Below are 56,123 nucleotides of genomic sequence, written 5' to 3'. Positions count from 1 at the left end.
CCTTGGCAGGCGGCGCATGCGGGCGGCGCACCAGCAGCACGTCGGCGCGGGCGAGGTTGCGCAGCATGGAGCTGTCCTGCACGGGCAGGGGGCGCACCACGGGCAGGCCGCCCTCGCGGCCGACGATCTCGGCGCGCATGAAATCCATGCGCTGCTCGTTGGCCTTCACGTCACTGCCAAGGATGGCCGGCTGGAGTTCGGTCGCCGCCGGCACGTCGAGCCCCTGCAGCTTCTTCAGAAGGGGCAGGAGGAAGAGCGTGGCGCAGACATGGGCGGAGACCGGGTTGCCCGGTAATCCAAGGACTTGCGTCCGCCTGCTGCGTCCGAACATCAGCGGCTTGCCGGGGCGCAGGGCGATCTTGTGCACGGCGAGGGTGACGCCCTGCGCCGTGAGCGCCGGGGCGACGAGGTCATGGTCGCCGACCGAGGCGCCGCCGGTGGTCACCAGCACGTCGAAACCGCCGTCGAGCGCCGCGCGCATGCCGGCCTGCGTCGCCGCCATCTCGTCGGGCAGCACGCCGAGATCCGTGACCTCGGCGCCGGCAGCCCGCGCGAGCGCGGCGATGGAATAGATGTTGGAGACGATAACTTGATGGGCCCGAGCGCCCGTCCCGGGCCGCACCAGTTCGTCGCCGGTGGAGAGCAGGGCCACGCGGGGACGGCGTGCGACGCTCACCTCGGCGACATCGGCGGCGGCGACCAGCGCGAGGTCGCGGGCGCGCAGCTTGTGGCCGGTCTCCAGCAGCGTCTCGCCACTGGCGAAGTCGCCGCCTGCAGGGCGGATATGCCGGCCGGGTGTGGGCGCTTCGTTCATGGTGACGAGATCGCCGTCGCGGCGCGTGTCCTCCTGGATGACGATGGCGTCGGCGCCATCGGGAACCACCGCGCCGGTGAACAGGCGCACCGTCGTGCCCGGCTCGACCGTACCGGCAAAGGGCCGGCCGGCGGCGGATTCGCCGATCAGCCGCAGCGTAGCGGGGACGGTAGCAGCGTCGGCGGCGCGCAGCGCATAGCCGTCCATCGCCGAGACGTCAGCGCCGGGCGTGGTGCGGCGGGCGATCACCGGGGCGGCGAGCACCCGGCCGGCGGCTTCCTCCAGCGGGACATTTTCGCTGCCAATCGGCCCGGCGGCGGCGAGCAGGAGGGCCAGCGCCTCCTCGACGGGCATCAGGGCCATGATGTGCTACTCGCCCTGCCAGTGGCCGGAACGGCCGCCGGATTTTTCCAGCAGCCGCACATTCTCGATGCGCATGAAGCGATCGACCGCCTTGGCCATGTCGTAAACGGTGAGGCAGGCGACGGAGACGGCGGTGAGCGCCTCCATCTCCACGCCGGTCTGGCCGGTGGTGCGCACCGTCGCCCGCACCACGAGGCCGGGCAGGGCAGAATCGGGCTCGATCTCCACCGCCACCTTGGAGAGCAGCAACGCGTGGCAGAGAGGGATCAGTTCATGCGTGCGCTTGGCCGCCATGATGCCGGCGAGGCGCGCCGTGCCGATGACGTCGCCCTTCTTGGCGTTGCCGGAAAGGATGAGGTCGAGCGTCTCGGCCTTCATCCGCACCGCGCCCTCGGCGACGGCGATGCGGTCGGTGACGGCCTTGTCGGCGACGTCGACCATGTTGGCGGCGCCGGCGGCGTCGAGATGGGTCAGGCGGGGTTCGTCCGCCATCGCTCAGCCTGCGGCGCGCAGGGCAGGAGGGGCGAGCAGGGCGCGGGTCGCCGCCGCCACGTCGGCCTGCCGCATCAGGCTCTCGCCAACGAGGATGGTGTCAATGTTCACCTTGGCGAGGCGGGCGACGTCATCCGGCGTGAAGATGCCGCTCTCGCCGACGATCACCCGGTCGGCCGGGACGCGCGGCGCCAGCCGTTCGGAGGTGGCGAGCGTGACTTCGAAAGTCCGAAGGTCGCGGTTGTTGATGCCGACCAGCTTCGCCGGGAGCTTCAGCGCGCGGTCGAGCTCGTCATCCGAATGCACCTCGACGAGGGCATCCATGCCGAGGCCATGCGCCGTCTCGACGAGGTCGAGCGCCAGCGCGTCGTCGACCGAGGCCATGATGACGAGGATGCAGTCGGCGCCCCAGCTGCGCGCCTCGAACACCTGATAGGTGTCGTGCATGAAATCCTTGCGCAGCGCCGGCAGCGCGCAGGCGGCCCGCGCCGCGACGAGATATTCCGGCGCGCCCTGGAAGGACGGCGTGTCGGTGAGCACCGACAGGCACGCCGCGCCGCCGGCCTCATAAGCGGCGGCAAGCGACGGCGGATCGAAATCGGGACGGATCAGCCCCTTGGACGGACTCGCCTTCTTGATCTCGGCGATCAGCGCGGTGCGGCCGGCGGCGATCTTCGCCTCGATGGCCTTCAGGAAGCCGCGCGGCGCGTCGGCGGCCTCGGCGGCGGCGCGCACCTCGACGAGCGGGCGCGCCTGCTTGGCGGCCGCGATCTCCTCGCGCTTATAGGCGGCGATGCGCTCGAGAATGTCGGCCATGTCTGTCCGTTACTCCGCCGTTACCAGCGACGAGACCGCGATCAGGCGGTCGAGCGCCGCTTCGGCATGGCCCCCCTTGAGGCTGGCGCGGGCGATCTCCAGTCCCTCGCCGATCTCATTCGTCTTGCCGGCTACCACCAGTGCGGCGGCGGCGTTGAGCAGGGCGACATCGGCATAGGCGCTCGGCTCGCCCGCCAGCACCGCCCGCAGCGCCAGCGCATTGGCCGCGCCGTCGCCGCCCTTCAGCGCCTCGGGCGCCGCGCGGGCGATGCCGAAGCTCTCGGGGGCGATTTCGAAGGAGCGGATCGTACCGTCCTTCAGCTCGGCGACATAGGTCGGTCCCGTGGTCGTGATCTCGTCGAGCCCGTCCGAGCCGTGCACCACCCAGGAGCGGGTGGAGCCGAGCGTGCGCAGCACCTCGGCGATCGGCTCAACCCAGGTGCGCGCGAACACGCCGACCATCTGCCGGGTGACGCCGGCCGGGTTCGACAGCGGGCCGATCAGGTTGAAGATGGTGCGCGTGCCCATCTCCACCCGGCTCGGACCGACATGCTTCATCGCCGGATGATGTGCCGGGGCGAACATGAAGCCGATGCCGGCTTCCCGGATGCACTGGGCGATCTGCTCCGGGGCGAGATCGATCTTCACACCGAGCGCCATCAGCACGTCGGCGGCTCCGGACTTGGAGGACAGCGCGCGGTTGCCGTGCTTGGCCACCGGCACGCCGGCGCCGGCGACGATGAAGGAGGCGCAGGTAGAGATGTTGTAGGAGCCGGAGGCGTCGCCGCCGGTGCCGACCACGTCGACCGCCTCGGCCGGCGCTTCCACCCGCAGCATCTTGGCGCGCATGATGGAGACCGCGCCGGCGATCTCCTCCACATGCTCGCCGCGCACGCGCAGGCCCATGAGGATGGCGCCGATCTGCGAGGGCGTCGCCTCGCCGGACATCATCACGTCGAAGGCCGCCGCGGCCTCGGCGCGCGTCAGCGTGGTGCCGGTGGCCAGCTTGCCGATGATGGGCTTGAGGTTGTCCATGTGTCCCCCGGTTCCCCGCGCTTACGCCGCCCGCTTCCGTCCCGGGCCGGCGTTCCACGCCCGCGCCAGGTCGAGGAAGTTCTTCAATATGGTCTTGCCGTGCTCGGAGGCGATGCTTTCGGGGTGGAACTGCACCCCGTGCACCGGCAGCGCCTTGTGCGACAGGCCCATGATCAGCCCGTCATCGGTCTCGGCGGTAACAGTGAGGTCGGCCGGCAGCGTGTCGCGCTTGACCACCAGCGAGTGGTAGCGCGTCGCCTTGAACGGGCCGTTGATGCCGCGGAACACGCCTTCGCCCTTGTGCTTCACCTCGGACAGCTTGCCGTGGATCGGCAGCGGGGCGCGGACGACGTCGCCCCCGAACACCTGGCCGATGGCCTGGTGGCCGAGGCAGACGCCGAACACCGGCACGCCCTCGCCGGCGGCGCGGGAGATGAGGTCGAGGCAGATGCCGGCTTCGTTCGGCGTGGCCGGACCGGGAGAGATGACGATGGCCTCGGGCTTGAGCGCCAGGGCCTCGTCCACGGTGAGGGTGTCGTTGCGGCGCACTTCCACCTCGACCCCGAGTCCACCGAGATAGTGGACGAGGTTCCAGGTGAAGCTGTCGTAATTGTCGACGAGAAGGATCATCGCGCGTCCATACGCCGGTCTGGCCGGCTCAAAAGCTCTAGGGGGAGTGACGGCGCCGGGTCAAGCCGCGCCGTCCGGCGACAAGGATTATCGCCAGCCCCGCCATCGCTCCTGTCGCGCCCTTCCCATCATCATCACTGGGCTCGTCCCGCCCGGGCGGCGAAGCGCACCGCCTCCTCGCCGGCGCGGAACAGCGCCTTGGCCTTGTTGACGCATTCCTGCTGCTCGCTCTCCGGCACGGAGTCGTAGACGATGCCGGCGCCGGCCTGGACGTACATGCGCCCGTCCTTCACCACCGCGGTACGCAGCACGATGCAGGTGTCCATCTCCCCATCGGCGCCGAAATAGCCGATGGCGCCGGCATAGATGCCGCGCTTGTCGGATTCCAGCTCGTCGATGATCTCCATCGCCCGCACCTTCGGGGCGCCGGAGACCGTGCCGGCGGGGAAGCCGGCGGCGAGCGCATCGAGCGCGTCGTGGCGCACGTCGAGCTCGCCCTCGACGTTGGAGACGATGTGCATCACCTGACTATAGCGCTCGATGAAGAAGCTGTCCGTCACATGCACCGAGCCGATCTTGGAGACGCGGCCGACATCGTTGCGCCCGAGGTCGAGCAGCATCAGGTGTTCGGCGCGCTCCTTCGGATCGGCCAGCAGCTCATCCTCCAGCGCCTTGTCCTCATGCGGAGTGGCGCCGCGTCGACGGGTGCCGGCGATGGGGCGGATGGTGACGGTGTTGTCGCGCAGCCGGACCAGGATCTCCGGCGAGGAGCACACCAGCGAGAAGCCGCCGAAGTTGAAATAGACCAGGAACGGCGCCGGGTTGACCCGCCGCAGCGAGCGGTAGAGCGAGAAGGGCGGCAGGGTGAAGGGCGCCTCGAAGCGCTGGGAGAGCACCACCTGGAAGATGTCGCCGGCGCGGATGTATTCCTTTGCCCGCTCCACCATCGCGCGATAGGTGTCCGGCGCGGTGTTAGACTGTGGCGCCACGACCTGATGGAAGGCATCCTCGGCCGGCAAATTGGGCAGGGCGCTGTCGAGCGCCGCGCCGATGCGCTCCAGCCGCTCGCGCGCCTTCTCGTAGGCCGCGCTCGCGGAGACGCCTGCCTCCGGCCGCACCGGCGTGACGAGGGTGATCTCGTCGCGCACGGCGTCGAACACCACCATCGCCGTCGGGCGGATGAAGATCGCGTCCGGCACGCCGAGTATGTCGGGCTTGGCCTGCGGCAGGCGTTCCATCTGCCTGACCATGTCGTAGCCGAGATAGCCGAACACGCCCGCCGCCATGGGCGGGGCGCCCACGGGCAGGTGGATGCGCGATTCCTCGACCAGCTTGCGCAGCGAGACGAGCGGCTTGTCGGGGCAGGGCTCGAAGGCTTCGGCGTCGGTGGCGGCGCGCCGGTTGATCTCGGCAGCGTCGCCGCGGCAGCGCCAGATCACGTCCGGCTCGATGCCGATCATCGAGTAGCGCCCGCGCGTGGCGCCGCCCTCGACGGATTCGAGCAGGAAGCTGTTCGGCTTCTCGCCGGCGATCTTGAGGAAGGCCGAGACCGGCGTTTCAAGGTCGGCGATCAGCGTGGTGGTGACCACCTGCGCCTCGCCGCGCGCATAGGCGCTCGCGAAGTCCGCTTCGTCGGGTGTCAGGCTCATGCGTGGTCCCCGATCAGTTGACCGCGTCGGTGCCGACGATCTGGTCGAGCGCGGCGCGGTTGATGCGGGGGCCGAGCTGTCCCTGCAGCTCGACGACATATTCGGTCATCAGGTCGTTCTCGAGGCTCTGGCGCACGTCGGAGAGCAGCTTCTCGTCCTGCGTCGCCGCCGGCGGCACGCTGACGCGCAGCACCTGGAACAGCAGGCGGCTCTCGCCGCCCTCGGCGAGGGAAGAGCCGACCTGGCCCTGCGGGGTCTCGAACACCGCTTCGAGGATGTCCTGGGGCACGCCGTCGGCGGCGCGGCCGCGGCGCAGGCCGTTGGCGGCGCGCAATTCGAGACCGGCGTCGGTCACGGCCTTGTCGAAGGCTTCGCCGCCCGCGACCTTGGCCTTGATGTCCTCGACCTTCTTGTCGAGCGCCTGCGCGGTCTGGTCCTGCTTCCAGCGGTCGAGCACCTGCGCGCGCGCCTCCTCGAAGGTGCGGTCGCGCGGCGCGGTGATGCCGTCGACGGCGAACCAGACATAACCGCCATTCTGCGGTAGCTGGACGGGGTCGTTGTCGGAGCCGACATCGGCGGCGAAGGCGCCGCGCAGCACTTCCGCGCGGCCGGGGATGGACGGGATGGACGAGCCGTCCGGCGTCTGGCCCTGGATGTTGGTGTCGAAGCTCTGGACGGGGATTCCGGCCTTGGAGGCGATCTCGGCGAGCATGGCGCCGCCGGCGCGCTCGTCCTCGATCTGGTCGTACTTCGTCAGCACCGCGCGGCGGGCGGTGTCGAGCTGAAGCTGGGTGCGAATCTGGCCCGCGACCTCGGTCAGCGGCTTCGTCGTGCCGGGTGTGACGGTGCCGACATGCACGATCACCGGGCCGAAGCGGCCGGCGACCACCCCGCTGGTAGCGTCGGGCGCCAGCGCGAAGGCGGCATCCGCCACCGCCTTGTCGAAGATGTCGGCGCGGGTGACGTCGCCGAGTTCGACATCCTTCGCCTCCAGCTTGCGCTCGGCGATTATGTCGGCGAAGGGCGTGCCCGCCGTGATGCGGGCGGCCGCGGCGGCAGCTTCCTGCTCGTTCGGGAACACGATCTGCTGCACCACGCGCTTCTCCGGCGTGCCGTAGGAGGCGAGATTCGCCTTGTAGGCGGCCTCGACATCGGCGTCGGAGATGCTCTCGCTGTTCGCGAGGGCTTCCGGGGTAAGCACCAGCACCGAGACCTTGCGGTATTCCGGTGCGCGGAAGGCGATCTTGCGCTCGTCGAAGAACTTGCGCAGCTCCTCGTCGGACGGCTCCGCCAGCGCCGGCAGGGCGTGGGCGGTCAGCATGGCGTAATTGACCGAGCGCTCCTCGCTCTCATAGCGGGCGAGGGCGTCCTTCAGCACCTGGGGAACGGTCACGCCGCCGCCAAGCGACTGGATAAGCTGCTGGCGCACGGCAAGGCCGCGCTCGGCTTCGACGAAGCGCGCCTCGGTGAAGCCGTTGGAGCGCAGCAACTGGTTGAAATAGTTCGGGTCGAAGCTGCCGCCCGGGCCGAAGAAGGACGGGTTGCTCTGCACCCGCCGGGCAATCTCGGCATCCGACAGCGCGAGGCCCAGCGACTTCGCCTGGTCGTTCAGCGCCGCTTCCGCGAGCTGCTCCTGGAGAAGCTGGTCGGGGATGCCGAAGGCGCGCGCCTGCTCGGGCGTGATGCCGCGCTTGAGCTGCTGGCTGACCTGCTGCAGGCGCTGCTGGTAGAGCTGGCGGAATTCCGGAACGGTGATCTCGGTGTCGCCGATGGTCGCCAGCGTCTGGCTGCCGAAGCCACGGAACACGTCGGCGATACCCCATATGCCGAAGCTCACAATGAGCAGTCCCATCAGGATCTTGGCGACTATTCCGGAAGCGCTCTTGCGCAGCGTCTCAAGCATTTGGGTTCTCGTCTGGCGTCGTGCGGGCGACAGGCCCGGCGCGCGAAAGGCGCGCATAATAGGGAGGCGCCCGGCGCGCCGCAACGGCACCATGCGCCATTTGCCCGCGGTTCAAAGCTCTGTTAACGCCCGGTCAGTCTGCTATGTGGCCTTTGTGAAGAGTTCGCGACGAAGGGTGAGGGGCATATGTCCAAGCGTCGTCCGCTGGTAGCGGGAAACTGGAAGATGCACGGCCTCAAGGCCTCGGTGGCGGAGTTCGGCCGCATCGCCGCAGGTTATGATGCCGCGCTGAAGGCCAAGGTCGACCTTCTCGTCTGTCCGCCGGCGACGCTGATGTCGACGCTCGCCGTCGCCGCGCTCGGCACGCGGATCGGCATAGGCGGGCAGGACTGCCACGCCAAGGAAAGCGGCGCGTATACCGGCGACATCGCTGCCGAGATGATCGCCGACACCGGCGCCGTCGCCGTCATTCTCGGCCATTCCGAGCGCCGCGCCGACCACAACGAGACCGACGCCATGGCGCGCGCCAAGGTGCTTGCCGCCTGGCGCGCCAGCCTCACCGCCATCCTCTGCGTAGGCGAAACCCATGCCGAACGCGACGCCTTCCGGGCACTCGACGTGGTGCGCAGCCAGCTCTCCGGCTCGCTGCCCGACGGCGCCACGGCGGCGAACACCGTCATCGCCTATGAGCCGGTCTGGGCCATCGGCACCGGCCGGACGCCGACCCTCGGCGACATCGAGGAGATGCACGGCGTGATCCGCGCCGAGCTGCGCGTGCGCTTCGGCGACGACGCCGACGACATGCGCCTGCTCTATGGCGGCTCGGTCAAACCGGAGAATGCGGCGGAGATTCTCGCCGTCGCCGACGTCGATGGCGCGCTGGTCGGCGGTGCGAGTCTGAAGGCCGACACTTTTCTCGCCATCGCGCGCGCCTATCTATAGCCGATTGGTGCGGTTCGCGGCGGCTGGAAACCCCGGACGCAATCGTGTAGGAACGCGCCCAAAGATTGCGGCCGGCGTCGTGCGCCTGCCGCGGCACGAGCATTTCGAAGGCGTCAGATGCAAACCGTAATCATCGTCATCCATCTCATGGTCGTGCTGGCCCTGATCGGCGTCGTGCTGATCCAGCGCTCGGAAGGGGGCGGGCTCGGCATCGGTGGCGGCGGTGGTGGCGGCGGCTTCTTCAGCGCCCGCGGCACCGCCAACGTGCTGACCCGCGCCACCGCGATCCTGGCGGCGCTGTTCTTCATCACCAGCCTGTCGCTGACCATCCTGGCCGGCTGGGGCCGCGGCCCCACTACCATCTTCACCCCCGCGACGACCGTACCCGGCGCTCCTGGCACGCCCGCGGCGCCCGCCCCCGGCGGCACCGTGCTCGACCAGCTCAACGCCGCCCAGCCCGCGCCGCCCGCCGCTCCGGCGGCGCCGCAGGTCCCGCAGTCGCAGTGATCCCAAGCGCGGTCCGAGAGGGCCGCGTTTCGCTTGCCCACAGGCGAGTGTCCGAATGGCAAGACGGGCACTCGTCGAATCGCGTTTTTGCCGTTAGAAACCGAATTCCATGGCGCGCTATATTTTCATCACCGGCGGCGTCGTGTCCTCGCTCGGCAAGGGCCTCGCTTCCGCCGCTCTCGGTGCATTGCTGCAGGCCCGTGGTTACAAGACCCGGCTGCGCAAGCTCGACCCCTACCTCAACGTCGATCCTGGCACGATGAGCCCGTATCAGCACGGCGAGGTGTTCGTCACCGACGACGGGGCCGAGACCGATCTCGACCTCGGGCACTACGAGCGGTTCACCGGCCGTCCGGCCTCGCGGCAGGACAACATCACGACCGGGCGCATCTACCAGGACATCCTCGCCAAGGAACGGCGCGGCGACTATCTCGGCGCCACCATCCAGGTGATCCCGCACGTCACCAACGCCATCAAGGAATTCATCCTCTCCGGCAACGAGGGCTACGACTTCGTGCTGGTGGAGATCGGCGGCACGGTCGGCGACATCGAGGCCATGCCCTTCCTCGAGGCGATCCGCCAGGTCGGCAACGAGCTGCCGCGCAAGCACTGCATCTATGTCCACCTGACCCTGCTGCCCTTCATCCCCTCGGCCGGCGAGCTCAAGACCAAGCCGACGCAGCACTCGGTGAAGGAGCTGCGCTCCATCGGCATCGCGCCCGACATCCTGCTCTGCCGCACCGACCGCGAGATTCCGCGCGAGGAGCGCCGCAAGCTCGGCCTGTTCTGCAATGTGCGCGAGAGCGCGGTGATCGAGGCGCGCGACGCCGACAACATCTATGCGGTGCCTTCCGCCTATCACGAGGCGGGGCTGGACACCGAGGTGCTCGCGGCCTTCGGCATCGAGCCGGCGCCCGAGCCGGACCTCTCGCGCTGGAAGAAGGTCGAGGCCGGCATCCGCAACCCGGAAGGGGCGGTGACGATCGCCATCGTCGGCAAGTACACGGGCATGAAGGACGCCTACAAGTCCCTCATCGAGGCGCTGGCCCATGGCGGCCTCGCCAACAATGTCCGGGTCAATCTCGACTGGATCGAGAGCGAGATCTTCGAGCGCGAGGACCCCGCGCCCTTCCTGGAGCATGTCCACGGCATCCTCGTGCCGGGCGGCTTCGGCCAGCGCGGCGCCGAGGGCAAGATCCGCGCGGCGCAGTTCGCCCGCGAGCGGCGCGTGCCCTATCTCGGCATCTGCTTCGGCATGCAGATGGCGGTGATCGAGGCGACGCGGAACCTTGCCGGCGTCGAGAACGCCAATTCCACCGAATTTGGCCCGACCGATGAGCCGGTGGTCGGCCTGCTGACCGAATGGCTGCGCGGCAACGAGCTTGAGAAGCGCGGCATCCATGGCGATCTCGGCGGCACCATGCGCCTCGGCGCCTATCCGGCGAGCCTCGCCGAAGGCAGCCGGGTGGCGGAAATCTACGATTCGACGGAGATTTCCGAGCGCCACCGCCACCGCTACGAGGTCAACATGGCCTATCGCGAGCGGCTGGAGGCCTGCGGCATGCGCTTCTCCGGCCTGTCGCCGGACGGGCTGCTGCCGGAGATCATCGAATATCCGGACCATCCCTGGTTCGTCGGCGTGCAGTTCCACCCGGAGCTGAAGTCGCGCCCCTTCGAGCCGCACCCGCTCTTCGCTTCCTTCATCGAAGCCGCCGCGGTGCAGAGCCGGCTGTTCTGAGGGGGCAGGCCGTCATCCCGGCCGAAGCGCAGCGAAGAACCGGGATCGCGTGCCGCGATCTCATAGCCGACAACGATCCCGGATCGGCCTTCGGCCGTCCGGGATGACGGCGTGGCGCGAAAGCCGCACCGCAGCCTCTCCCTATCCACAGGCTGCTGCGGTGCGGCCAATCGGTGCTGGATTCCCTCCGCCCCGGCGTGCACCCTCGCCTTCACCCCGAGCGAGCGCGTCCATGCGCCTCGTGCCCCGAGATGAAGGAGTTGCCCGTGGCCCGCGGTCTCGATCACGTCGTCCATGCCGTCCGTGACCTCGAAGCCGCCGGAGAGCTCTACGATACGCTCGGCTTCACCGTCGGCTCGCGCAACCGGCATCCCTGGGGCACCGACAACCGGCTGGTGCAGACGCCCGGCTTCTTCGTCGAACTGCTGGAGATCGCCCAGCCGGAGGTGATTCCGCCGCACGAGGGCACGCAGTTCTCCTTCGGCGCCTTCAACCGCGATTTCCTCGCCGAGGTCGGCCCGGGCCTGTCTATGCTCGTGCTGGAAGGCGGCGACCCGGCGGTGGAGAAGGCGGAGTTCGACGAGGCCGGCTTTGGCGGCCTCGACCAGTTCGACTTCGCCCGCCAGGGCAAGCGGCCCGACGGCTCGGAGGTCGAGGTGTCGTTCTCGCTCGCCTTCGCCCGCGACCCGGCCTCGCCTCACGCCGGTTTCTTCACCTCCCTGCAGCACATGCCGGAGAATTTCTGGGCGCCGGACCTGCAGCGGCACATGAACGGCACTGCCCGTGTCGCCGGCGTGGTGCTGACCGCCGAGGAGCCGGCGGCGCATGTCGAGTTCCTCAGCGTCTTCGCTGACACCAGCTTCCGCCGAGCGGTGGAGGGCTGGCACATCGCCAAGACGCCGCGCGGCGACATCGACCTGATGAGCCCGGCGCTGTTCACCGACCGCTTCGGCGCCGCCGCGCCGGCCGGGCCGGGGCTGCGCGTCGCCGCCATCCGCTTCGCCGTGACGGACATCGAGAAGCTACGCAAGCGCCTCTCCTCCTCGCGCATGGCGGCGGAGGAGATCGAGGGGCTGGTCGTGGTGGGGCCGAAGGCGGCTCTCGGCGCCACGCTGGCCTTCGAGGAGGCACGCTGAGGCCAGCCTTCCAACCAAAAAAGTAAAAGGCCCGGAATCGCTTCCGGGCCTTTTCTTATCCAGTCGTGGAGCGGCGGATCAGCTGCGCACCTTCTCCGGGATCGCCTCGGCCTGCGCGGCGCGGCCGGGCAGCAGCGCCAGCGCGCGGGCGCGCAGGCTCGCCCAGGTCGGGAAGGCGTTGAGCGGCGAGCCTTCCAGCCAGCCGATGCCGGCGGCGGCGAGGAAGGGCAGGCTCTGAATGGCGAGCGCGAAGGCGAAGAGGTCGATCTCCACCACCGCGTGCCAGTTGGTCATGCGCAGCGCGATGGCCGAGAGCATGAGCCCCGAGCCGATGATCGCCTCCGGCAGCGCCGGGAAGGCGCGGGCGGCGTCCGCGAGCCAGCTGCCCTTGGCGGTGCGGGCGAAGGCGAGGTCCTTGTAGCGGAAGCTGTCATAGACCGCCTTGGCCACGGTGAACTGGACCGCCATCGCCGCGAAGGCGGCGCCGAGCATGCGCACCGGCGTGGTCGCCACGCGCAGCCGGTACAGCGCAATGAAGTGCAGCAGGTAGATGCCGAAGCAGAACAGGATCGGCATGGTGAGGATGTGCTGCGGCACGGCGATGCCGAAGGCGAGCACGAAGGGCACCCACAGCAGCGACAGGACCGCCACCAGCGCACCGATGCTCTCCGAGCCGAGCCACGAGACCCAGCCGATGCTGAACTCGCGGCGCTGCGCCGGGGTGAGGCGGGTGCCGCCGTTCGGGAGCATGCGGCGCCAGTGCTTCTTGATGATCTGCATGCCGCCATAGGCCCAGCGATGACGCTGCTTCTTGAACGAGGCGAAGTCGTCCGGCAGCAGGCCCCAGCCGTAGCGGGTGTTGGTGTAGTGGCTCTTCCAGCCGCGCTCGACGATCGACAGGCCGAGGTCGGTGTCCTCGCAGATCGTCTCGCTCGACCAATCGCCCGCCTCGACCATGGCGGCGCGGCGCATCAGGCACATGGTGCCGTGCACGACGATGGCGTCATGCTCGTTGCGCTGGACCATGCCGATGTCGAAGAAGCCGGCATATTCGGTGTTCATCGCCTCGTGCAGCAGGCTGCGATTGGCGTCGCGGTGATCCTGCGGCGCCTGCACGATGCCGACGGTGGGGTCCTCGAAGGTGGGCACGAGGTCCATAAGCCAGTTCGGGTCGACGACGTAGTCGGCGTCGATCACGCCGATGATCTCGGCGTCCGGCGCGGTCTGCAGCATGGCCTCGCGCAGCGCGCCGGCCTTGAAGCCCGCCACCTTCGGCAGGTTGATGAACTTGAAGCGCTCGCCGAGCTCGCGGCAATGCTCCTCGATCGGCTCCCAGAAGGCGGGGTCCGGCGTGTTGTTGATGATGACTAGGCACTCGAAGTTCGGCCAGTTCAGCCGCGCGACGCTGTCCAGCGTCTGCTTCAGCATCTCCGGCGGCTCCTTGTAGGCCGGGATGTGGATCGAGACCTTGGGCGTGCGGGTGGGCTGCGCGGCATTGCCGGCGCGCAGCAGGCGGCGCGGCGAGCGGCCGAAGGCGATGGTGGCCAGTTCCTCGATCCGGTACAGCATGACGACGACGAGCGGCACCAGCAGCACCAGGCTGACGATGAAGGTCACCTTGTTGCCGCCGACGACGTAGTGCGTCAGCCAGTGGTCGGTGACGGTGGCGATCCAGGCGCCGACGAGGTTGGCGGCGCCGATCATCACCACGGCCTGCGTCATGGTCAGCCGGGCGAAGCGGAACACCGGCAGCGAGAAGGCGATGCCGAGCAGCAGCGCGATCGCAGCGGTGGCGGTATAGGTCGCCGGGGTGAGGGGGCCGGAGAGGGAGAATTTCAGCTCACGGTCGGCGTCGAGCATGCCCCAGTACTGGCCGACGCTGCCCTCGAAGCTCTTCCACGGCGCGTCGAACGCCTCGATCAAATTGTATTCGATGCCGAGCGCATCCGCCCGCGCCGCGAAGGTGCGGATGACCTTGGCCTGCTCGAGTTCGCCCGGCACGGCGGCGTCGCGGTTGTAGCCCGCGCTCGGCCAGCCGAACTCGGCGATGACGATGCGCTTGCCCGGATAGGCGGCGCGCAGGCGGTCATAGATGCCGATGGTGCGATCGACGACCTGATCGGCCGGAACGCCTTCCCAGTAGGGGAGGATATGGGCGGCGATGTAGTCCACCGCCGAGACCAGCTCGGGATGGTCGAGCCACACGTCCCACGTCTCGCCGGTGGTCACCGGGACGTTGGTCTGGCTCTTCACCTTGCGGATGGTGTCGATGAGTTGCTGGGGCGTGCGCTCGGCACGCAGGATCGACTCGTTGCCGACCACGATGCCCATCACGTTGGAATTCTTGCGCGCGACGTCGATCGCGTTCGTGATCTCACGCGCGTTGCGATCCTCGTCCTCGTCGAGCCACGCGCCGATGGTGGTCTTCAGGCCCTTCTCGGCGGCGATCTTGGTAACGAGGTCGAGATTGCCCGTCGAGGCGTAGGTACGCACCGCGCGCGTGTAAGGCGCGACCGCCTCGATGTCCGAGCGGATCTGCGCCTCCGTCGTCGCCTCACCCTTGTCGGGGTTGGTGTCGCGTCCATAGGGCGCGAAGGACATGCTCTGGAAGCGATCGGGAACGGCGGGTGCCGTTACCTCCTCGCGCAGTGCCAACCAGACAAAAGCGTGGATGCACGTGACTGCCGCAACGGCAGCGGCAGCGACACGAACGGCGGGGCGCATGGTACTAACCCACAGAACGAAGGAGGTAACAGGGCGGAATATAGTCTACTTTCAACGCAGTTGCAGCACGATCGTCGCCGCATCGCGACAAGCGCGATTTGTCTTCCGAGAATGCCGGGTCGCCGCTGCAAACGCGTGAATGTGATATTTGTTCCGCACTATGGCACGGCTATGTCGCGCCGATGTCACAGCACGGGCCGCGAAGAGAAATTATTGCGCTGCGGGCGCCGGTGAGGGCGCGGGCGTCGCCGCCGGCGTGCCGGGCGGCGGCGCATCCGGGTTGACCCAGCACGCATGCACGCGCTCGGAAAGTCGCTCGGGCGACTTGGAGTCGATGTTGCCCTGCCGGACGAGGCAACGGAAGGCGATCTTCAGGTGCTCGGTGGGGCATCCGAAGCGCTCATAGAGCTCCATGTGGCGGCGGGCGGTGTCGACATCGTCGCGCCACAGCAGCATGGCGATGCGCCGGCCGCTCCACACGCATTCCGGCAGGCCGGCATTGCCCGGCAGCTTCGCCGCCTCGGCATATTCCTCGATGGAGCGGCGCAGCGCCTCCTCCTTGGCCTGCTCCTCGGGCGACTTCTGCTCGGCCGGCTTCTGCTCCGGCGAAGCGCTCTGGGCAAAGGCGCCGGAGCTGGCAGCCATCAGGACGGAGCCGCCAAGGAGCGCAGCGGCGAGGAAACGTAGGGAGCACAACATGAGGGAAACGTCACACGCATAAAGGAGGAAATACCGGAGCGGTCAGACAGTAGGAGAAGCGGTGGAATTTGTCAGCATGACGGCACCCCTCCCAAGCGTCAGATAATGCAAAATTCCGCCCTTTTTCGAACGCCTCTTGCCCCGGCGCGAAAGCCCCGCTACCCGGCAGGGTGAAACCTGTCGGCCGCCCATTCGGAGTTCCCCCGCATGCGACTGCCCCTCGCGCTTGCCGCCGTCGTCTGTGCGGCGATCGTTGCCGTATGGGCCTGGCTCGGCCAGCCCGTGCCGGCGCCGGTCTCGCCGCTGGCCGCCGGCGAGAAGCTGCCCTGCGTCTCCTATGCGCCGTTCCGCCCCAACCAGTCGCCCTTCACGGCGGGGCTGGTGATCCCGCCGGAGCAGATCGACGACGATTTCGCCCGGCTGGCCAAAATCAGCCAGTGCGTGCGCACCTATTCGACCCAGATGGGGATGTCGGTGGTGCCCGAGCTCGCCCGCAAGCACGGCCTCACCGTGCTGCAGGGCATCTGGCTCAGCGGGGACCCGGCGAAGAACCGGGTCGAGATCGATGCCGGCCTCAAGGCGGTGCAGCAGAACCCCGACGTGGTCAAGGCGGTGGTCGTCGGCAACGAGGTGCTGCTGCGCGGCGAGCTCTCCGCCATCGACCTCGCCGCCGTGATCAAGGAAGTGAAGGGCAAGCTCCCGCCGGGCGTCGAAGTCACCTATGCCGATGTCTGGGAGTTCTGGGAACGCAATCGCGACCTCGCCAATTCGGTCGATTTCGTCACCGTGCACATCCTGCCTTTCTGGGAGGACTTGCCGGTCGCCGCGCAGGATTCCGTCGCCCATCTCAACGACATACGCGAGCATGTCGGTGAAATCTTTGCCGGCAAGGAAATCCTGATCGGCGAGACCGGCTGGCCGAGCCAGGGCCGCATGCGCGAGGGGGCACTGCCTTCGCCCTCGAACCAGGCCAACGTGATCCAGGAACTGCTGGCGCTGGCCAAGGCCAAGGGCTACCGGCTCAACGTGATCGAGGCCTTCGACCAGCCGTGGAAGCGGGCCTCGGAAGGCACGGTGGGCGGTCATTGGGGCTTCCTCGACGCCTATACGCGCGACTTCAAGTTCACCTGGGGCGAGGCGGTCTCGGATCATCCCGAATGGAAGCTGCAGGCGCTTGTCGGCGTGGTCTTCGCTGGCGCCATCTTCCTCGCCGCGGGCGCGGCGAAGCGTCGCGCCGGGCCGGAGCGGATGAGGACGCGGCGCTGGCTCGCTGTAGCCGGCATCGCCTTCTTCGCCGGCCTGCTCTATGGCCGGCTGGTGGCGACGGTGCCGGTCGAGAGCCTCGGCGTCGGCGGCTGGACCCGCGGCATTGCGCTGCTCGCATTGGCGCTGCTGGTACCGCTCGCCTGCGCCGCTGGCATCGGCTTGCGCGCCCGCCGTCCCAGTCTCACCGCCGCGCTCAACCCGGCGGCGACGCCGGAGGCGACGGGGTTCGAGCGCCTGCTCGCCCTCCTGCTCGCCGCCTCCATCGTGCTGACGGTGCAGATCGCCTTCGGGCTTGTGTTCGACCCGCGCTACAAGGACTTCCAGTTTGCCGGGCTGACCCCGATCATCACCGCCTTCGCCTTCTACGCGCTGATCTCCGGTCCGCGGCGGCCCGGCGACGAGCGCCACGCCGAGATCATCGCCGGGGCGGTGCTTCTCGGCAGCGGCCTTTATGTCGCGGTGAACGAGACCTTCGCCAACTGGCAGGCGTTGTGGACCAGCGGACTGTTCGTCCTGCTCGGTCTCACGCTCTGGCGCTTCGCCAGGGCCGGGCGAACGAGATGAGCAGCAGCCCGCCGGCCAGCGCGGCGAGGTTGTTGTTGTACATCACCACGCCCACGGCGGTGGCCATCAGCGCGATGGTGAACATCACCGCCGACGGGCGGATGAGGTGGATGAGCGACGTCGCCACCGCGGCGATGCCGAACACCGAATAACCGAACAGCGTCACCACCAGCGCGCGGGTCTCGCAGGTCGCCGTCTCGACGCCGCGGCAGGCGAGGCCGACCGCCGACTGCTCCACCAGCGCGTAGCGCACATAGATCGCCCAGCCGAGCGCGAAGCCGCCGAGTGCGATGATGACGTTGCTGGTGCGCGGTCCCGGCAGGAAGCTGCGATAGGCCATCTGACGATCCTCCGAATGTTCCGCCGGACGGCCCTGCATGGCACGGCCCGGCGGGGCGATCAATGCGTGGCGATCAGTGCGGCTTGGCCGCCGGCCGGTAGGTCGCCAGCACCACGCCGCCGAGCACCAGCACGAAACCGACGGCATGGTAGACGTGCAGTTCCTCGCCCAGCAGCAGCACCGCCAGCAGCACGCCATAGACAGGCAGCGTATAGAGGAAGTTGGCTGTCACCGGGGCGCCCGCCACCTTCACGCAGTACAGGAACAGGATGAAGGCCAGCACCGAGGGGAAGATGGCGAGGAAGATGATGGCGCTCCAGGCTTCCAGCCCGTGCGGCTGCACGCCGCCATTCGCCGCTTCCCACAGCGCCAGCGGCGCCAGCAGTGCCGTGCCGGCCACGGCCACGGTGGCGAAGATGGCGACGCTGCCCATCCGGACGAGCGGCCCGTCGCGCATCATCAGCGAATAGGCCGCCCAGGCGATCGCGGCGACGAGGATGCCGAGGTCGCCGTCGTTGAATTCCAATTCCATGAGCCGCAGCGGCTCGCCATGTACGGTGATCAGCGCGATGCCGGCAAATCCCGCCAGCGTGCCAATGAACTGCACCAGCGGCAGGCGCCGGCGGGCCAGCACGGCGTCCATCACCACGATCATGATGGTGGAGGTGGTGTAGATCAGCGTCGCGTTGGTCGCCGTGGTGGTCTCCAGCGCCGCATAGACGTTGCCGCCGCACAGCACCATGCCCAGCAGGCCGAGCAGCAATATCCGCTTCCACTGCGCCGCCAGCAGGTAGCGGTGGCCGATGAGGGCTGGGATGGCGAAGGGCAGCAGCATCGCCGCCGCGAAGAGCCAGCGCCAGAAGGCCAGCGACCACGGCGCCACCGTGCCGACGACGGCGCGCCCGACGATCAGGTTGGTGGCGAAGAACAGCGGCATCGCCAGCAGCGCGAACAGCGCCCGCGGGTTGTGCGCGAGGGAGAGGTGGGCGGGAGAGGGGGAATCGCCGGGGGCAGGCGAGGGGTCGGTCATGGCGCGTCCCTGATACACGTTCCGCCGGACGCCGTCGCCGCCTCGCGCCAACGTCTTTCGTAGATGCACGCGGCAGGCTAGATACCGCTCTCCATCCGACTGTTCGTCGCGCCTGCCGGAGTTTCGCCGATGCGCCAGCTTCTCGTCATCGTTCTCGCGGCCGGGGAAGGCACGCGCATGCTCTCGGCGCTGCCGAAGGTGCTGCACAGGCTCGCCGGCCGGCCGATGGTCTCGCATGTGCTGGACACGGCGCTCGCCGCCGGGGCGGCGCATCTCGCCGTGGTGGTCGGTCCCGGCCATGAGGCGGTGGCTGCCGAGGTGCGCCGCGTGGCGCCGGAGGCGGAACTGTTCGTGCAGTCGGAGCGGCGCGGCACCGCCCACGCGGTGCTGGCGGCGCGCGAGGCGCTGGCGCGCGGCTATGACGACGTGGTGGTGATGTATGGCGACACGCCGCTGGTGCGGATCGAGACCATCGGCGAGCTGCGCGGCCCACTCGCCGGCGGCGCGGCGGTCTCCGTGCTCGGCTTCCGGCCGGACGATCCGACCGGCTATGGCCGGCTGGTGACGGATGGTGACGGCGCGCTCGTCGCCATACGCGAACACAAGGAGGCAAGCCCTGAGGAGCTTGCCGTCGGCCTGTGCAATGCCGGCCTGATGGCGCTCGACGGGCGCGCGGCGCTTGACATCCTCCAAAGCGTCGGCGACGCCAACGCCAAGAAGGAGTTCTACCTCACCGACGTCGTCGAGATCGCCCGCGCGCTCGGACGCGCCGCGGCGGTGTGCGAAGCGGCGGTGGAGGAGGTGGTCGGCGTCAACAGCCGCGCCCAGCTCGCCGAGGCCGAGGCGATCCTGCAGGCGCGCCTGCGCCGCCACGCCATGGACAATGGCGCGACGCTGGTAGCGCCTGAGACGGTGTTCTTCTCCGCCGACACGAAGCTTGGCCGCGACGTAGTGATCGAGCCCAATGTGTTCTTCGGTCCCGGCGTCAGCGTGGAGGAGGGCGCCACCATCCGCGCCTTCAGCCATGTCGAGGGCGCGCATGTCGGCGCGGGCGCGATCGTCGGCCCCTTCGCCCGGCTGCGCCCCGGCGCCGAGCTCGGCGAGGGCGTGCATGTCGGCAACTTCGTGGAGATCAAGGCGTCCGACCTCGCGCCGGGCGTCAAGGTGAACCACCTCTCCTATGTCGGCGATTCCAGCGTCGGCGCGAACACCAACATCGGCGCCGGCACCATCACCTGCAATTACGACGGCTTCCGCAAGCACCGCACCACCATCGGCGCCAACGCCTTCATCGGCACCAACAGCCTGCTGGTGGCGCCGGTGACGGTGGGCGACGGTGCCTATCTCGGCACCGGCTCGGTCATCACCGAGGACGTGCCGGCCGACGCGCTCGCCATCGGCCGCGCCCGGCAGGTCAACAAGCCGGGGCTGGCGAAGCGGCTGCGCGAGCGGCTCTCCGCCGGCCTCGCGCCGAAGAAATGACACGAAGCGGGCGATACGAAGCGACATTCGAATTGATTTCGATGATGCGGTGACCGGCGGTTAAACCCTGTGTCGCAGAATCGTCGCCTTCAGACCGTCGCTTCCCGGAGAACGCCTGTCCATGTGTGGCATCATCGGCATCGTCGGCACCGCTCCGGTGGCCGACCGTCTCGTCGAATCGCTGAAGCGTCTGGAATATCGCGGCTATGACTCGGCCGGCCTCGCCACGCTGGAGACCGGGCGCCTCGCCCGCCGCCGCGCCGAGGGCAAGCTGCGCAATCTGGAGGCCGTGCTGCGCGAGGCGCCGTTGAAGGGCCATACCGGCATCGGCCATACCCGCTGGGCGACGCATGGCCGCCCCAGCGTCGCCAATGCCCATCCGCATGCGACGACGAATGTCGCCGTGGTCCATAACGGCATCATCGAGAATTTCCGCGAACTGCGCGACGAGCTGCTTGGCGAGGGCGCCAATTTCGAGAGCGAGACCGACACCGAGGTCGTCGCCCACCTCGTCACCCGCGAAATGCGCGACGGCCGCAATCCGGTCGATGCGGTGGCGGCGACGCTGCCGCGCCTGCAAGGCGCCTTCGCGCTCGCCTTCCTGATCGACGGCGAGGAAAACCTCTTGATCGGCGCCCGCAAGGGTTCGCCGCTCGCCATCGGCTACGGCAAGGGCGAGATGTATCTCGGCTCCGACGCCATCGCGCTGGCGCCCTTCACCGACACCATCGCCTATCTCGACGACGGTGACTGGGCGGTGCTGCGCCGTGGCGGGGCGGAGATCCACGACGCTTCCAACGCCCTCGTCGAGCGCGTGGCCCAGAAGACCACGGCTTCCGCCTTCCTGGTCGAGAAGGGCAATTTCCGCCACTTCATGGCCAAGGAGATGCATGAGCAGCCCGAGGTCGTCGCCCATACGCTGGCGCATTACCTCGATATGGCGAGCGACACGGTCCAGCTGCCCGGCAACCTGCCCTTCGACTTCGCCAAGCTGGAGCGCGTCTCCATCGCCGCCTGCGGCACCGCCTATTATGCCGGCCTCGTCGCCAAATACTGGTTCGAGCGCTATGCGCGCCTGCCGGTGGAGATCGACGTCGCCTCCGAGTTCCGCTACCGCGAGGCGCCGCTGCCGGCCAACGGGCTCTCCATCGTCATCTCGCAGTCGGGCGAGACCGCCGACACGCTGGCCTCGCTGCGCTATGCGCGCGACGCCAAGCAGCATCTGCTGGCGGTGGTGAACGTGCCGACCTCGACCATCGCCCGCGAGGCGGACGTGATCATGCCGACGCTGGCAGGGCCGGAGATCGGCGTCGCCTCGACCAAGGCCTTCACCTGTCAGCTGGCGACGCTCGCCGCCGTCGCGGTGGCGGCGGGGCGCGCGCGCGGTGTCATCTCGGCGGCGGAAGAACGCTCGCTGGTCCACGCGCTCGTCGAGGTGCCACGCCTGATGAACGAGGCGCTGAAGCTCGAAGGCGACATCGAGCATCTCGCGCGCTCCTTCGCCAAGACGCAGGACGTGCTCTATCTCGGCCGCGGCACCTCCTATCCGCTGGCGCTGGAAGGCGCGCTGAAGCTGAAGGAAATCTCCTACATCCACGCTGAGGGCTATGCCGCCGGCGAGCTCAAGCACGGCCCGATCGCGCTGATCGACGAGAAGATGCCGGTGGTGGTGATCGCCCCGCACGACGCGGTGTTCGAGAAGACCATGTCGAACATGCAGGAGGTTGCCGCGCGCGGCGGGCGGATCATCCTGATCACCGACGCGACCGGCGCCGCGAAGGCGTCGCTGGAGACCGAGGCGACGCTGGTGCTGCCGGACATGCACCCGCTGGTCGCGCCGCTGGTCTACGCCATCCCGGTACAGCTGCTCGCCTATCACACGGCGGTGGTGATGGGCACCGACGTCGACCAGCCGCGCAATCTGGCGAAATCCGTGACGGTGGAGTAGGGGGCTCTGCCCTATAGAAGCTTGCCCCGGTGCGCCGTCATCCTGAGGTGCGAGCGCAGCGAGCCTCGAAGGATGGTCGTTACAGCGCGCCCGGACGAGCATCCTTCGAGGCCCGGCCTTTGGCCGGGCACCTCAGGATGACGTTCATCGGGCTGGAATAAGCTCTACCCCCGCCCGCGATAGGGCGGCACGCCCTGGTTGGGCAGCCAGATGTCCGCGGGCGGCGCGCCGCTCTGCCAGAACACGTCGATCGGTATGCCGCCGCGCGGGTACCAGTAGCCGCCGATGCGCAGCCAGTGCGGCTCAAGAAGATCGTAAAGCCGCCGCCCGACGGCGACGGTGCAGTCCTCGTGGAAGGCGCCGTGGTTGCGGAAGCTGGCGAGGTAGAGCTTCAGCGACTTGGATTCGACCAGCCAGTCCTTCGGCACGTAGTCGATCACCAGATGCGCGAAGTCCGGCTGGCCGGTCACCGGGCAGAGCGACGTGAACTCCGGGGCGGTGAAGCGGGCGACATAGAGCGTGTCTGCCTGAGGGTTCGGCACGCGGTCGAGCACCGCTTCCTCCGGCGAGGCGGGCCATTGCGTGGCGCGGCCGAGCTGGAGCGGGCTTTCCGTTGCGTCGTTCATCTGTCGTCTCTCCTGTCGGGCCGGCGATATGTGCTGGCACCTCTTTCGCATGTCACATCGGTCGAGTAGAAGCGCGCTCGACTTAGGCCGAGTGAGAAGTGGGAAAGCGCATGACCGCCATCGTCGATATCGTTGGGCGTGAAATCCTGGACAGCCGCGGCAACCCGACCGTCGAGGTCGACGTGGTGCTGGAAGACGGCTCCATGGGCCGCGCCGCCGTCCCCTCCGGCGCCTCCACTGGCGCGCATGAAGCCGTCGAGCTGCGCGACGGCGATAAGGGCCGCTATCTTGGCAAGGGTGTGACCAAGGCGGTCGATGCCGTGAATGGCGAGATCTTCGACGCCATCGGCGGCATGGACGCCGAGGACCAGGCGGCCATCGACAGGATCCTGATCGAGCTCGACGGCACGCCGAACAAGGCCCGCCTCGGCGCCAACGCCATCCTCGGCGTGTCACTGGCCCTCGCCAAGGCGGCGGCCGCCGCCCGCGACTTGCCGCTCTACCGCTATGTCGGCGGCGTCAATGCCCGCGTGCTCCCCGTTCCGATGATGAACATCGTCAATGGCGGTGCCCATGCGGACAACCCGATCGACTTCCAGGAATTCATGATCCTGCCGGTCGGCGCCCCGACCTTCGCGGAAGGGCTGCGCACCGGCGCGGAGATCTTCCACACGCTGAAGAAGGCGCTGAAGGATGCCGGCCACAACACCAATGTCGGCGACGAGGGCGGCTTCGCTCCGAACCTGCCGTCGGCGGATGCCGCGCTCGCCTTCGTGGTGAAGGCCATCGAATCGGCCGGCTACAAGCCGGGCGAGGACGTCTATATCGGCCTCGACTGTGCCTCGACCGAGTTCTTCAAGAACGGCAAGTACGACTATGAGGGCGAGGGCGCCGTGCGCGATATCGAGGCGCAGGTGAAGTACCTCGCCGACCTCGTCTCGCGCTACCCGATCGCCACCATCGAGGACGGCATGGCCGAGGACGACTGGGAGGGCTGGAAGCTCCTGACCGACGCCATCGGCTCCAAGTGCCAGCTCGTCGGCGACGACCTGTTCGTCACCAACGTCACGCGGCTGGAGGCGGGCATCAAGCAGGGCGTCGCCAACTCGATCCTCGTGAAGGTGAACCAGATCGGCTCGCTGACCGAGACGCTGAACGCGGTCGAGATGGCGCACAAGGCGGGCTACACCGCGGTGATGTCGCACCGTTCGGGCGAGACCGAGGATTCGACCATCGCCGACCTCGCGGTGGCGACGAATTGCGGGCAGATCAAGACCGGCTCGCTGGCCCGCTCGGACCGCACCGCCAAGTACAATCAGCTCCTGCGCATCGAGCAGGAGCTCGGCCCGCAGGCGATCTATGCCGGCCGCGCGGCGCTGAAGGCGCTTGCCTGATTAAGGACCGCGCGGGCGACCCGCGCCTCTGACGGACAACGAATCCCCGGGCTGGTCCCGGGGATTTTTGTTTTTCGGCGCGCTGTCTTCTTCCGCAAGGTATTCCGCGCCAGATCGTGCTTGCTTTCGGCCGAGATTGGCCGTCGTCTTCGATGGCTATCGCATCTGGACTTCAGCCCAATGGGAGAAGCTCGTTGAACAAGCCCGACTACGAAGCGAGCCCGGCAATGTTCCGCAACCAGCCGCTGGGCTTCATCGCCGCGGTTCTGCTCATTCCGGTGTTCGGCGTCGGTATTTTGATACTGCTCTATTGGTACATAAAGGCGCGTTCCGTGCGCCTGACCATCGCCGGCGACTCGATCCATCTCTCGCGCGGCATCCTCAGCAAGGAGCAGACCGACATCGACATCCGGGAGATTCGCACCGTGCTCATTCGCCAGAGCTTCTGGCAGCGCATTTTCAACGTCGGTCAGGTCGAGGTGTTCACCACCGGGGACATGCCGGAGTTCTCGCTCCAGGGCATGCCGGATCCCAATTTCGTGCGGGACTATATCCGCGGGCGGATCAACCGGGAGGATGAAGAGCGATGAGCGCGCGCGAGCCGTCTGACCAGCGCCGCGCCCTCGTGGTGCTGGCGGCGCTCGTCCTGGGCGCCATCGTCGTGATGGGGCTGCTCGTCGCGTTCGCGGTGCTGGAACTGCCGAGCATCGCGGCCGTCGCGAATGAGAACTTCGCGCCGGGGATCGGCCTGCGCACGGCCGCTATCATCGCCGCGATCGTCTCGTTCGTCGTGTTGATCGCCTTTGCCCTCGTTTCCGGCGACGGCATTGTCGGCGAACTGCCTTTTGTGATTGCCGGCTTCTTCGTCTTCTTCCTGTTCTTCTGGCTCATGACCGCCTGGGTGTTCTGAGGAACGGGTGCATAGCCTGCGCCCGTTCCCGCGAGTGCCCGATCAGGCGCCGAACCAGGTCCGTCCGAAGACCACGAGAATCTCGGCAAAGCTGCGCGTCAGCTCAAGCGGGACGCCGGTGCCGTCGAGTTCGCCCTGAACCTTGACCGTGTCATACACGCCGTCCTTCGTGGAGCGGCCGCTATTGGTCAGCTTGATCGTGCCGGTCACGCCGTCGACCGTGGCGAACGGATCGGCCGCCGCGAAGGGATCGCCGCCGCCCGGGCCGGGCAGCACCAGGTTCAGCTTGTATTCCTGCTGGTGAGGACTTCCGGCTGCCGCATCGACGAGCGGCATGTTGCCTTCGAGAGCGAAGCTGCGATCCCCGCACTTCACGTTGAATTTCATCTGCCAGGCGTCGTTGGCGTAGGCGTAGATGGCGTCGCCGGTCCAGCTGCAGGAAGCGCTGTCGCGCAGGCCGACATGCGGCACGGTGAAACCCTCGAAGCGCACGGCGTCGATCTCGGTGTCATAGGTAACCGCCGCTGCGCCGGTCGCCGTCTGCTGCAAATTCTTGATGAGCGCGTCGCCCAGCGCCCGCGCGGAGGCGGACGGGTTCTCGGGCTTCATGACGACGTTGCCCTTGAACGAGCTGTTCTCGGCACCCGCCGCGCCCGCGCGCAGATAATTGGCAAGGATGGTCTTGGCGTCGGTGTAACCATCCGCCTTGGCCTCGACCGTGAACCCGCCGGAATAGCTGATCCGCGGCAGCGTCTGGCTGGGGTTGTTTGGGTTCTTGATCGTGCCGTTGCCGGAGACCGCGCAGGCCTCGTCGATGCGGCTGAGGCCGAGCCAGGCGCTGGCTCCCGCCGAACAGGTGACCTCAAGCACGGTCGTGCCGCTCTTGTCGTCGACGGTACCCTTGAACACGTCCTTGCGCTGGTTCGAGAACAGCGAAGGCTGCGATATGTCCATCTTCAGGACGACGCGCTCCGGGGCGCTTTGTGCGAAGCCGGCGGCGGGCGTCAGGGCGAGAAGAAGGGTGGAGAAGGATAGGAGGCGAACTTTCATGATCGTAACCCCTAATCGTGTTTTGTCGTCCCAAGGTTTTGGGTGTGCCAAGCCTTCGAGAATGCGACGCCGAGCCGATCCGGCGCGCCAATATTGCCGGTTTGGCAGCGGAATACTACCGTCATGGGGAGGGCGCGAGAACGGCAGTTGCGGCAGGTAGCTAATTGCCGCCGAGGATCGCGGGTGCATCCGGGCACAGACCCTTTTGGCGTCTCCCAAACCGTTCGATCTTCATTTCTCGCGCCCGTCCATTTTGCGATGCAATATTCGGTAATGGCTTGAGCTGAGCGGATTACGGCGCGCAGGCCGGCGCCAGGCGCTCTCCGATCATCGTTAACGTAGCCTCAACCGGGCGTGGATAGGGTTCGCCCATGATCATACGCACCCGCTGGCGCTCCATCCTCCAGACCGTCACCCTGCATCTCGGGGCGGCGGCGCTGATCGGCTACTTCGCCTTCCAGGGCTATAACGGCCAGTACGGCCTGCTCGCCCGCCGCTCCTTCGAGCAGCAGCATGCCAATCTCACGCAGGAACGCGACAGGCTGCGTTCCCAGCGCGAGGCGCTGCAGGCCAAGGTCCGCCTGCTTTCGCCCGAGCGCGTCGATGCCGACATGCTGGACGAGCAGGCGCGCTCGCTGCTGAATCTCGTCAACCCCAAGGATCTGGTGCTTCTGCTGCCGAAACCGGCGGCTGCGCCGACCGCCACGCAGTGATCCGAAAATTTGGGGAATCCGATCCGATTCTGGCATGCCAGAGTCATGTTGTTGGGAAATGTCGATATTCCAGACGCTTAACTTGATGTGAGCTAAATGCGGATTTAAACTGAATTCGAGTTCAAATCCGGAAACCATTGCGTCTACAACATGTTGTGCGTCGCAGCATTGCGTTGCACGCGTAGCGCGGTAGCTGAAGGTGCGATATGAAGCTCGTCGACATCGGTCCGAGCTGAGGAAGCGCCATGGTCGTCGCCGCGAAGAAATCGGCTGTCAGCAAGACGGTCGGTAAAACCGCCGCCCCCAAAGCCCCCGCCAAATCCGCTACCCGCAGTCCGGCGCGCCGCTCGGAGAAGGCGTCAGGGGTTTCCGAGTTCAGCAAGGCGGAGGAACTCGACGCCTACCGCAAGATGCTGGAGATCCGCCGCTTCGAGGAGAAGGCCGGCCAGCTCTACGGCATGGGCCTGATCGGCGGCTTCTGCCATCTCTATATCGGCCAGGAGGCTGTCGTCGTCGGCATGCAGGCCGCCCTCAAGGAGGGCGACGAGGTCATCACCGGCTATCGCGACCACGGCCACATGCTCGCCTGCGGCATGGACCCCAAGGGCGTCATGGCCGAGCTCACCGGCCGCCGGGGCGGCTATTCCAAGGGCAAGGGCGGCTCGATGCACATGTTCAGCATCGAGAAGGGCTTCTTCGGCGGCCATGGCATCGTCGGCGCGCAGGTGTCGCTCGGCACCGGCCTCGCCTTCGCCAATCGCTACCGCGACAACGACAACGTCTCCCTGACCTATTTCGGCGACGGCGCGGCCAATCAGGGCCAGGTCTATGAGAGCTTCAACATGGCGGAGCTCTGGAAGCTGCCGGTCGTCTTCATCATCGAGAACAACAAGTATGCGATGGGCACCGCGGTGAACCGCGCCTCCGCCCAGACCGACTTCTCCAAGCGTGGCACCTCCTTCAACATTCCCGGCGAGCAGGTCGACGGCATGGACGTGCGCGCGGTCAAGGCCGCCGGCGCCCGCGCGGTCGAGTTCGCCCGTTCGGGGAAGGGGCCCTACATCCTCGAGATGCTCACCTATCGCTATCGCGGCCACTCCATGTCCGACCCGGCCAAGTACCGGTCGAAGGAGGAGGTGCAGAAGATGCGCACCGAGCACGACCCGATCGAGCAGGTACGCAACCGCCTCCTGGAGAAGAAGTGGGCCACCGAGGAGGAACTGAAGGCGATCGACGCCGAGATCCGCGACCAGATGAACGCGGCGGCCGACTTCGCCAGCGCCGATCCGGAGCCGGACGTCTCCGAGCTCTACACCGACGTGCTGCGCTGAGCGGCCGTCGGATCGAGGGGGGGCGCCCGATGCTGGCTGAGCTGTTCTGGGTCGGGGTCGTCGCCGGAGGGGCGGCGGCGGTGGTGATCTGGGTCCTGGCGGCCCGTCTCGCCTTCCGCCTCGCCGGTGCCCGGCAGGCCAGCCCGCTCGGCTTTGCCCTGGCTGCGCTCTGGCCCTTCGGGGCGCGCCAGACCGCCGGTGCCAGTGCCGAAACGGCGACCACGCTCAACAAGCTGATGGTCGCCTTCTTCATTGCCATTCTCATCGCCATCGCCTCGATGGCCGTCTACAGCAACCTGACGTTCGTACCGCCGGTACGCACGCAGTGACGCGCGATTGTTGACGCACGTTTCTTTGGGGAACGCCGCCATGCCGACCGAAGTCCTTATGCCTGCGCTCTCTCCGACCATGGAGAAGGGCAACCTCGCCAAGTGGCTCAAGAAAGAGGGCGACGCGGTCAAGTCCGGCGACGTCATCGCCGAGATCGAGACCGACAAGGCGACCATGGAGGTCGAGGCCATCGACGAGGGCACGCTCGGCAAGATCCTGGTGCCGGAAGGCACGCAGGACGTGGCGGTGAACACGCCCATCGCGGTGATCCTGGCCGATGGCGAGGATGCGAGCGCCGCTTCCGCCGCGCCGAGCCCGAAGGCCGCCGAATCCGCGCCGCCGGTCGCGGCAGCTCCGGTCGAGCCTTCGCCGGTCGCCGCCTCCGCGCCGGCGCCGCAGGCGAGCGTCACCTCGGCGGTTGCCAATCCGCCCCAGCCCGAGGCGGTGCCCGAGCCGGAGGTGCCGGAAGGCACCGAGATGGTCAACCAGACCATGCGCGAGGCGCTGCGCGACGCCATGGCCGAGGAGATGCGCCGCGACGGTGACGTCTTCGTCATGGGTGAGGAGGTCGCCGAATATCAGGGCGCCTACAAGATCACCCAAGGCCTGCTGCAGGAATTCGGCGCGAAGCGCGTCATCGACACCCCGATCACCGAGCACGGCTTCGCTGGCGTCGGCATCGGCGCGGCGATGGCGGGCCTGAAGCCCATCGTCGAGTTCATGACCTTCAACTTCGCCATGCAGGCGATGGACCAGATCATCAACTCCGCCGCCAAGACCCACTACATGTCGGGCGGCCAGATCGGCTGCTCCATCGTGTTCCGCGGCCCGAACGGCGCCGCCGCGCGCGTCGCCGCCCAGCACAGCCAGGACTTCACCGCCTGGTTCAGCCACATCCCCGGCCTCAAGGTCGTCGCGCCCTATACAGCGGCGGACGCCAAGGGCCTGCTCAAGGCCGCCATCCGCGATCCGAACCCGGTGGTGTTCCTCGAGAACGAGATCCTCTACGGGCATTCTTCGCCGGTGCCGAAGCTGGACGACTTCATCGTCCCGATCGGCAAGGCGCGCATCGCCCGCCCGGGCAAGGACGTGACGCTGGTCGCCTGGTCCATCGGCATGAACTATGCGCTCAAGGGCGCGGAAGAACTGTCCAAGCTCGGCATCGAGGCCGAGGTCATCGACCTGCGCACCATCCGCCCGATGGACATCGACACCGTGATCGCCTCGGTGAAGAAGACCGGGCGTTGCGTGACGGTGGAGGAGGGCTGGAGCCAGTCCGGCGTCGGCGCCGAGATCGCCGCCCAGCTCTTCGAGAAGGCGTTCGACTGGCTCGACGCGCCGGTGCTGCGCGTCACCGGCAGGGACGTGCCGATGCCCTACGCCGCCAATCTCGAAAAGCTCGCCCTGCCGTCGGTGCAGGACGTCGTCGACGCCGCCCGCGCCGTGACCTATCGCTGAGGCCGGAGATCGCCATGTCCATCGAGATCCTGATGCCGGCCCTGTCTCCGACCATGGAGAAGGGCAATCTGGCCAAATGGCTGAAGAAGGAGGGCGACAAAGTCGCCCCGGGCGACGTCATCGCCGAGATCGAGACCGACAAGGCCACGATGGAGGTCGAGGCCATCGATGAGGGCACACTGGCCAAGATCGTGGTGCCGGAAGGCACCGCCGACGTGCCGGTGAACCAGATCATCGCGGTGCTGGCGACCGAGGGCGAGGACGCGAAGGCGGTCGCCGCCGGCGGCGCCGCCGCACCCGCCAAGGCGGAGGCCCCGAAGGCTGAAGCTCCCAAGGCAGCCGGGCCGGCGCCGGCCCCTGCGCCCGTCGCTGCCGCTCCCGCCCCGGCCGCTTCTGCGCCGGCCGCTCCCTCGGCGGTTCCCGCCCGTGCCGAGGGCGAGCGCGTCTTCGCTTCGCCTTTGGCCCGCCGCCTCGCCAAGGAGAAGGGCGTCGACCTCGCCGCGGTGAAGGGCTCCGGCCCGCATGGCCGCATCGTCGCCGCCGACGTCGGGGCCGCCCCGGTCGGCGCGGCTGCGCCGGCACCCGCCGCCGCTGCGGCTCCCGCGGCCAGGGCGCCCGCCGCCGCTCCGGCGCCCGTTGCCCCCGGCGCGTTGCTGGAGCAGGTGAAGGCCTATTACGAGGCCGGCACCTATGAGGAAGTGCCGCTCGACGCCATGCGCCGCGTCATCGCCCAGCGCATGACCGAGGCCCGGCAGACGGTGCCGACCTTCTATCTCACCGTCGACTGCGACGTCGACGCGCTGTTGAAGCTGCGCGAAGAACTGAACAAGTCGGCCCCCGAGAAGGACGGCAAGCCGGCCTACAAGCTCTCGGTCAACGACTTCGTCATCAAGGCCTATGCGCTCGCCTTCCAGCAGGTGCCGGACGCCAACATGGTCTGGGGCGGCGACCGCTACCTCAAGCTCAAGCACTCCGACATCGGCGTCGCGGTGGCGATCGACGGTGGCAAGGGCCTGCTGACCCCGATCATCCGCAAGGCGGAGACCAAGACGCTCTCGGCCATCTCCAACGAGACGCGCGACTTCGCCGCCCGCGCCCGCAACAAGAAGCTGCAGCCGCACGAATATCAGGGCGGTTCGTCTGCGATTTCCAACCTAGGTATGTTTGGAATCAAGGACTTCACGGCAATCATTAATCCGCCGCATGCGACGATCCTCGCGGTCGGCACCAGCGAGCAGCGCGCGGTGGTGAAGGGTGGGCAGCTCGCGGTGGCGACGGTGATGACCGTCACCATCTCCTGCGATCATCGCGTGATGGACGGCGCCATGGGCGCGCAGCTCATCGGCGCCTTCAAGCAGATCATCGAAAAGCCGATGTCGATGCTGGTCTGAGGAACGATCATGGCAGACACCTACGACGTTCTCATCATCGGCTCCGGCCCCGGCGGCTATGTCGGCGCCATCCGCGCCGCCCAGCTCGGCCTAAAGGTCGGCGTCGTCGAGCGCTCCTATGTCGGCGGCATCTGCCCGAATTGGGGCTGCATCCCGGCCAAGGCGCTGCTGCGCTCGGCCGAGATCATCCACTACATCGAGCACGCCAAGGATTACGGCCTGGTCGCCGAGAAGACCGGCGTCGACATCGCCGGCGTGGTGAAGCGCTCGCGCGGCATCGCCGCGCAGATGAGCAACGGCGTCGGCTTCCTGCTCAAGAAGAACAAGGTCGATGTCATCTGGGGCAATGCCACCATCACTGCCCCCGGCAATGTCACCGTTTCTGCCACCACCGAACCGGCGCCCAAAGGCGCGCTGGCGCCTGGCGAATACAAGGCGAAGAACATCGTCATCGCCACCGGCGCCCGCCCGCGCGTCCTCCCCGGCATCGAACCGGACAAGAAATTGATCTGGACCTATTTCGAGGCGCTCGCCCCGGCGAGCGTGCCGAAGTCGTTGCTGATCATGGGTTCGGGCGCCATCGGCGTGGAGTTCGCCTCCTTCTACAAGGCGATGGGCTCGGACGTGACCATCGTCGAGCTGCTGCCGCAGATCCTCCCCGTCGAGGACGAGGAGATCGCCGAGCACGCCCGCAAGCGCTTCGAGAAGCAGGGCATCAAGATCCTCACCGGCGCCAAGGTGTCGAAGGTCACCAAGGCCGCCGACAGCGTCACCGCCACGGTCGAGACCGCGGACGGCAAGGTGCAGAACATCACCGCCGACCGGCTGATCTCGGCGGTCGGCGTCGTCGGCAATATCGAGAATCTCGGCCTGGAGAAGCTCGGCGTGAAGACCGACCGCGGCTGCGTCGTCATCGACGGCCTGTGCCGCACCAATGTGCCGGGCATCTGGGCCATCGGCGACGTCGCCGGCCCGCCCATGCTGGCGCACAAGGCCGAGCATGAGGGCGTGATCTGTGTCGAGGCCATTGCCGGCAAGCACCCGCACGCCATGGACAAGCTGATGGTGCCGGGCTGCACCTATTGCATGCCGCAGGTCGCGTCCGTCGGCCTCACCGAGAAGAAGGCCAAGGAAGCCGGCTATGACATCAAGGTCGGCCGCTTTCCCTTCATCGGCAACGGCAAGGCGGTGGCGCTCGGCGAATCCGAGGGACTGGTGAAGACCATCTTCGACGCCAAGACCGGGCAGCTTCTCGGCGCGCATCTCGTCGGCGCCGAGGTCACCGAGCTGATCCAGGGTTTCGTGCTGGCGATGAATCTGGAGACCACCGAGGCGGAGCTGATCAACGCGGTCTTCCCGCACCCGACGGTTTCTGAGACCATGCATGAGAGCGTGCTCGCCGCTTATGGGCGCGCCATCCATATCTAGGCTGGGTTGTAACGGCGGCCCGCACGGGGCAGGAGCCTGAAGATGGACGGACAGGTCTATTCCGCCTTGAACGAGCCGGGCGTCGGCTGGTTCACCATGATCATCATCGGCCTGCTCGCGGGCTGGATCGCCGAACGGGTGACGGAAAGCGATCACGGCCTCATCGCCAACCTCATCTTCGGTCTGATCGGTGCTTTCGTCGGCAAGTATCTGGCGGAGATGGCGGCGATCCCGGTGTTCGGCTTCTTCCGCACGCTGATCGCGGCGGCGGTGGGCGCGATCATCGTGCTGTTCATCTGGCGCAAGGTCCGCGGGCGGTAATCCGTCATGCGTCCCGCACGGGACGGGTGCGTGAGCGGGGCTCTTTCGCAGCCGCCGGACGAGGCTTAACTGTGGGGCAACCGGCTCGCGCCTAGAGCGCAGCGCAGCCAGCGGAAAGCGAATGGTCGTCGTCCTCAACACCCTCAACCGTGCCCTCGAGAAGCCGCGTCACCCGGAGAAGGTGAAGCGTGCCGAGACGCCAGTGCTGAAGAAGCCGGACTGGATTCGCGTCCGCGCACCCGGCAACCCCGCCTGGCAGGAGACGGCGAACATCGTGCGCGCCGGCGGCCTCGTCACTGTCTGCGAGGAGGCGAGCTGCCCGAATATCGGCGAGTGTTGGCAGAAGAAGCACGCCACCTTCATGATCATGGGCGACACCTGCACGCGGGCTTGCGCCTTCTGCAACGTGCGCACCGGCATGCCCGGCGCGCTCGATGAGGACGAACCGCAGAAGGTGGCGGACGCCGTCGCCCGGCTCGGGCTGGAGCATGTCGTCGTCACCTCGGTCGACCGCGACGACCTCGCCGATGGCGGCGCCGAGCATTTCGCCCGCACCATCCGCGCGATCCGCGCCACCAGCCCCGGCACCACCATCGAGGTGCTGACCCCCGACTTCCTGCGCAAGGACGGCGCGCTCGAAGTGGTGGTCGAGGCGCGGCCCGACGTGTTCAACCACAATCTCGAATGCGTGCCCTCGCTCTACCTCAAGGTCCGCCCCGGCGCGCGCTACTTCCATTCGCTGCGCCTGCTGCAGCGGGTGAAGGAGCTCGACCCGACCATCTTCACCAAGTCCGGCATCATGGTCGGCCTCGGCGAGGTCAGGAACGAGGTGCTCCAGCTGATGGACGACCTGCGCTCGGCCGAGATCGACTTCATGACCATCGGCCAGTACCTGCAGCCGACCCGCAAGCACCATCCGGTGATGGGTTTCATCACGCCGGAGGAGTTCAAGTCCTACGAGACCATCGCCTATGCCAAGGGCTTCCTCATGGTCTCGTCGAGCCCGCTGACGCGCTCCTCGCACCATGCCGGCGAGGACTTCGCCCGGCTGCGGGCGGCGCGGGAAGCCAAGCTCGGTTCGACGCTGGTCCCCGTCTGAGCGATGCCCTCCTTCCGCAACAAGCGGCACGTCCGCCACTCGGCGACGGACATGTTCGAGCTGGTGGCGGATGTCGAGCGCTACCCGGAATTCGTGCCGCTCTGCGAGAGCCTGCGCGTGCGCCGGAAGGTGGCGAGCGGGGAGGGGGTGGACATCCTCGTCGCCGATATGAGCGTCGCCTACAAGATGTTCCGCGAGAGCTTCACCAGCCGCGTGACGCTCGACCGTCCGCGCCTGGCGATCACGGTGGAATATCTCGACGGCCCGTTCAGCCGGCTGGAGAACCGCTGGAGCTTCAATCCGGAGCTTGAGCGCGCCTGCCACGTGGAGTTCTTCATCTCCTACGAGTTCCGCTCGCGTACGCTCGGCCTGTTGATGGGCGCAATGTTCGATGCCGCCTTCCGCCGCTTTGCCGACGCCTTCGAGGCGCGGGCGGACGAGGTGTATGGGCGTCAGCGTGTGACGGGGGCCTGAGCCGCCAGCTCCGACAACATGGCGAGCGCGGTCAGCACAGAAAGACGCCGCACGCCGGCGCGATCCTGATCGGCGAAGACCTCGCGACGCACGATGATCTCGCCCTTGGCGTTCTGCGCCGCGAAGAGCACGAGGCCGACCGGCTTTTCCGCTGATCCGCCACCCGGCCCTGCGACGCCGGTGATCGACACGCCGAGCGAGGTCTTCGCCACGCGGATCAGCCCGGCGACCATTTCGCGCGCCGTCTCCTCGCTCACCGCGCCATGCGCCCGTAGCGTGTCCGCCGAGACGCCGAGTACCTGCATCTTCGCGGCGTTGGAATAGGTGACGAAGCCGCGGTCGACCACGTCGGAGGAGCCGGCGATGTCGGTCAGCGCGCCGGCCACCAGCCCGCCGGTGCAGGATTCGGCGGTGGCGACGGTGAGGCCGCGTGCGCGGCACAGATCCAGCACGCGGATGGCCTGGAGTTCGATGGCGTCGGCCAGCTCGTTCATGCGTTCCCCTCAATCCACCCAGGGCAGGCGCACGGTCGCCGCCGCCAGCGCGGCGATGCCCTCGCGCCGGCCGGTGAAGCCGAGCCGTTCGCTGGTCGTCGCCTTGACGCTGACGCGCGCCACCGGGATGCCGGCAATCTCGGCGATCCTCTCACGCATCGCCTCGCGGTGCGGGCCGATCTTCGGCGCCTCGCAGATGACGGTGGCATCGAGATGGGCGATCCGTCCGCCGGCCTCGCGTACCAGCGCCGCCGCATGGGCGAGGAAGCGGTCGGAGGCTGCGCCCTTCCATTGCGGGTCGGAGGGCGGGAAATGGTGGCCGATATCGGCGCTACCGATGGTGCCCAGAAGCGCGTCGGTGAGCGCGTGCAGCACCACGTCGGCGTCCGAATGGCCGGAGAGGCCGAATTCGTGCGGGATGCGCACGCCGCCGAGCCACACATGGTCGCCCGGCCCGAAGGCGTGGACGTCGAAGCCGGTCGAGGTGCGGATATCGACGAGGGCGGCGGCGTTGCGTTCGGCGGTCACGAAATCCTCAGGCGTGGTGAGTTTGACGTTGGCGGGGTCGCCGGGGAAGGTCGCGACCCGATGGCCGGCGGCTTCCGCCACTGCGGCGTCGTCGGTGAGGTCGCCGGCGTCGGCCTGCGCGCGGTGCGCGGCAAGGATAAGATCGTAGCGGAAGGATTGCGGCGTCTGCACGCTGCGGATGCGGTCGCGGTCCGGTCCGGTGGCGACGAAGCCCGGCGCGGAGAGCGCCTTGATCGTGTCGACCAGCGGCAGCGCCGGCACGGCCGCGCCATGCTCCGCGGCGGTCGCGATGGCGTCGGCGACGAGGCGCGCTGAGACGAAAGGTCGTGCGGCATCATGGATCAGCACGAGGTCGGGCGGGTCGCCCGCGAGCGCCTCCAGCCCCGCCCGCACCGAGGCCTGCCGCGTCGCGCCGCCAGCAACGGGCGGCAGTACGCCGGGAAGCCCGGCGACGATGGAGGCGCAGAGCTCGACATGGTCGGGTGAAATCACCGGTTGCACGAAACGGATGCCCGGCTGGCCGAGGAAGCGGGCGAGGGTGCGGCGAAGCACCGGCTCGCCGCCCACCGTGCGGTACTGCTTCGGCATGCCGTCGCCCGCTCTTTGGCCGCGCCCTGCCGCGACCACGATCACGTCCGTCCGCATGTCCGTATGCACCCGTTCATCCGCTGACTGCCGCTTCAGCAGCAAAGCCTTGCCCTCGCGTCCCGTTTAGCGCAAAAGCGGCCCCTAATTGCAAAAGATTTGGCATAAGCCATACAGAAGGGTTGATGACGGTCGCGGCGTGGCTATTATATAGGCACAGCCGGTCGGGCTCATTTAATGTGCATCGAGTGATCACCGTTTGACCCTTTCCGTTTCCGCCACCGCGAATCTGACAATCGGCAAGGTCGCGCTGCCCGGTGCCGTCGTGCTCGCGCCCATGGCCGGCATCACGGATGCCCCCATGCGACGCATGGCGCTACGCTACGGTGCCAGCCTCGCCGTGTCCGAGATGGTGGCTTCCGCCGCGCTGGAAACCGGCCATGAGGAGACGGTGCTGCGGGCGGAAGGCGAGGGCGTCGCCTTGCACGCCGTGCAGCTTGCCGGCAACGAGCCGGCCTCCATGGCGCGCGCCGCACGGATCGCGGAGGCCGCCGGGGCGGCCATCATCGACATCAATATGGGCTGCCCGGCCAAGCGGGTGACGACGGGCCTCGCGGGCTCGGCGCTGCTGCGCGACCTCGACCTCGCCACATCGATCATCGAATCGGTGGTGGCGGCGGTGAAGGTGCCGGTGACGCTGAAGACCCGCCTCGGCTGGGACGACAATGTGCTTGTCGCTCCCGAGCTCGCCCGCCGCGCCGAGGCGATCGGCGTGCAGCTCGTCACCATCCATGGCCGCACGCGCTGCCAGTTCTATACCGGCCGGGCCGATTGGGCGGCGATCCGCCAGGTGAAGCAGGCGGTGAGCATTCCCGTCCTCGCCAATGGCGACCTCGTCGAAGCCGAGGATGCGCCCGCCATGCTGGCGGCGTCCGGCACCGACGGGTTGATGATCGGCCGCGGCGCGCAGGGCCGGCCCTGGTTTCCGGGCCAGGTCGTCGAGCGCCTGCGCAGCGGCCGCACGCCGGCCGATCCCGGCCTCGACGAGCAGCACGACGTGCTGGTCGAGCTCTATGAGGGCTGGCTGACCCATTACGGCCGTGAGCTCGGCATGCGCTGCGCCCGCAAGCATATCGGCTGGTCTCTGGCCGCCGCCACGGCGAGCGCCGGCCGGCCGCCCGAGGCGGCCAAGGGCTGGCGCCAGCGCCTGCTCACGCTGGAAGACCCGGCATGCGTCATCGCCGGCATCCGTGACGCCTATGACGACCTCGCATGGAGAGCCGCGGCATGAGTTCGGTCCCCTCGCAACGTTCCGGCGAACGCGCCGGCAGCGCGACCGCCGAAGCCGTGGTGAACGCCCTGCCGCATCCGGTCATCACCGTGGCGGAGGACGACCGGCTGGTCGACGCCAATGTCGCGGCCGAAGCCTTCTTCGAGGCGTCCCTGGCGGTGCTGACCCGCCACCGGCTGCAGGAATTCGTGCCCTTCGGCAGCCCGATCTTGTCGCTGGTCGAGCAGGTGCGCACGCGCGGCGCGGCGGTGAACGAGTATCGTGTCGATCTCGGCACGCCGCGCAATGGCGGCGAGCGCATCGTCGACATTCATGTCGCGCCGCTGCCCGAGGTGCAGGGGCATGTGGTGATCATGCTCCAGGAGCGCACCATCGCCGACAAGATGGACCGTCAACTCACCCATCGCGGCGCGGCGCGCTCGGTCACCGCACTCGCCTCCATGCTGGCGCACGAGATCAAGAACCCGCTCTCCGGCATTCGCGGCGCGGCGCAGCTCCTCGAGCTCTCCGCCAGCGACGACGACCGTTCGCTGACCCGGCTGATCACCGACGAGGCCGACCGCATCGTCAAGCTGGTCGACCGGATGGAAGTGTTCTCCGACGAGCGGCCGATCGAGCGCGAGCCGGTGAACATCCACGCCGTGCTCGACCATGTGCGCACGCTGGCGAGCTCGGGCTTCGCCCGCAACATCCGCATCGTCGAGGAATACGATCCTTCGCTGCCGCCGGTGCTGGCGAACCGCGATCAGCTCGTCCAGGTGTTCCTGAATCTGGTGAAGAACGCCGCCGAAGCCATTGGCGATGCTCCCGATGGCGAGATCCAGCTCACCACCGCCTTCCGTCCCGGCGTGCGCCTCATGGTGCCCGGCGCGCCGGCGCGGGTGAGCCTGCCGCTGGAGTTCTGCGTGAAGGACAATGGTCCCGGCGTGCCCGAGGATCTCATGCCCCACCTCTTCGATCCCTTCGTCACCACCAAGCCGACCGGCACAGGCCTCGGCCTCGCTCTGGTGGCGAAGATCGTGGGCGACCATGGCGGCATCATCGAATGCGACAGCCAGCCGCGCCGCACCACCTTCCGTGTCCTCATGCCCATGTATCGCGCTAGCCGCGGTAGCGAGAAGAGTTGAGAACGCCCATGCCGACGGGAAGCATCCTCGTTGCCGATGACGACGCCGCCATCCGCACCGTTCTCAATCAGGCCCTGTCGCGCGCCGGCTACGAGGTGCGCTCCTGCGGCAACGCGGCGACGCTGTGGCGCTGGGTCAGCCAAGGCGATGGTGACCTGGTCATCACCGACGTGGTGATGCCGGACGAGAACGCCTTCGACCTGCTGCCGCGCATCAAGAAGGTGCGCCCGGAGCTGCCGGTCATCGTCATGAGCGCGCAGAACACCTTCATGACGGCGATCCGCGCCTCGGAGAAGGGCGCCTATGAATACCTGCCCAAGCCGTTCGACCTGAAGGAACTGATCTCCATCGTCGGCCGTGCGCTGTCCGAGCCCAAAAAGCCGGAAAACGCGCTGCGCACTCTCGGCGAGGACGCCGACAACATCCCGCTCGTCGGCCGCTCGCCGGCGATGCAGGACATCTACCGCGTGCTGGCGCGGCTGATGCAGACCGACCTCACCGTGATGATCGCCGGCGAGAGCGGCACCGGCAAGGAACTGGTCGCCCGCGCGCTGCACGACTACGGCAAGCGCCGCAACGGGCCGTTCGTCGCCATCAACATGGCGGCGATCCCGCGCGACCTCATCGAATCCGAGCTGTTCGGCCATGAGAAGGGGGCCTTCACCGGCGCCAATGCCCGCTCGGCCGGCCGCTTCGAGCAGGCCGAGAGCGGCACGCTGTTCCTCGATGAGATCGGCGACATGCCGATGGAGGCGCAGACCCGCTTGCTGCGCGTGCTCCAGCAGGGCGAGTACACCACGGTCGGCGGGCGGACCCCGATCAAGACAGACGTGCGCATCGTCGCCGCCACCAACAAGGACCTGCGCATCCTCATCCAGCAGGGTCTGTTCCGCGAGGACCTGTTCTTCCGCCTGAACGTCGTGCCGCTGCGCCTGCCGCCGCTGCGCGAGCGCACTGAGGACGTGCCGGACCTCGCCCGCCACTTCTTCCTCCAGGCCGAGCGGGAAGGGCTGCCGCGCAAGCAGATCGATGCCGCCGCGCTCGACCGGCTGAAGCGCTACCGCTGGCCCGGCAACGTGCGCGAGCTGGAGAACCTGATCCGCCGCCTCGCCGCGCTCTATCCGCAGGAGGTGATCACCGGCTCGATCATCGAGGCGGAGCTGTCGACGCCGGTCGCGACCAACGCGCCGGAGGAGACCGGGCAGGACGAGACGCTGTCCTCGTCGGTCGAGCGCCACCTCAATACCTATTTTGGCGGCTTCGGTGAGAACCTGCCGCCGCCCGGCCTCTATCACCGCATCCTGAAGGATGTGGAGTATCCGCTGCTCTCCGCGGCGCTCGCGGCGACGCGCGGCAACCAGATCAAGGCCGCGGAGCTTCTGGGCCTCAACCGCAACACGCTGCGCAAGAAGATCCGCGACCTCGATATCCAGATAATCCGCACCAGCCGGTGACTTATTGGGACCGTTCCCCGCGAAATAAGGCGGGGGCGGTTCGTCAATGTCACATTTTTGCACCAGTGTCGTATCACTGCATCACTGAGGCGCGCTGATTCTCGGCCGCCACTACTGGTGAGCGATGAGCGACGCTTCGACACGCGGGCCGAACAGGGACGACGCGCTGGACCTCGGCGCGATGGGATTCCGCTTCTCGCTGTGGGGGCTGGCGCCGCTCGCGGTGCTGCTGGCGCTGCTCATGGCGCTGGCGAGCTTCGTCATCCTGATCGGCATCACGCCACTGGTGCCCTCGCAGGACGTGGTCATCATCGTCCTGTGCCTCAACGGCTTCATGTCGCTGGTGCTGGTCGGCATCATCGGCCGCGAGGTCTGGCGCATCGTCAAGGCCCGGAAACGGGGCAGGGCGGCGGCGCGGCTGCATGTGCGCGTCGTCGCGCTGTTCGGCATCGTCGCGGTGGTGCCGGCGATCCTCGTCGCGGTACTCGCCAGCATCACGCTCGACAAGGGCCTCGACCGCTGGTTCTCGGTGCGCACGCGGGCCATCGTCGACAACGCCGTCTCCGTGGCCCAGACCTATGTGCGCGAGCATGCCTATTCGATCCGCGGCGACGTCCTCGGCATGGCGCGCGACCTCCAGCGCATCCGGCCGCTGTGGGACCAGGACCGTAGCCGCTTCCGCCAGGCGCTGACGGCGCAGGCGGTGGTGCGCGGGCTGCCCGCCGCGATGATCATCAACCACGATCTCCAGATCATTGACCGTGCCACCATCCGGGTCGGGCGCGAATTCGTGGTGCCGCCGAACCTCGCACTCAAGGACGCCACCGAGGAGCAGCCGCTCATCTATCTGCCGGGGGACGCCGACTATGTCGGCGCGGTCATCCCGCTCAAGGATTTCGGCGACCTCTATCTCTACGTCGCCCGCGCCGTCGACCCCAAGGTGATCGACTATCTCAAGGAGACGCAGGCCGCCGTCGTCGACTACCGCAATCTCGAACAGCAGCGGGTTGGCGTGCAGGTGGCCTTCGCCGTGCTCTATGCGGTGATCTCGCTCACCGTGCTGCTCTGCGCGGTGTGGCTCGGCATCCATTTCGCTAATCGGCTGGTGGCGCCGATCCGCCGCCTCATCGGCGCCGCCGACCTCGTCGCCGCCGGCAACCTCTATGTCGAGGTGCCGGTGCGCCGCGCCGAGGGCGACCTGTCGAGCCTCGCCGAGACCTTCAACAAGATGACGCAGGAACTGCGCACCCAGCGCGACGATCTGGTGCAGGCGCGCGACCAGATCGATAGCCGCCGCCGCTTCACCGAGGCGGTGCTGTCCGGTGTCGGCGCCGGCGTAATCGGCGTGGATTCGCTCGGGCGCATCTCCATCATCAACCGCCCAGCCGAGAAGCTGCTCGGCGTCACCGAGGCCGAGGTGCTCGGCGACGAGCTCGGCGCGGTGATTCCGGAAATCGCCTCGCTGCTGGCGCAGGCGATGGAGGCGGGCGAGCGCAGCGTGCAGGGCAACACCACGCTCACCCGCGATGGCCGCGACCGGGTGATCGCGGTGCGCGTCACCACCGAACAGTCGCGTGAGGCCGAGCATGGCTGGGTCGTGACGCTAGACGACATCACCGAGCTCGTCGTCGCCCAGCGCTCATCCGCCTGGGCGGACGTGGCGCGGCGCATCGCCCATGAGATCAAGAACCCGCTCACGCCGATCCAACTCTCCGCCGAGCGGCTGCGCCGGCGCTACGGCAAGGTGATCGAGGCGGACCGCGAGGTCTTCGACCAGTGCACCGAGACCATCATCCGTCAGGTCGGCGACATCGGCCGCATGGTGGACGAGTTCTCCTCCTTCGCCCGCATGCCCAAGCCCGTGGCCGAGGCGCAGGACCTCGGCGAGACGGCGCGGCAGGTGGTCTTCCTCATGCGGGTGGGCAATCCGGACATCGCCATCGAGTTCGATGTGCCGCAGAATCCCGTCGTGGCCCGCTTCGACCGCCGGCTGATCTCGCAGGCGCTGACCAACATCATCAAGAACGCCACCGAGGCGCTGGCCGCCGTTCCGCCCGAGGAGCGGAACGAGCCACCGCGCATCAAGGTTGCCGTCCATGCCGACGAGCGGATGGTGACCATCGACGTCATCGACAATGGCAAGGGGCTGCCCACCGAGAACCGGGCGCGGCTGCTGGAGCCTTATGTGACAACCCGCGAGAAAGGCACCGGGCTCGGTCTCGCGATTGTGGGGAAGATCATGGAAGAGCATGGCGGCGGCATCGAGCTCGACGACGCGCCGGGCGGGCGCGGCGCGTGGATACGCCTGCGCTTTGCGCGCGACGGCGGCCCGACCGCCCATACTGACGGCGATGGCGATGCCGCCTCCGCCCGGCTGGCCGGCTAAGGAGAACAGCTCATGGCGACCGACATTCTGATCGTCGATGACGAGGCCGACATCCGCGGGCTGGTGGCCGGCATATTGGAGGACGAGGGCTACGGCGCCCGCACCGCCAAGGACAGCGACGAGGCGCTCGCCGCCATCGAGTCGCGGCGCCCGCATCTCGTCTTCCTCGACATCTGGCTGGAGCGCTCCAAGCTCGACGGCCTGCAATTGCTGGAGCTGATCAAGAAGAACCACCCGGAAGTGCCGGTGGTGATGATCTCCGGCCATGGCACCATCGAGACCGCGGTCGCCGCCATCAAGCAGGGCGCCTACGACTTCATCGAAAAGCCGTTCAACTCCGACCGGCTCATCCTCGTCGCCGAGCGCGCGCTGGAGACGCTGCGGCTGAAGCGCGAGGTGCGCGACCTCAAGCAGCGCACCCCGGTGGCACAGCAGCTCGTCGGCCGTTCCTCGGTAATGAACCAGTTGCGCCAGTCGATAGAGCGCGTCGCACCGACCAATAGCCGTATCATGATCGTCGGCCCCTCCGGCTCCGGCAAGGAGCTGACGGCGCGCATGATCCACGCCGCCTCGGCGCGCGCCAACGGCCCGTTCGTGGTGATCAACGCCGCGGCCATCACGCCCGAGCGTATGGAGATCGAGCTGTTCGGCGTCGAGGCGACGGACGGGCAGGGACGGCAGGTCGGCGCGCTGGAAGAGGCGCATGGCGGCACGCTGTTCATCGACGAGATCGCCGACATGCCGCGCGAGACGCAGAACCGCATCCTGCGCGTGCTGGTCGACCAGAACTTCCTGCGCGTCGGCGGCTCGACGCGCGTCACGGTCGATGTGCGTATCATCTCCTCGACCGCGCGCAACCTCGAGAAGGAGATCGCGGAAGGCCGGTTCCGCGAGGACCTCTACCACCGCCTCGGCGTGGTGCCGATCCGCGTGCCTCCGCTCGCCGAGCGGCGCGAGGACGTGCCGGAGCTGGTCGAGTTTTTCCTGGAGCACATCTCGCAGGCCACCGGCCTTGCCCGCCGGCGCATCGCCGACGACGCGCTCGCTGTGCTGCAATCGCATGACTGGCCGGGCAATGTGCGCCAGCTGCGCAACAACATCGAGCGGCTCCTGATCCTCGCCGCGGGCGACGCCGAGGCGGCGGTGACGGCGGACATGCTACCCCCCGATGTCGGCTCGCTCGTGCCGAGCCTGCCGAGCGGCAATGGCGGCGAGCACCTGATGGGCCTGCCGCTGCGCGACGCCCGCGAGGTGTTCGAGCGCGAATATCTGGTGGCGCAGATCAGCCGTTTCGGCGGCAACATCTCGCGCACCGCCGAGTTCGTCGGCATGGAGCGCTCGGCGCTGCACCGCAAGCTGAAGGCGCTCGGCATCGGCTGAGCATACGATGCCGCGGACGGCGCTGCGCACGCCCGCGAAGCTGCTATAGAGTGGAATCGAACAAGATGCGCCGAGGCGCCGGAGGGTACCCCGGTGCCGGGTCGGTCCGAGCGGGGTCTTCATGAAGGTCGTCATTTGCGGCGCGGGGCAGGTCGGGTTCGGCATCGCCGAGCGGCTCGCGGCCGAGCAGAACGACGTCTCCATCATCGACACCTCGCCGCGCCTCATCCAGGCGGTGACCGACACGCTCGACGTGCGTGGCTTCGTCGGCCACGGCTCGCATCCGGACGTGCTGGCCCGCGCGGGGCTGGAGGCGGCGGACATGATGATCGCCGTCACCCTGCACGACGAAGTCAACATGATCGCCTGCCAGGTCGGCCACGCGCTGTTCGACGTTCCGACCAAGATCGCCCGCGTGCGCGCCCAGAGCTATCTGCAGGGCCACTGGCGCGACCTGTTCTCGCGCGACCACCTGCCGATCGACGTCGTCATCTCGCCGGAGCTGGAAGTCGGCGAGATGGTGCTGCGCCGGCTCTCGCTGCCGGGCGCCGTCGACACGGTGAGCTTTGCCGACGGCAATGTCGTGGTAGTCGGCGTGCGCTGCCAGGAGGACTGCCCGCTCCTCGACACGCCGCTGCGCCAGCTCACCGACCTGTTCCCGGATCTGCGGGCCGTTGTGGTCGCCGTGAACCGCAACGGCAAGACCTTCGTGCCGCGCTCGACGGATTCGCTGCTCGCCGGCGACCTCGCCTATTTCACCGCCCAGAGCGACCAGGTGGACCGCACGCTGACTCTGTTCGGCCATGACGAGCGGCCGGCGCAGCGCATCGTCATCGGCGGCGGCGGCAATATCGGCCTTTACGTCGCGCGCGAGCTGGAGCAGCGCAATCCGAAGGCGCGGGTGAAGATCATCGAGGACAATCTGGCCAGGGCGGAAGCCGTGGCGCAGGAGCTCTCGCGCACCGTGGTGCTGCGCGGCAGCGCGCTCGACCGCACCATCCTGGAAGAGGCCGCCGTCGGCGACGCCGACACGGTGATCGCCGTCACCAATGACGACCGGGTGAACATTCTCTCCTGCCTGATGTCGCGGGAGCTCGGCGCCAAGCGCATGCTCTCGCTGCTGAACGATCCGGCCTACCCGACCTTCGCCCGCGGGCTCGGTATCGACGCCTATGTGAACCCGCGCCAGATCACCGTCTCCAAGATCCTGCAATATGTCCGCAAGGGCCGCATCCGCGGCGTCCACTCGCTGCTGAACGGCGCTGGCGAGGTGATCGAGGCGGAGGCGCTGGAGACCTCGCCGTTGGTCGGCACGCCGCTGAAGCAACTCGATCTGTTCGACGGCATGCGCATCGGCGCTGTGATCCGGGCGGGCAGGGTGCTGCTGCCGCGCGGCGACACCGTCATCCAGGCGCGCGACCGGGTGGTGATGTTCGCCCTCGCCGACAAGGTGAAGCGGGTCGAGCAGCTCTTCCGGGTGAGTCTCGAGTTCTTCTGAGGTCCCATCGATGTGCACCGTCATCCTGAGGTGCGAGCGCAGCGAGCCTCGAAGGATGGTCGCTTCGCGTAACCCGATGAGCATCCTTCGAGGCCCGGCCGCTGGCCGGGCACCTCAGGATGATGTTGTCCGGTCAGATCGGCGGGGTGGGAAATGATCGCGGTCGCCCGCCACAGCGCGCTCACCGCCGGGGTGATGGCCGGCTTCCTGCTGATCGCCGCGCTGGTAGCGCTGTTCCGCAACGAGGACGGCGCGGACGTCTTCCTGATGACCGCGCTGCTGACCGTGTTCGGCGCCGGCGCGGTCTATCTGTCGGTGCGCAACCGCGGCAATCGTCTCGACCGGCTCGGCGCCTACGGCCTGCTCGTCGTGCTCTGGTTCGGCGTGCCGGTCATCGCTGCTATCCCCATCGCCGCCACCACCTCGCTCGGGCCGGTCGATGCCTGGCTGGAGGCGGTGTCCGCCTTCACTACCACCGGCGCGGTGCAGGTGCACGACATCGCCGACGTGCCGCGCGCCACTCTCGGCTGGCTCTTGACGCTGCAATGGGCCGGGGGCCTTCTCACCCTCGTCGGCTTCGTTGCAGTGCTTGGTCCGGCGGGTATTGGCGGCCTGCCGGATCGCAGCGCCCGTGCCAGCCTGCTCGGCGTCACCGAACAGACCGCGCTCGACGACGCGCTGCGGCTGGTGCTGCCGATCTATCTCGGCGCCACCATCCTCTGCACGCTCATGCTCTTCGCCGTCGGCGTGCGCATGTTCGACGCGCTCGGGCTCGCCGGCTCGGCGCTGTCGACCGGCGGCCTGCTGCCGGATTCCGACGGCATCCCCGCCTATGGCCATTTCGCCGTGAAGCTGGTGCTGATCGTCTTCATGCTGGTCGGCGGCACCAGTGTGCTGTGGCACCGTATGCTGCTGACCCGCCGTATCCGCCTCGCGCTCGGGCAGTACGAGAACCTCGTGCTCATCGCCCTGTGCTTCGTCATCGGCATCGCCGTGGCCGCCATGAGCTACCGGGTGCCGCTCGGCGAGATCGCCCTGCCGATGGCGCTGGAGGATGGCATGTTCACCGCCGTCTCGCTGGTGACGACGACCGGCATCGAGCCGCACGCCGGCTCCTTCGCCAGCCTGCCACTGACGCTGGTCATCGCCATCGTCTTCGTCGGCGGCGCCAGCTTCTCCACTGCCGGCGGCATCAAGATCTACCGCGCCGGCATCATGATGCTGCAGAGTTATCTGGAGCTGGAGCGGCTGGTGCACCCCAACGCCATCCATCCGCGCCGCCTCGGCCAGCAGAACGTGACGCTGCAGATGATGAAGGCGATCTGGATCATGTTCGGCATTGCCTGCATGACGATCGCGGCGCTATCGGCGGCGATCGCCCCGGCCATGCCGAGCTTCGAGGCCGCCTTCGTCTCCATTGTCGCGGCGATGAGCAATATGGGGCCGGTTTATGCCGCCGGCTGGAGCACTGAGGTCGCCTGGCCGGAATGGGGCGCGCTGCCGGCCTATGCGCAGACTATACTCGCCATCGCCATGATTCTCGGCCGGCTGGAAATCCTCGTCGTGCTGGGCCTCGCCAACTTCGCACTGTGGCGGCGCTGACGCCGCCGGGACGGACCTGACTATGTCGCGCATCGCCTATGTGAATGGTCTCTACGTGCCGCATGCCGAGGCGGCGGTGCATGTTGAGGACCGCGGCTACCAGTTCGCCGACGGCGTCTACGAGGTCTGCGAGGTGCGCGGCGGCAAGATGGTCGATGAGCGCCGGCACATGCAGCGGCTCGTGCGTTCGCTCGGTGAGATCCATATCCGCCTGCCCATGCCGCTCGCCGCGCTCGGCGTGGTGCTGCGCGAGACGATAAGACGCAACCGCGTGCGCGACGGCATCGTCTATCTGCAGGTGACGCGCGGCGTGGCGCGGCGCGACCACTACTTCCCCGACCCGTCGACGCCGCCGTCCATCGTGGTGACGGCGCGCGCCAGCGACCCGGCCAGGGCGGAAGCATCGGCCGCGCAGGGCGTCGGCGTCATCACCGTGCCGGAGAACCGCTGGGATCGCGTCGACATCAAGACCGTCGGCCTGCTGCCCAATGTGCTCGCCAAGGAGCAGGCCAAGACCGCCGGCGCGCGCGAGGCCTGGTTCGTCGACAAGGAAGGGCGGGTGACCGAGGGCGGCTCCACCAACGCCTGGATCGTCACCGCCGAGGGGCGTATCGTCACCCGGCCGGCCGAGGCCGGCATCTTGCGCGGCATCACCCGCACTGTGGTGTTCGAGGTCGCCGAGAAGCTGCAATTGCGCGTCGAGGAACGCGCCTTTACCGTCGCCGAGGCGCTCGCCGCGCGCGAGGCCTTCATCACCGCCGCGAGCACCGTCGTCATGCCGGTGGTGCGAATCGATGGTCATCCGGTGGGCGAGGGCAGGCCCGGGCCGGTCGCCCGCGCCTTGCGCGAGACCTTCCACCAGGTAGCGGAGGTCGCCGACTGAAGCAGGCTGAAGCAGCTTCGAATTGGTCAAATGGAAGTATGCGAGTGAAAGCATCTTGCGCGATAGGCATGGTGTGCCATGTTTACCGTGCACGTCTTCATGCCTGTCCGCTCCCGGACGGAGCGCAGGGCTGAAGCCGACCGCGCCGACTACGAGCAACAACAAACAAACGGATCAAAAAACATGGCCGCGGAACGTTCCCAGAACCTCCAGGACACCTTTCTCAACCACGTCCGCAAGAACAAGACGCCGCTCACCATCTTCCTGGTCAACGGCGTGAAGCTCCAGGGAGTCGTCACCTGGTTCGATAATTTCTGCGTGCTGCTGCGCCGTGACGGCCATTCGCAGCTGGTCTACAAGCACGCCATCTCCACCATCATGCCCGGCCATCCGGTCCAGCTCTTCGAGCCGGACGAGACCGGCGAGAAGGGCTGAGGTTGGAACCCAAGGGTTCCAGGCGCTCGCGCGACGCCCGCCTGCCGGCGGCGGACGGCGAGGAGGCCCGCGATGACACGCGGGTCGTGGTCATCGTGCCCAATCTCGCCCGCCGCGGGGCAGGGGAGGACGACCATCGCCGCTCGCCGGAGGCGCGGCTGGAGGAGGCGGTCGGCCTCGCCCTCGCCATCGACGGGTTGCAGGTGGTCGCGAGCATGCTGGTCGGCCTCACCCAGCTGCGGCCGGCGACCTATCTCGGTACCGGCAAGGTCGAGGAGATCGCCGGCGTCGTGAAGGCGGAGGAGGCGGGGCTGGTCTTCGTCGATGCGCCGCTGACGCCGGTGCAGCAGCGCAACCTCGAAAAAGCGTGGTCGGCCAAGGTGATCGACCGCACCGCTCTCATTCTGGAGATTTTCGGCCAGCGCGCCCGCACCAAAGAGGGCGTGCTGCAGGTCGAGCTCGCCCACCTGAATTATCAGCGCAGCCGACTGGTGCGTTCCTGGACGCATCTGGAGCGCCAACGCGGCGGCTTCGGCTTCCTCGGCGGCCCCGGCGAGACGCAGATCGAGGCCGACCGCCGGCTGATCGGCGAGCGCATCCTGAAGATCGAGCGCGAGCTGGAGCAGGTGAAGCGCACCCGCGCGCTGCATCGCGCCAGCCGCAAGAAGGTGCCCTATCCGGTGGTCGCGCTGGTCGGCTACACCAATGCCGGCAAGTCGACGCTGTTCAACCGGCTCACGCGCTCCGACGTGATGGCGCAGGACCTGCTCTTCGCCACGCTCGACCCGACTTTGCGCGCCGTGCAGCTGCCGAGCGGCGAGCGCATCATCCTCTCCGACACGGTGGGCTTCATCTCCGACCTGCCGACGCAGCTCGTCGCCGCCTTCCGCGCCACGCTGGAGGAGGTGATTGAGGCAGACCTCATCCTGCATGTGCGCGACATGTCGCACGAGGATGCGGAGGCGCAGGCGCATGACGTCGAGGCGGTGCTGTCCGATCTCGACATCGATCCCGAGGACGACCACCGCGTCATCGAGGTGTGGAACAAGATCGACCGGCTCGACGAGGAGGGCAGGGCGCGCCTGTTCAACACCGCTGAGCGGCGCGAGGGCGATGCGCGGCCGATCCCCGTCTCGGCGCTGACCGGAGAAGGCGTGGACGCCCTCCTCGTCGCCATCGGCCAGAGGCTGGCGCGCGAGCGGGTGAGCCTGCGCGTCGACCTCGATGCGGCGGACGGACGGGGTCTGAGCTGGCTCTACCGCCACAGCGAGGTGCTGGAACGGCGTGAGGACGAGGGCGGACGGCTGCACCTCGCCGTGCGCGTGCCGCCGGACCGCGCCGAGCACATAGAGCGGCGGTTTGGGGCAAAGCGGATCAAGGGGGCGGGCCAATAGGCCAGTGATCCCGGACGGCCGTTAGGCCGATCCGGGACTGTGACCCGAATGGAGAGCGATCCCGGCTCTCCGCTGCGCTTCGGCCGGGATGACGACCTGAAGAAGGCGCGGCCGGACAAAGGGCAGGGCGCCCGAGCGCCCTACTCCTTCGGGGCCACCGTCTTCGCCGCCTGCCAGAGCGCCTCCATCTCGTCGAGGCTGGCATCCGCCGGGCGGCGGCCATTCTCGGCGAGCGTGTCCTCGATATGGGCGAAGCGGCGGACGAATTTCTCGTTGGTGCCGCGCAGCGCGGCTTCCGGGTCGACGTCGAGATGCCGCGCGAGGTTGGCCAGCGCGAAGAGCAGGTCGCCGACCTCGCCGGCCGCAGCCTCGCGGTCGCCGGAATCGATTTCCGCCTCGACCTCGGCGATCTCCTCGCGGATCTTGTCCAGGACCAGCCGGACATGCGGCCAGTCGAAGCCGACCTTGGCCGCCTTGTTCTGCAGCTTCACCGCGCGGGTGAGGGCGGGCGCCCCGGCCGGCACGCCGTCGAGCGTACGGCCCTGCTCCGGCTCGGGCGGCAGGCCGTGCCGGCGACGGCGCTCGACGCGCTCGGCCTTCTCCTCGGCCTTGATCGCCTCCCAGGCGGCATTCACCGCCGCCACGTCGCGCCCGCGCGCATCGCCGAACACATGGGGATGCCGGCGGACCATCTTGGTGGTGACGGCATTCACCACGTCGCCGAAATCGAAGGCGCCTTGCTCCTGCGCCATCCTCGCGTGGAACACGACCTGCAACAGCAGGTCGCCGAGTTCGTAGCACAGATCGTCGAGGTCGCCGCGGGCGATGGCGTCCGCCACCTCATAGGCTTCCTCGATGGTGTAGGGCGCGATGGAGGCGAAGTCCTGCTTCAGGTCCCAGGGGCAGCCGGTGACCGGCGTGCGCAGCGCCGCCATGATCTCGAGGAGGCGGGAGATGTCGCGGGAGGGCGTCACGTTCTAGCTCCGGAACCGCATGTCTACGAGTCGCATAAGACATATTATGGAAAACATCGACGTGGTTCCTAACGCCGATATTTCTGAGCTTTCGGACACAACTATCTGTCAGAGCGTGATTTTCATGCCGTCATAGGCGGCGGTCACGCCTTCCGGCAGGTCGCGCATCAGCCTGTCGTAGTCGAGATCGGTGTGCAGGTTGGTCAGCACGGCGCGGCGCGGCTTCATCCGCTCGATCCAGGCCAGCGCCTCGCTCAGCGAAAAATGCGTCGGATGCGGCGTGATGCGCAGCGCGTCGACGATCCAGACGTCGAGGTCTTCGAGATAAGGCAGGCTCTCCGCCGGCAGGTCGTGCAGGTCGCTCGAATAAGCGAGGTCGCCGATGCGGAAGCCGTAGGAGATGATCGAGCCGTGATATTGCCGGAAGGCCTGCGCCTCGATCGGCCCGGCCGGCCCATTGACGCGGATGGTATCGCCGGCCTGGAAGCGGTGTTCGTTGAGGATCGGCGGATAGTCGCTGCCGGGCGGTGTCTCGAAGCAGTAGCCGAAGCGCGTGTGCAGCAGTGCCGAGGTCTCGGCGTCGAGATGAACGTCGATGCGCCGGCGGTGCATGATGGTCAGCGGGCGCAGGTCGTCGATGCCGTGGGTGTGGTCGGCATGCTCATGGGTGAACAGCACGGCGTCGAGCCGGTCGACCTCGGCGTCGATCAACTGCTCGCGCAAATCCGGTGAGGTGTCGATCAGCACCCGGGTCGGTTTGTCCCCGCCGTCCTCGAAGCGCTCCACCAGCATGGAACAGCGCCGGCGGCGGTTGCGCGGCTCCTTCGGGTCGCAGGCGCCCCAGCCCTGCCCGACGCGCGGCACCCCGCCCGAGGAACCGCAGCCGAGAATGGTGAAGGTGAACGCCATGCCGTCGATGAGCCTTCAGGATGCGCGGGAGAACAGGCGGAAGAAGTTTTCGGTGGTGCGCGCGGCGATCTCGTCCGGCGTCACGCCGCGAGTTTCCGCCAGTATACGGGCGGTCTCGACCACATAGGAAGGCTCGTTGCGCTTGCCGCGCCAGGGGCCCGGCGCGAGATAAGGCGCGTCGGTCTCCACCAGCAGCCGCTCGGCCGGCAATTCGGCCGCGATCTCGCGCAGCGAGGCGGCCGATTTGTAGGTGAGGATACCGGAGAAGGACACATAGCCGCCCAGCGCCACGGCACGGCGGGCGAGGTCGGCGCTGCCGGTGAAGCAGTGCAGCACGAAGGGGAAGGCGCCCTTCCCGCTCTCGTCTTCGAGGATCGCGGCGACGTCGTCGTCGGCCTCGCGGGCGTGGATGACCAGCGGCAGGCCGGTGCGCCGGGACGCCTCGATATGCCTGAGGAAGCCGGCGCGCTGCGCCTCGCGCGGACCGAGGTCGTAGTGATAGTCGAGTCCCGCCTCGCCGATGGCGACGACCTTGGGATGGTCAGCTTCGCTCAGTAACTCGTCGAGCGTGATGTCGGCTTCCTCGCCGGCATTGTGCGGATGGGTGCCGACCGAGCAGAACACGTCGCCGAAGCGCGCGGCGATCGCCCTCACCTCGCCCGCCCGGCGAATGCGCGTGCCGATGGTCACCATCCGGCCGACGCCGGCCGCGCGGGCCCGCTCGACGACGGCATCGAGCTCCGCGGCGAAGTCCGGGAAGTCGAGATGGCAATGGCTGTCGACGATCATGCCGGGCTCGCCGCCTCGGGCTCGACATAGCGGGGGAACACCGGCGCCGGTGCAGGCAGCACGGTGCCGCCGGCCAAGCGCCCGGCCCCGCCGAGGCTGGCGAAGTCGCGCGCGTCGGAGGAAATATCGAGCAGGTCCAGCAGCTTGGCTGCGCTTGTCGGCACGAAGGGTTGCGCCAGCAGCGCCACCTGGCGGATCACCTCGGCGGTGGTCCACAGCACGGTGCCGAAGCGCTCGGGATCGGTCTTGCGCAATTCCCAGGGCGCGCTCGCGGCGAAGTAGCGGTTGGCGTCCGCCACCACCGCCCAGATCACGCCGAGCGCCTGGTGGATCTGCTGCGCCTCCATCGCCTCGCGCACCTTAGGCCCCATGGCATCGGCCGAGGCGAGGATTTCCGCGTCATCCGGCGCCAATGGGCCGGGCGACGGCAGCGTGCCACTGAGGTTCTTGGCGATCATCGACAGCGAGCGCTGGGCGAGGTTGCCGAGGTCGTTGGCGAGGTCGGCATTGGTGCGCGCGACGATGGCCTCGTGGCTGTAGGAGCCGTCCTGGCCGAACGGGATCTCGCGCAGCAGGAAATAGCGCAGCGCGTCGACGCCATAGGCCTTGGCGAGGTCGAAGGGATCAATGACGTTGCCGACCGACTTCGACATCTTCTCCCCGCGGTTATGGATGAAGCCGTGGGCGAAGACGGTCTTGGGCGGCGCGATGCCCGCCGACATCAGGAAGGCCGGCCAGTACACCGCGTGGAAGCGGATGATGTCCTTGCCGATGATGTGCAGGTCTGCCGGCCAGAAGCGCTTGAAGCTCGCGCTGTCCGTATCGGGATAGCCGACGCCGGTGATGTAGTTGGTGAGCGCATCGACCCACACATACATCACATGCGCTTCGTCGCCCGGCACCGGGATGCCCCAGGTGAAGGTAGTGCGGCTGATCGAGAGGTCCTGCAGCCCGCTCCTGACGAAGCTCGTCACCTCGTTGCGACGCACGTCCGGGCGGATGAAATCCGGGTGCGCGTCGTAATAGTCGAGCAGCTTCTGCTGATAGGCCGAGAGGCGGAAGAAATAGCTCTTCTCCTCGGTCCACTCGACCGGCGTGCCCTGCGGGCCGAGGCGCACGCCGTCGGCATTCACCGTGGTCTCGTCCTCGGCGTAATAGGCCTCGTCGCGCACCGAATACCAGCCGGAATAGGCGCCGAGATAGATATCGCCCGCCTCCACCATGCGCTGCCAGATGGCCTGCGAGGAGAGGATGTGGTCCTCGTCGGTGGTGCGGATGAAGCGGTCGTAATCCACGCCAAGAAGCGCGTCCATCTCCTTGAAGCGCGTGGCATTCTTCGTCGCCCACTCGATCGGCGTGAGGCCCTGCTTTTCGGCCGTCTGCGCCATCTTCAGCCCGTGCTCGTCGGTGCCGGTGAGGAAGAACACGTCGTAGCCGTCCAGCTTCTTGAAGCGGGCGAGGGCGTCGGCGGCGATCTTCTCATAGGCGTGGCCGATATGCGGCGCGCCGTTGGGATAGTCGATGGCGGTGGTGATGTAGAAGGCGGGCTTCACGGTCGGTTCCTGCGGCACGTCCGGCTCCCGCGCTGTCAGGGGCGCACGGCCTCGTCGAGCGACGCGAAGATCCGGAAGACGAGGGTCTTGCGGTCGAGATTGTACACGTCGGCGTCGACCGCGGCGCGGCGAACCTTCTCCCACACCTCCGGCAGCCGTGCAAGGCGAACGGCGGTGCTCTGGCGCCGCCCGGTGGCGTGGTCGGAGACCCAGTCCTCGACGGTCGAGACGAAGCTTTCCAGCGCCCCTCCCCGGTCGCCCTGCAGCTTCTCGCCGAGCGCGTGCAGTGCCTTCGGGTCGACATCGGGCAAGCTGTCGAGCAGCACGCTCGTCGCGTTGCGCACGGCGAGCCCGTCGCCGGAGAGCAGGCTCAGCGCCTCGCGAACGCTGCCGCCGGAGGCTTCCGCCGCCTCGGTGAAGCGGGAGCGGTCGAGGTCTGGCAGGACGTCGGCAAGGTCCTCCAGCGCCGCGACGACCTCCTCGCCGGTAAGCGCGCGCAGCGGCACCATGCGGCAGCGCGAACGTATGGTCGGCAACAGCCGGCCCGGCGCGTGGCTGACCAGCAGGAAGAGCGAGCGGCTCGGGGGTTCCTCCAGCGTCTTCAGCAGCGCGTTGGCGCCTTGCGCGTTCATCTCGTCGAGCGTGTCGACGATGCAGACCCGCCAGCCGCCCAGCGCCGCCGTAGAGCCGAAGAAGGAGCGCACCTTGCGCACCTGCTCGGCCGGGATCATCGAGGGCAGCTTGCCGCTGTCGTTCGGCACGCGCCGCAGCACCAGAAGGTCGGGATGGGAGAGCGCCGCCACCTGCCGCGCGGCCGGGTGGGACGGGTCAACGGTGAGCGAATGCGCCGGTGCGGCGCCGCCGGACAATACGAAGCGGGCGATCGTGTAGGCGAGCGTCGCCTTGCCGATGCCTTCCGCCCCGCCGAGCAGCAGCGCATGCGGCAGCCGGCCGGCGTCCCAGGCGGCGCGCACCATGGTCTGCGCTTCCTCATGGCCGATGAGCCGCGTGCGCTCCCGCGGCGCAGGGGCGGTGCCGAAGCGGTCGCCTTCGGGGGCCGCTTCGCTCACCGGCGTGCCCTCCGGCGGGGCTGGGCGGGACGCAGCCGCTCCTGCACCGCCGTCCAGATCGCCTCGGCTACCGTGTCGGCGTCGGGGCGGGCATCGATCAGCACGCAGCGCTGCGGCTCATTCTCGGCCAGCGCGCGGAACGCCTCGCGCAGGCGGCGGTGGAAGCCCACCCCCTCGCTCTCGAAGCGGTCGGCGGCAACCCCTGAGCGGGCAGAGGCGCGGGACAGCCCCTCCTCCGCGGGAATGTCGAGGATCAGCGTGAGGTCGGGCCGGGTGTCGCCGACCGTCACCTCCTCCAGCGCCGCGATGAGGCGCGGATCGATATTGCCGAGCACGCCCTGATAGGCGCGGGTGGAATCGGCGAAGCGGTCGCAGACCACCCAGGCTCCGCGGGCCAGCGCCGGGCGGATGGTGGCGTCGAGATGGTCGGCGCGGGCGGCGGCGAACAGCGCCGCCTCGGCGAGCGGGCCGAGCGGCTTGGCGGCGCCGGAGAGGATGAGATGGCGCATGATCTCGGCGCCGGTCGAGCCGCCGGGCTCGCGCGTGGCCACCGCCTCGATGCCGAGTTCGGCGAGCTTCTCGCGCAGCCGCCGCACCTGCGTCGACTTGCCGGCGCCCTCCCCGCCCTCGAAGGTAATGAAGCGGCCGGGCGCCGGCGCGCGCGCGCGGCGCAGCGCCGTGACGTTCCCGTCGGCTTTCTCGGCCTTGTCGGTCTTGCGCGGCGGCATGCTCAGCTTGTCGCGGCGCTGGTCAGCTTGGCGTAGCCCTGGCGCAGCAGGCCGACCACCAGCTCATAGGCGCCGTCCATGGCGCGGCGCCACAGCGGTCCTTCCGGCACGGATTCGGCGGCGATCAAGGGCACCGCCAGCGCCAGCTGGTCGCCGCGATAGACGTCGAGCTGGGCCAGCTGCTGGCCTTTCTCCACCGGCGCCCGGATCGGGCCGTCGAAGCGGATCTTGGCGGTGACGCGCTCATCGCCGCTGCGCGGCACCAGCACCCGGATGGGCCCGGTTCCGGTCAGCGGCGCGCCGCCGCGCTCGCCGCCATAGAGCGTCGCCTCGCCGACGATCTGGCCGGGCTCGAACAGCAGGCGGGATTCGAAGGAACGGAAGCCCCATTCGAGCAGCTTGCGCGCGTCCTCGGCCCGCTCCTTCTCGCTCTTCCCGCC

At 68.2% G+C, this 56,123-nt stretch carries 51 protein-coding genes (2 of these 51 only partly in view); 29 read left to right on the top strand and 22 right to left on the bottom strand.

Annotation, left to right across the window (positions count from 1 at the left end):
* The 7 genes from SNOV_RS09105 to SNOV_RS09075 form a co-directional block, all read right to left on the bottom strand.
* Window positions 1-1,177: the 5' portion of a molybdopterin molybdotransferase MoeA gene (locus SNOV_RS09105; RefSeq protein ID WP_013166627.1), read on the bottom strand. It extends 38 nt beyond the left edge of the window; only the first 1,177 of its 1,215 coding nucleotides appear in the window; its start codon is at window positions 1,175-1,177; its stop codon lies beyond the left edge, outside the window.
* A 6-nt stretch (window positions 1,178-1,183) separates the two neighbouring features.
* A complete protein-coding gene (moaC, locus tag SNOV_RS09100; RefSeq protein ID WP_013166626.1) occupies window positions 1,184-1,669 on the bottom strand; it encodes a cyclic pyranopterin monophosphate synthase MoaC in 486 nt (161 codons plus the stop codon).
* Between the two features lie 3 nt (window positions 1,670-1,672).
* Window positions 1,673-2,485, bottom strand: coding sequence for an indole-3-glycerol phosphate synthase TrpC (trpC, locus tag SNOV_RS09095; protein ID WP_013166625.1), 813 nt, complete (start codon window positions 2,483-2,485; stop codon window positions 1,673-1,675).
* Between the two features lie 9 nt (window positions 2,486-2,494).
* Entirely contained in the window at window positions 2,495-3,520 is a 1,026-nt protein-coding gene (trpD, locus tag SNOV_RS09090; protein WP_013166624.1) for an anthranilate phosphoribosyltransferase, read from the bottom strand.
* A 21-nt stretch (window positions 3,521-3,541) separates the two neighbouring features.
* Window positions 3,542-4,150 carry an anthranilate synthase component II gene (locus SNOV_RS09085; RefSeq protein WP_013166623.1) on the bottom strand — a complete coding sequence of 203 codons (609 nt, stop codon included), beginning with the start codon at window positions 4,148-4,150 and terminating at the stop codon, window positions 3,542-3,544.
* 134 nt (window positions 4,151-4,284) lie between these two features.
* Complete coding sequence (gene trpE, locus SNOV_RS09080; protein WP_013166622.1) at window positions 4,285-5,799, bottom strand: anthranilate synthase component I; 1,515 nt, start codon at window positions 5,797-5,799, stop codon at window positions 4,285-4,287.
* A gap of 13 nt (window positions 5,800-5,812) precedes the next feature.
* Window positions 5,813-7,702 carry a peptidylprolyl isomerase gene (locus SNOV_RS09075; protein ID WP_013166621.1) on the bottom strand — a complete coding sequence of 630 codons (1,890 nt, stop codon included), beginning with the start codon at window positions 7,700-7,702 and terminating at the stop codon, window positions 5,813-5,815.
* A 186-nt stretch (window positions 7,703-7,888) separates the two neighbouring features.
* On the opposite strand from SNOV_RS09075, the gene tpiA reads away from it, so the two are divergent.
* From tpiA to SNOV_RS09055, 4 genes are all read left to right on the top strand, one after another.
* Window positions 7,889-8,644, top strand: coding sequence for a triose-phosphate isomerase (tpiA, locus tag SNOV_RS09070; protein WP_013166620.1), 756 nt, complete (start codon window positions 7,889-7,891; stop codon window positions 8,642-8,644).
* 117 nt (window positions 8,645-8,761) lie between these two features.
* Window positions 8,762-9,151: a preprotein translocase subunit SecG gene (secG, locus tag SNOV_RS09065; RefSeq protein WP_013166619.1), complete on the top strand. Its 390-nt coding sequence runs from the start codon at window positions 8,762-8,764 to the stop codon at window positions 9,149-9,151.
* A 109-nt stretch (window positions 9,152-9,260) separates the two neighbouring features.
* Entirely contained in the window at window positions 9,261-10,889 is a 1,629-nt protein-coding gene (locus tag SNOV_RS09060; RefSeq protein ID WP_013166618.1) for a CTP synthase, read from the top strand.
* A gap of 266 nt (window positions 10,890-11,155) precedes the next feature.
* Window positions 11,156-12,025, top strand: coding sequence for a VOC family protein (locus SNOV_RS09055; protein ID WP_013166617.1), 870 nt, complete (start codon window positions 11,156-11,158; stop codon window positions 12,023-12,025).
* Between the two features lie 78 nt (window positions 12,026-12,103).
* On the opposite strand, the gene SNOV_RS09050 is transcribed toward SNOV_RS09055, so the two are convergent.
* Window positions 12,104-14,626, bottom strand: a complete 2,523-nt coding sequence (locus SNOV_RS09050) for a glycosyltransferase (RefSeq protein WP_041782136.1) — start codon at window positions 14,624-14,626, stop codon at window positions 12,104-12,106.
* Between the two features lie 333 nt (window positions 14,627-14,959).
* Window positions 14,960-15,394, bottom strand: coding sequence for a hypothetical protein (locus SNOV_RS09045; RefSeq protein ID WP_013166615.1), 435 nt, complete (start codon window positions 15,392-15,394; stop codon window positions 14,960-14,962).
* 261 nt (window positions 15,395-15,655) lie between these two features.
* On the opposite strand from SNOV_RS09045, the gene SNOV_RS09040 reads away from it, so the two are divergent.
* Window positions 15,656-17,278 carry a glycoside hydrolase family 17 protein gene (locus SNOV_RS09040; RefSeq protein ID WP_013166614.1) on the top strand — a complete coding sequence of 541 codons (1,623 nt, stop codon included), beginning with the start codon at window positions 15,656-15,658 and terminating at the stop codon, window positions 17,276-17,278.
* Here SNOV_RS09040 and SNOV_RS09035 read toward each other — a convergent pair.
* Together SNOV_RS09035 and SNOV_RS23415 are read right to left on the bottom strand one after the other, a co-directional pair.
* Entirely contained in the window at window positions 17,238-17,618 is a 381-nt protein-coding gene (locus SNOV_RS09035; RefSeq protein WP_013166613.1) for a hypothetical protein, read from the bottom strand. The two genes, SNOV_RS09040 and SNOV_RS09035, sit on opposite strands and share 41 nt — an antisense overlap.
* Before the next feature lie 73 nt (window positions 17,619-17,691).
* Complete coding sequence (locus tag SNOV_RS23415) at window positions 17,692-18,648, bottom strand: DMT family transporter (RefSeq protein WP_013166612.1); 957 nt, start codon at window positions 18,646-18,648, stop codon at window positions 17,692-17,694.
* A 129-nt stretch (window positions 18,649-18,777) separates the two neighbouring features.
* Here SNOV_RS23415 and glmU point away from each other — a divergent pair, with 129 nt between their 5' ends.
* Both glmU and glmS read left to right on the top strand, forming a co-directional pair.
* Window positions 18,778-20,130: a bifunctional UDP-N-acetylglucosamine diphosphorylase/glucosamine-1-phosphate N-acetyltransferase GlmU gene (gene glmU, locus SNOV_RS09025; protein WP_013166611.1), complete on the top strand. Its 1,353-nt coding sequence runs from the start codon at window positions 18,778-18,780 to the stop codon at window positions 20,128-20,130.
* A gap of 121 nt (window positions 20,131-20,251) precedes the next feature.
* The gene (gene glmS / locus SNOV_RS09020) at window positions 20,252-22,078 is read left to right on the top strand and encodes a glutamine--fructose-6-phosphate transaminase (isomerizing) (protein WP_013166610.1); all 1,827 of its coding nucleotides are present in this window, start codon (window positions 20,252-20,254) and stop codon (window positions 22,076-22,078) included.
* Between the two features lie 164 nt (window positions 22,079-22,242).
* Here the strand turns inward: glmS and queF are convergent, their stop codons facing one another.
* Window positions 22,243-22,704, bottom strand: coding sequence for a preQ(1) synthase (gene queF, locus SNOV_RS09015; protein WP_013166609.1), 462 nt, complete (start codon window positions 22,702-22,704; stop codon window positions 22,243-22,245).
* 110 nt (window positions 22,705-22,814) lie between these two features.
* Between queF and eno the strand changes: the two genes are divergently transcribed.
* From eno to SNOV_RS09000, 3 genes are all read left to right on the top strand, one after another.
* Window positions 22,815-24,098: a phosphopyruvate hydratase gene (gene eno / locus SNOV_RS09010; RefSeq protein ID WP_013166608.1), complete on the top strand. Its 1,284-nt coding sequence runs from the start codon at window positions 22,815-22,817 to the stop codon at window positions 24,096-24,098.
* A 194-nt stretch (window positions 24,099-24,292) separates the two neighbouring features.
* The gene (locus SNOV_RS09005) at window positions 24,293-24,688 is read left to right on the top strand and encodes a PH domain-containing protein (protein WP_013166607.1); all 396 of its coding nucleotides are present in this window, start codon (window positions 24,293-24,295) and stop codon (window positions 24,686-24,688) included.
* Window positions 24,685-25,008, top strand: a complete 324-nt coding sequence (locus tag SNOV_RS09000) for a hypothetical protein (RefSeq protein WP_013166606.1) — start codon at window positions 24,685-24,687, stop codon at window positions 25,006-25,008. The genes SNOV_RS09005 and SNOV_RS09000 overlap by 4 nt, the downstream gene beginning before the upstream one ends.
* A gap of 42 nt (window positions 25,009-25,050) precedes the next feature.
* On the opposite strand, the gene SNOV_RS08995 is transcribed toward SNOV_RS09000, so the two are convergent.
* On the bottom strand, window positions 25,051-26,247 hold the full coding sequence (locus SNOV_RS08995; RefSeq protein ID WP_144295970.1) for a hypothetical protein: 1,197 nt from the start codon (window positions 26,245-26,247) through the stop codon (window positions 25,051-25,053).
* Window positions 26,248-26,429: 182 nt separating this feature from the next.
* On the opposite strand from SNOV_RS08995, the gene SNOV_RS08990 reads away from it, so the two are divergent.
* From SNOV_RS08990 to SNOV_RS08950, 9 genes are all read left to right on the top strand, one after another.
* Window positions 26,430-26,771: an FtsB family cell division protein gene (locus tag SNOV_RS08990; RefSeq protein WP_013166604.1), complete on the top strand. Its 342-nt coding sequence runs from the start codon at window positions 26,430-26,432 to the stop codon at window positions 26,769-26,771.
* Window positions 26,772-27,016: 245 nt separating this feature from the next.
* Window positions 27,017-28,102 (top strand): pyruvate dehydrogenase (acetyl-transferring) E1 component subunit alpha, encoded by a 1,086-nt coding sequence (gene pdhA, locus SNOV_RS08985; protein ID WP_013166603.1) that lies wholly within the window; start codon window positions 27,017-27,019, stop codon window positions 28,100-28,102.
* Window positions 28,103-28,131: 29 nt separating this feature from the next.
* A complete protein-coding gene (locus SNOV_RS08980; RefSeq protein ID WP_013166602.1) occupies window positions 28,132-28,431 on the top strand; it encodes a hypothetical protein in 300 nt (99 codons plus the stop codon).
* Between the two features lie 40 nt (window positions 28,432-28,471).
* Complete coding sequence (locus SNOV_RS08975; RefSeq protein WP_013166601.1) at window positions 28,472-29,890, top strand: pyruvate dehydrogenase complex E1 component subunit beta; 1,419 nt, start codon at window positions 28,472-28,474, stop codon at window positions 29,888-29,890.
* 14 nt (window positions 29,891-29,904) lie between these two features.
* A complete protein-coding gene (locus tag SNOV_RS08970; protein WP_013166600.1) occupies window positions 29,905-31,281 on the top strand; it encodes a pyruvate dehydrogenase complex dihydrolipoamide acetyltransferase in 1,377 nt (458 codons plus the stop codon).
* 9 nt (window positions 31,282-31,290) lie between these two features.
* The gene (lpdA, locus tag SNOV_RS08965; RefSeq protein WP_013166599.1) at window positions 31,291-32,709 is read left to right on the top strand and encodes a dihydrolipoyl dehydrogenase; all 1,419 of its coding nucleotides are present in this window, start codon (window positions 31,291-31,293) and stop codon (window positions 32,707-32,709) included.
* A gap of 42 nt (window positions 32,710-32,751) precedes the next feature.
* The gene (locus tag SNOV_RS08960) at window positions 32,752-33,030 is read left to right on the top strand and encodes a GlsB/YeaQ/YmgE family stress response membrane protein (protein ID WP_013166598.1); all 279 of its coding nucleotides are present in this window, start codon (window positions 32,752-32,754) and stop codon (window positions 33,028-33,030) included.
* Between the two features lie 121 nt (window positions 33,031-33,151).
* Window positions 33,152-34,129 carry a lipoyl synthase gene (gene lipA, locus SNOV_RS08955; RefSeq protein ID WP_013166597.1) on the top strand — a complete coding sequence of 326 codons (978 nt, stop codon included), beginning with the start codon at window positions 33,152-33,154 and terminating at the stop codon, window positions 34,127-34,129.
* 3 nt (window positions 34,130-34,132) lie between these two features.
* Window positions 34,133-34,603 (top strand): type II toxin-antitoxin system RatA family toxin, encoded by a 471-nt coding sequence (locus SNOV_RS08950; protein WP_013166596.1) that lies wholly within the window; start codon window positions 34,133-34,135, stop codon window positions 34,601-34,603.
* On the opposite strand, the gene SNOV_RS08945 is transcribed toward SNOV_RS08950, so the two are convergent.
* Window positions 34,582-35,097: a CinA family protein gene (locus tag SNOV_RS08945; RefSeq protein WP_013166595.1), complete on the bottom strand. Its 516-nt coding sequence runs from the start codon at window positions 35,095-35,097 to the stop codon at window positions 34,582-34,584. The genes SNOV_RS08950 and SNOV_RS08945 overlap by 22 nt on opposite strands.
* 9 nt (window positions 35,098-35,106) lie before the next feature.
* Window positions 35,107-36,282: a bifunctional 2-C-methyl-D-erythritol 4-phosphate cytidylyltransferase/2-C-methyl-D-erythritol 2,4-cyclodiphosphate synthase gene (locus tag SNOV_RS08940; protein ID WP_086012044.1), complete on the bottom strand. Its 1,176-nt coding sequence runs from the start codon at window positions 36,280-36,282 to the stop codon at window positions 35,107-35,109.
* 187 nt (window positions 36,283-36,469) lie between these two features.
* Between SNOV_RS08940 and dusB the strand changes: the two genes are divergently transcribed.
* From dusB to hflX, 10 genes are all read left to right on the top strand, one after another.
* Complete coding sequence (gene dusB / locus SNOV_RS08935) at window positions 36,470-37,501, top strand: tRNA dihydrouridine synthase DusB (RefSeq protein ID WP_013166593.1); 1,032 nt, start codon at window positions 36,470-36,472, stop codon at window positions 37,499-37,501.
* Window positions 37,498-38,628: a two-component system sensor histidine kinase NtrB gene (locus SNOV_RS08930; RefSeq protein WP_013166592.1), complete on the top strand. Its 1,131-nt coding sequence runs from the start codon at window positions 37,498-37,500 to the stop codon at window positions 38,626-38,628. Before dusB ends, SNOV_RS08930 begins: the two co-directional genes overlap by 4 nt.
* An 8-nt stretch (window positions 38,629-38,636) precedes the next feature.
* Window positions 38,637-40,082 (top strand): nitrogen regulation protein NR(I), encoded by a 1,446-nt coding sequence (ntrC, locus tag SNOV_RS08925; protein ID WP_013166591.1) that lies wholly within the window; start codon window positions 38,637-38,639, stop codon window positions 40,080-40,082.
* A 124-nt stretch (window positions 40,083-40,206) separates the two neighbouring features.
* The gene (locus tag SNOV_RS08920; RefSeq protein WP_041782129.1) at window positions 40,207-42,468 is read left to right on the top strand and encodes a sensor histidine kinase NtrY-like; all 2,262 of its coding nucleotides are present in this window, start codon (window positions 40,207-40,209) and stop codon (window positions 42,466-42,468) included.
* Window positions 42,469-42,480: 12 nt separating this feature from the next.
* Window positions 42,481-43,848: a nitrogen assimilation response regulator NtrX gene (ntrX, locus tag SNOV_RS08915; RefSeq protein WP_013166589.1), complete on the top strand. Its 1,368-nt coding sequence runs from the start codon at window positions 42,481-42,483 to the stop codon at window positions 43,846-43,848.
* 121 nt (window positions 43,849-43,969) lie between these two features.
* On the top strand, window positions 43,970-45,346 hold the full coding sequence (gene trkA / locus SNOV_RS08910) for a Trk system potassium transporter TrkA (protein ID WP_013166588.1): 1,377 nt from the start codon (window positions 43,970-43,972) through the stop codon (window positions 45,344-45,346).
* Between the two features lie 153 nt (window positions 45,347-45,499).
* Entirely contained in the window at window positions 45,500-46,948 is a 1,449-nt protein-coding gene (locus SNOV_RS08905; RefSeq protein ID WP_013166587.1) for a TrkH family potassium uptake protein, read from the top strand.
* 22 nt (window positions 46,949-46,970) lie between these two features.
* Window positions 46,971-47,831 (top strand): D-amino-acid transaminase, encoded by an 861-nt coding sequence (locus SNOV_RS08900; RefSeq protein WP_013166586.1) that lies wholly within the window; start codon window positions 46,971-46,973, stop codon window positions 47,829-47,831.
* 183 nt (window positions 47,832-48,014) lie between these two features.
* Complete coding sequence (hfq, locus tag SNOV_RS08895) at window positions 48,015-48,266, top strand: RNA chaperone Hfq (protein WP_013166585.1); 252 nt, start codon at window positions 48,015-48,017, stop codon at window positions 48,264-48,266.
* A gap of 2 nt (window positions 48,267-48,268) precedes the next feature.
* Window positions 48,269-49,660, top strand: a complete 1,392-nt coding sequence (hflX, locus tag SNOV_RS08890; RefSeq protein ID WP_013166584.1) for a GTPase HflX — start codon at window positions 48,269-48,271, stop codon at window positions 49,658-49,660.
* A gap of 140 nt (window positions 49,661-49,800) precedes the next feature.
* Here hflX and mazG read toward each other — a convergent pair whose 3' ends face one another.
* From mazG to SNOV_RS08855, 7 genes are all read right to left on the bottom strand, one after another.
* Window positions 49,801-50,634, bottom strand: coding sequence for a nucleoside triphosphate pyrophosphohydrolase (gene mazG / locus SNOV_RS08885; protein WP_013166583.1), 834 nt, complete (start codon window positions 50,632-50,634; stop codon window positions 49,801-49,803).
* A 108-nt stretch (window positions 50,635-50,742) separates the two neighbouring features.
* The gene (locus tag SNOV_RS08880; RefSeq protein ID WP_013166582.1) at window positions 50,743-51,543 is read right to left on the bottom strand and encodes an MBL fold metallo-hydrolase; all 801 of its coding nucleotides are present in this window, start codon (window positions 51,541-51,543) and stop codon (window positions 50,743-50,745) included.
* A 15-nt stretch (window positions 51,544-51,558) separates the two neighbouring features.
* Window positions 51,559-52,332, bottom strand: a complete 774-nt coding sequence (locus SNOV_RS08875) for a TatD family hydrolase (RefSeq protein ID WP_013166581.1) — start codon at window positions 52,330-52,332, stop codon at window positions 51,559-51,561.
* Window positions 52,329-53,903 (bottom strand): methionine--tRNA ligase, encoded by a 1,575-nt coding sequence (metG, locus tag SNOV_RS08870; protein ID WP_013166580.1) that lies wholly within the window; start codon window positions 53,901-53,903, stop codon window positions 52,329-52,331. The genes SNOV_RS08875 and metG overlap by 4 nt, the downstream gene beginning before the upstream one ends.
* A gap of 17 nt (window positions 53,904-53,920) precedes the next feature.
* A complete protein-coding gene (locus SNOV_RS08865) occupies window positions 53,921-54,955 on the bottom strand; it encodes a DNA polymerase III subunit delta' (RefSeq protein ID WP_013166579.1) in 1,035 nt (344 codons plus the stop codon).
* Window positions 54,952-55,683: a dTMP kinase gene (gene tmk, locus SNOV_RS08860; RefSeq protein ID WP_013166578.1), complete on the bottom strand. Its 732-nt coding sequence runs from the start codon at window positions 55,681-55,683 to the stop codon at window positions 54,952-54,954. The genes SNOV_RS08865 and tmk overlap by 4 nt, the downstream gene beginning before the upstream one ends.
* Before the next feature lie 2 nt (window positions 55,684-55,685).
* Window positions 55,686-56,123, bottom strand: partial view of a D-alanyl-D-alanine carboxypeptidase family protein gene (locus tag SNOV_RS08855; RefSeq protein WP_013166577.1) — the 3' end only. Its footprint extends 807 nt past the window's final position; only the last 438 of its 1,245 coding nucleotides appear in the window; the start codon falls outside the window, past its right edge — the gene reads right to left on this strand; its stop codon occupies window positions 55,686-55,688.

Origin of the sequence: Ancylobacter novellus DSM 506, assembly GCF_000092925.1 — a bacterium.
Classification (GTDB): domain Bacteria; phylum Pseudomonadota; class Alphaproteobacteria; order Rhizobiales; family Xanthobacteraceae; genus Ancylobacter; species Ancylobacter novellus.
Note: the sequence above shows the minus strand (reverse complement) of the source record. Positions and strands in the feature narration are given on the sequence as shown.

What these genes read in the sequence shown, in the direction of transcription:
- moaC (WP_013166626.1), bottom strand. Translation starts at nt 1,669, where the DNA reads ATGGCGGACGAACCCCGCCTGACCCATCTCGACGCCGCCGGCGCCGCC.
- trpC (WP_013166625.1), bottom strand. Translation starts at nt 2,485, where the DNA reads ATGGCCGACATTCTCGAGCGCATCGCCGCCTATAAGCGCGAGGAGATC.
- trpD (WP_013166624.1), bottom strand. Translation starts at nt 3,520, where the DNA reads ATGGACAACCTCAAGCCCATCATCGGCAAGCTGGCCACCGGCACCACG.
- SNOV_RS09085 (WP_013166623.1), bottom strand. Translation starts at nt 4,150, where the DNA reads ATGATCCTTCTCGTCGACAATTACGACAGCTTCACCTGGAACCTCGTC.
- trpE (WP_013166622.1), bottom strand. Translation starts at nt 5,799, where the DNA reads ATGAGCCTGACACCCGACGAAGCGGACTTCGCGAGCGCCTATGCGCGC.
- SNOV_RS09075 (WP_013166621.1), bottom strand. Translation starts at nt 7,702, where the DNA reads ATGCTTGAGACGCTGCGCAAGAGCGCTTCCGGAATAGTCGCCAAGATC.
- tpiA (WP_013166620.1), top strand. Translation starts at nt 7,889, where the DNA reads ATGTCCAAGCGTCGTCCGCTGGTAGCGGGAAACTGGAAGATGCACGGC.
- secG (WP_013166619.1), top strand. Translation starts at nt 8,762, where the DNA reads ATGCAAACCGTAATCATCGTCATCCATCTCATGGTCGTGCTGGCCCTG.
- SNOV_RS09060 (WP_013166618.1), top strand. Translation starts at nt 9,261, where the DNA reads ATGGCGCGCTATATTTTCATCACCGGCGGCGTCGTGTCCTCGCTCGGC.
- SNOV_RS09050 (WP_041782136.1), bottom strand. Translation starts at nt 14,626, where the DNA reads ATGTCCTTCGCGCCCTATGGACGCGACACCAACCCCGACAAGGGTGAG.
- SNOV_RS09045 (WP_013166615.1), bottom strand. Translation starts at nt 15,394, where the DNA reads ATGGCTGCCAGCTCCGGCGCCTTTGCCCAGAGCGCTTCGCCGGAGCAG.
- SNOV_RS09040 (WP_013166614.1), top strand. Translation starts at nt 15,656, where the DNA reads ATGCGACTGCCCCTCGCGCTTGCCGCCGTCGTCTGTGCGGCGATCGTT.
- SNOV_RS09035 (WP_013166613.1), bottom strand. Translation starts at nt 17,618, where the DNA reads ATGGCCTATCGCAGCTTCCTGCCGGGACCGCGCACCAGCAACGTCATC.
- SNOV_RS23415 (WP_013166612.1), bottom strand. Translation starts at nt 18,648, where the DNA reads ATGACCGACCCCTCGCCTGCCCCCGGCGATTCCCCCTCTCCCGCCCAC.
- glmU (WP_013166611.1), top strand. Translation starts at nt 18,778, where the DNA reads ATGCGCCAGCTTCTCGTCATCGTTCTCGCGGCCGGGGAAGGCACGCGC.
- glmS (WP_013166610.1), top strand. Translation starts at nt 20,252, where the DNA reads ATGTGTGGCATCATCGGCATCGTCGGCACCGCTCCGGTGGCCGACCGT.
- queF (WP_013166609.1), bottom strand. Translation starts at nt 22,704, where the DNA reads ATGAACGACGCAACGGAAAGCCCGCTCCAGCTCGGCCGCGCCACGCAA.
- eno (WP_013166608.1), top strand. Translation starts at nt 22,815, where the DNA reads ATGACCGCCATCGTCGATATCGTTGGGCGTGAAATCCTGGACAGCCGC.
- SNOV_RS09000 (WP_013166606.1), top strand. Translation starts at nt 24,685, where the DNA reads ATGAGCGCGCGCGAGCCGTCTGACCAGCGCCGCGCCCTCGTGGTGCTG.
- SNOV_RS08995 (WP_144295970.1), bottom strand. Translation starts at nt 26,247, where the DNA reads ATGCACCCGCGATCCTCGGCGGCAATTAGCTACCTGCCGCAACTGCCG.
- SNOV_RS08990 (WP_013166604.1), top strand. Translation starts at nt 26,430, where the DNA reads ATGATCATACGCACCCGCTGGCGCTCCATCCTCCAGACCGTCACCCTG.
- pdhA (WP_013166603.1), top strand. Translation starts at nt 27,017, where the DNA reads ATGGTCGTCGCCGCGAAGAAATCGGCTGTCAGCAAGACGGTCGGTAAA.
- SNOV_RS08980 (WP_013166602.1), top strand. Translation starts at nt 28,132, where the DNA reads ATGCTGGCTGAGCTGTTCTGGGTCGGGGTCGTCGCCGGAGGGGCGGCG.
- SNOV_RS08975 (WP_013166601.1), top strand. Translation starts at nt 28,472, where the DNA reads ATGCCGACCGAAGTCCTTATGCCTGCGCTCTCTCCGACCATGGAGAAG.
- SNOV_RS08970 (WP_013166600.1), top strand. Translation starts at nt 29,905, where the DNA reads ATGTCCATCGAGATCCTGATGCCGGCCCTGTCTCCGACCATGGAGAAG.
- lpdA (WP_013166599.1), top strand. Translation starts at nt 31,291, where the DNA reads ATGGCAGACACCTACGACGTTCTCATCATCGGCTCCGGCCCCGGCGGC.
- SNOV_RS08960 (WP_013166598.1), top strand. Translation starts at nt 32,752, where the DNA reads ATGGACGGACAGGTCTATTCCGCCTTGAACGAGCCGGGCGTCGGCTGG.
- lipA (WP_013166597.1), top strand. Translation starts at nt 33,152, where the DNA reads ATGGTCGTCGTCCTCAACACCCTCAACCGTGCCCTCGAGAAGCCGCGT.
- SNOV_RS08950 (WP_013166596.1), top strand. Translation starts at nt 34,133, where the DNA reads ATGCCCTCCTTCCGCAACAAGCGGCACGTCCGCCACTCGGCGACGGAC.
- SNOV_RS08945 (WP_013166595.1), bottom strand. Translation starts at nt 35,097, where the DNA reads ATGAACGAGCTGGCCGACGCCATCGAACTCCAGGCCATCCGCGTGCTG.
- SNOV_RS08930 (WP_013166592.1), top strand. Translation starts at nt 37,498, where the DNA reads ATGAGTTCGGTCCCCTCGCAACGTTCCGGCGAACGCGCCGGCAGCGCG.
- ntrC (WP_013166591.1), top strand. Translation starts at nt 38,637, where the DNA reads ATGCCGACGGGAAGCATCCTCGTTGCCGATGACGACGCCGCCATCCGC.
- SNOV_RS08920 (WP_041782129.1), top strand. Translation starts at nt 40,207, where the DNA reads ATGAGCGACGCTTCGACACGCGGGCCGAACAGGGACGACGCGCTGGAC.
- ntrX (WP_013166589.1), top strand. Translation starts at nt 42,481, where the DNA reads ATGGCGACCGACATTCTGATCGTCGATGACGAGGCCGACATCCGCGGG.
- trkA (WP_013166588.1), top strand. Translation starts at nt 43,970, where the DNA reads ATGAAGGTCGTCATTTGCGGCGCGGGGCAGGTCGGGTTCGGCATCGCC.
- SNOV_RS08905 (WP_013166587.1), top strand. Translation starts at nt 45,500, where the DNA reads ATGATCGCGGTCGCCCGCCACAGCGCGCTCACCGCCGGGGTGATGGCC.
- SNOV_RS08900 (WP_013166586.1), top strand. Translation starts at nt 46,971, where the DNA reads ATGTCGCGCATCGCCTATGTGAATGGTCTCTACGTGCCGCATGCCGAG.
- hfq (WP_013166585.1), top strand. Translation starts at nt 48,015, where the DNA reads ATGGCCGCGGAACGTTCCCAGAACCTCCAGGACACCTTTCTCAACCAC.
- SNOV_RS08880 (WP_013166582.1), bottom strand. Translation starts at nt 51,543, where the DNA reads ATGGCGTTCACCTTCACCATTCTCGGCTGCGGTTCCTCGGGCGGGGTG.
- SNOV_RS08875 (WP_013166581.1), bottom strand. Translation starts at nt 52,332, where the DNA reads ATGATCGTCGACAGCCATTGCCATCTCGACTTCCCGGACTTCGCCGCG.
- tmk (WP_013166578.1), bottom strand. Translation starts at nt 55,683, where the DNA reads ATGCCGCCGCGCAAGACCGACAAGGCCGAGAAAGCCGACGGGAACGTC.